The sequence below is a fragment of the Simplicispira psychrophila DSM 11588 genome (genome assembly GCF_000688255.1).
GTDB classification, from domain to species: Bacteria; Pseudomonadota; Gammaproteobacteria; order Burkholderiales; family Burkholderiaceae_C; genus Simplicispira; species Simplicispira psychrophila.
On sequence record NZ_JHYS01000008.1, the window covers coordinates 55,067 to 111,278 of the forward strand.

At 60.5% G+C, this 56,212-nt stretch carries 49 protein-coding genes, 1 tRNA gene and 1 other RNA gene (1 of these 51 only partly in view); 26 read left to right on the top strand and 25 right to left on the bottom strand.

Going from position 1 to position 56,212, the window contains the following annotated elements:
• Window positions 1-36 precede the first annotated feature (36 nt).
• Entirely contained in the window at window positions 37-1,329 is a 1,293-nt protein-coding gene (locus tag Q390_RS0109830) for a DEAD/DEAH box helicase (protein ID WP_027995907.1), read from the bottom strand.
• Between the two features lie 147 nt (window positions 1,330-1,476).
• Here Q390_RS0109830 and Q390_RS0109835 point away from each other — a divergent pair, with 147 nt between their 5' ends.
• The 3 genes from Q390_RS0109835 to Q390_RS0109845 are packed head-to-tail and all read left to right on the top strand — an operon-like array spanning window position 1,477 to window position 2,573.
• Complete coding sequence (locus tag Q390_RS0109835) at window positions 1,477-1,953, top strand: DUF2721 domain-containing protein (protein ID WP_027995908.1); 477 nt, start codon at window positions 1,477-1,479, stop codon at window positions 1,951-1,953.
• Between the two features lie 4 nt (window positions 1,954-1,957).
• Window positions 1,958-2,326 (top strand): translation initiation factor Sui1, encoded by a 369-nt coding sequence (locus tag Q390_RS18130; protein ID WP_037472668.1) that lies wholly within the window; start codon window positions 1,958-1,960, stop codon window positions 2,324-2,326.
• A gap of 4 nt (window positions 2,327-2,330) precedes the next feature.
• Window positions 2,331-2,573, top strand: coding sequence for a DUF3820 family protein (locus tag Q390_RS0109845; RefSeq protein WP_027995909.1), 243 nt, complete (start codon window positions 2,331-2,333; stop codon window positions 2,571-2,573).
• A gap of 84 nt (window positions 2,574-2,657) precedes the next feature.
• On the opposite strand, the gene Q390_RS0109850 is transcribed toward Q390_RS0109845, so the two are convergent.
• A complete protein-coding gene (locus Q390_RS0109850; RefSeq protein WP_027995910.1) occupies window positions 2,658-3,569 on the bottom strand; it encodes an HTH-type transcriptional regulator ArgP in 912 nt (303 codons plus the stop codon).
• Window positions 3,570-3,638: 69 nt separating this feature from the next.
• Here Q390_RS0109850 and Q390_RS0109855 point away from each other — a divergent pair, with 69 nt between their 5' ends.
• Window positions 3,639-4,283 carry a LysE/ArgO family amino acid transporter gene (locus Q390_RS0109855; protein ID WP_027995911.1) on the top strand — a complete coding sequence of 215 codons (645 nt, stop codon included), beginning with the start codon at window positions 3,639-3,641 and terminating at the stop codon, window positions 4,281-4,283.
• Between the two features lie 12 nt (window positions 4,284-4,295).
• Here the strand turns inward: Q390_RS0109855 and Q390_RS0109860 are convergent, their stop codons facing one another.
• The 3 genes from Q390_RS0109860 to ytfE all read right to left on the bottom strand — a co-directional run bounded on the left by Q390_RS0109860 (window position 4,296) and on the right by ytfE (window position 6,870).
• Window positions 4,296-5,117, bottom strand: a complete 822-nt coding sequence (locus Q390_RS0109860) for a hypothetical protein (RefSeq protein WP_027995912.1) — start codon at window positions 5,115-5,117, stop codon at window positions 4,296-4,298.
• Between the two features lie 94 nt (window positions 5,118-5,211).
• Entirely contained in the window at window positions 5,212-5,997 is a 786-nt protein-coding gene (locus Q390_RS0109865; protein ID WP_027995913.1) for a MetQ/NlpA family ABC transporter substrate-binding protein, read from the bottom strand.
• Window positions 5,998-6,123: 126 nt separating this feature from the next.
• A complete protein-coding gene (ytfE, locus tag Q390_RS0109870; protein WP_027995914.1) occupies window positions 6,124-6,870 on the bottom strand; it encodes an iron-sulfur cluster repair protein YtfE in 747 nt (248 codons plus the stop codon).
• Window positions 6,871-6,962: 92 nt separating this feature from the next.
• Between ytfE and Q390_RS18135 the strand changes: the two genes are divergently transcribed.
• Window positions 6,963-7,442, top strand: coding sequence for an RrF2 family transcriptional regulator (locus tag Q390_RS18135; protein ID WP_051603164.1), 480 nt, complete (start codon window positions 6,963-6,965; stop codon window positions 7,440-7,442).
• A gap of 8 nt (window positions 7,443-7,450) precedes the next feature.
• Here the strand turns inward: Q390_RS18135 and serB are convergent, their stop codons facing one another.
• The 3 genes from serB to Q390_RS18145 form a co-directional block, all read right to left on the bottom strand.
• Entirely contained in the window at window positions 7,451-8,161 is a 711-nt protein-coding gene (serB, locus tag Q390_RS0109880) for a phosphoserine phosphatase SerB (protein ID WP_027995915.1), read from the bottom strand.
• An 82-nt stretch (window positions 8,162-8,243) separates the two neighbouring features.
• Entirely contained in the window at window positions 8,244-11,237 is a 2,994-nt protein-coding gene (locus Q390_RS18140) for a restriction endonuclease (RefSeq protein ID WP_037472669.1), read from the bottom strand.
• Window positions 11,238-11,239: 2 nt separating this feature from the next.
• The gene (locus Q390_RS18145) at window positions 11,240-13,222 is read right to left on the bottom strand and encodes a site-specific DNA-methyltransferase (protein ID WP_051603165.1); all 1,983 of its coding nucleotides are present in this window, start codon (window positions 13,220-13,222) and stop codon (window positions 11,240-11,242) included.
• 200 nt (window positions 13,223-13,422) lie between these two features.
• On the opposite strand from Q390_RS18145, the gene Q390_RS0109895 reads away from it, so the two are divergent.
• A complete protein-coding gene (locus Q390_RS0109895; RefSeq protein ID WP_027995916.1) occupies window positions 13,423-13,845 on the top strand; it encodes a helix-turn-helix transcriptional regulator in 423 nt (140 codons plus the stop codon).
• Window positions 13,842-15,119, top strand: a complete 1,278-nt coding sequence (locus Q390_RS0109900) for a type II toxin-antitoxin system HipA family toxin (protein WP_027995917.1) — start codon at window positions 13,842-13,844, stop codon at window positions 15,117-15,119. The genes Q390_RS0109895 and Q390_RS0109900 overlap by 4 nt, the downstream gene beginning before the upstream one ends.
• A gap of 68 nt (window positions 15,120-15,187) precedes the next feature.
• Here the strand turns inward: Q390_RS0109900 and Q390_RS0109905 are convergent, their stop codons facing one another.
• The 4 genes from Q390_RS0109905 to mfd form a co-directional block, all read right to left on the bottom strand.
• A complete protein-coding gene (locus Q390_RS0109905) occupies window positions 15,188-15,841 on the bottom strand; it encodes an energy-coupling factor ABC transporter permease (RefSeq protein WP_027995918.1) in 654 nt (217 codons plus the stop codon).
• Between the two features lie 3 nt (window positions 15,842-15,844).
• The gene (locus Q390_RS0109910) at window positions 15,845-16,255 is read right to left on the bottom strand and encodes a type II toxin-antitoxin system VapC family toxin (protein WP_027995919.1); all 411 of its coding nucleotides are present in this window, start codon (window positions 16,253-16,255) and stop codon (window positions 15,845-15,847) included.
• A gap of 7 nt (window positions 16,256-16,262) precedes the next feature.
• A complete protein-coding gene (locus Q390_RS19120; RefSeq protein ID WP_051603167.1) occupies window positions 16,263-16,541 on the bottom strand; it encodes a hypothetical protein in 279 nt (92 codons plus the stop codon).
• 62 nt (window positions 16,542-16,603) lie between these two features.
• Window positions 16,604-20,092, bottom strand: a complete 3,489-nt coding sequence (gene mfd / locus Q390_RS0109920; RefSeq protein ID WP_027995920.1) for a transcription-repair coupling factor — start codon at window positions 20,090-20,092, stop codon at window positions 16,604-16,606.
• A gap of 102 nt (window positions 20,093-20,194) precedes the next feature.
• On the opposite strand from mfd, the gene ispD reads away from it, so the two are divergent.
• From ispD to Q390_RS19930, 4 genes are all read left to right on the top strand, one after another.
• The gene (gene ispD, locus Q390_RS0109925) at window positions 20,195-21,076 is read left to right on the top strand and encodes a 2-C-methyl-D-erythritol 4-phosphate cytidylyltransferase (RefSeq protein WP_084153863.1); all 882 of its coding nucleotides are present in this window, start codon (window positions 20,195-20,197) and stop codon (window positions 21,074-21,076) included.
• A gap of 19 nt (window positions 21,077-21,095) precedes the next feature.
• Window positions 21,096-21,584, top strand: a complete 489-nt coding sequence (gene ispF / locus Q390_RS0109930; protein WP_027995922.1) for a 2-C-methyl-D-erythritol 2,4-cyclodiphosphate synthase — start codon at window positions 21,096-21,098, stop codon at window positions 21,582-21,584.
• 672 nt (window positions 21,585-22,256) lie between these two features.
• A complete protein-coding gene (locus Q390_RS19925; protein WP_156949878.1) occupies window positions 22,257-22,478 on the top strand; it encodes a hypothetical protein in 222 nt (73 codons plus the stop codon).
• Window positions 22,479-22,499: 21 nt separating this feature from the next.
• Window positions 22,500-23,825: a DUF6895 family protein gene (locus tag Q390_RS19930; protein ID WP_156949879.1), complete on the top strand. Its 1,326-nt coding sequence runs from the start codon at window positions 22,500-22,502 to the stop codon at window positions 23,823-23,825.
• A gap of 125 nt (window positions 23,826-23,950) precedes the next feature.
• Here Q390_RS19930 and Q390_RS0109935 read toward each other — a convergent pair whose 3' ends face one another.
• Genes Q390_RS0109935 through Q390_RS0109955 form a run of 5 tightly spaced genes read right to left on the bottom strand, consistent with a single transcriptional unit; the run spans window position 23,951 to window position 30,396 of the window.
• Window positions 23,951-24,406 carry a hypothetical protein gene (locus Q390_RS0109935; protein ID WP_027995923.1) on the bottom strand — a complete coding sequence of 152 codons (456 nt, stop codon included), beginning with the start codon at window positions 24,404-24,406 and terminating at the stop codon, window positions 23,951-23,953.
• A 57-nt stretch (window positions 24,407-24,463) separates the two neighbouring features.
• On the bottom strand, window positions 24,464-27,580 hold the full coding sequence (locus Q390_RS0109940) for an efflux RND transporter permease subunit (RefSeq protein ID WP_027995924.1): 3,117 nt from the start codon (window positions 27,578-27,580) through the stop codon (window positions 24,464-24,466).
• Between the two features lies 1 nt (window position 27,581).
• The gene (locus Q390_RS0109945; RefSeq protein WP_027995925.1) at window positions 27,582-28,706 is read right to left on the bottom strand and encodes an efflux RND transporter periplasmic adaptor subunit; all 1,125 of its coding nucleotides are present in this window, start codon (window positions 28,704-28,706) and stop codon (window positions 27,582-27,584) included.
• Between the two features lie 14 nt (window positions 28,707-28,720).
• A complete protein-coding gene (locus Q390_RS18150; RefSeq protein ID WP_051603168.1) occupies window positions 28,721-29,266 on the bottom strand; it encodes a hypothetical protein in 546 nt (181 codons plus the stop codon).
• On the bottom strand, window positions 29,263-30,396 hold the full coding sequence (locus Q390_RS0109955; protein ID WP_169737275.1) for a TolC family protein: 1,134 nt from the start codon (window positions 30,394-30,396) through the stop codon (window positions 29,263-29,265). The genes Q390_RS18150 and Q390_RS0109955 overlap by 4 nt, the downstream gene beginning before the upstream one ends.
• 242 nt (window positions 30,397-30,638) lie before the next feature.
• On the opposite strand from Q390_RS0109955, the gene Q390_RS0109960 reads away from it, so the two are divergent.
• Window positions 30,639-31,316, top strand: coding sequence for a heavy metal response regulator transcription factor (locus Q390_RS0109960; protein WP_027995927.1), 678 nt, complete (start codon window positions 30,639-30,641; stop codon window positions 31,314-31,316).
• Entirely contained in the window at window positions 31,316-32,692 is a 1,377-nt protein-coding gene (locus tag Q390_RS0109965; protein WP_027995928.1) for a heavy metal sensor histidine kinase, read from the top strand. Before Q390_RS0109960 ends, Q390_RS0109965 begins: the two co-directional genes overlap by 1 nt.
• Window positions 32,693-32,767: 75 nt before the next feature.
• Here Q390_RS0109965 and Q390_RS0109970 read toward each other — a convergent pair whose 3' ends face one another.
• Both Q390_RS0109970 and ompR read right to left on the bottom strand, forming a co-directional pair.
• Entirely contained in the window at window positions 32,768-34,255 is a 1,488-nt protein-coding gene (locus tag Q390_RS0109970) for a sensor histidine kinase (RefSeq protein WP_027995929.1), read from the bottom strand.
• Between the two features lie 79 nt (window positions 34,256-34,334).
• Window positions 34,335-35,066, bottom strand: a complete 732-nt coding sequence (gene ompR, locus Q390_RS0109975; RefSeq protein ID WP_027995930.1) for an osmolarity response regulator transcription factor OmpR — start codon at window positions 35,064-35,066, stop codon at window positions 34,335-34,337.
• Window positions 35,067-35,283: 217 nt separating this feature from the next.
• Here ompR and Q390_RS0109980 point away from each other — a divergent pair, with 217 nt between their 5' ends.
• Window positions 35,284-35,994, top strand: a complete 711-nt coding sequence (locus Q390_RS0109980) for an SIMPL domain-containing protein (RefSeq protein ID WP_027995931.1) — start codon at window positions 35,284-35,286, stop codon at window positions 35,992-35,994.
• Window positions 35,995-36,093: 99 nt separating this feature from the next.
• On the opposite strand, the gene Q390_RS0109985 is transcribed toward Q390_RS0109980, so the two are convergent.
• Window positions 36,094-36,876 (bottom strand): 3-hydroxybutyrate dehydrogenase, encoded by a 783-nt coding sequence (locus tag Q390_RS0109985; protein WP_027995932.1) that lies wholly within the window; start codon window positions 36,874-36,876, stop codon window positions 36,094-36,096.
• A 67-nt stretch (window positions 36,877-36,943) separates the two neighbouring features.
• Between Q390_RS0109985 and Q390_RS0109990 the strand changes: the two genes are divergently transcribed.
• The 5 genes from Q390_RS0109990 (at window position 36,944) to rimO (ending at window position 42,521) form a co-directional block, all read left to right on the top strand.
• Window positions 36,944-37,894 carry an alpha/beta fold hydrolase gene (locus Q390_RS0109990; RefSeq protein WP_027995933.1) on the top strand — a complete coding sequence of 317 codons (951 nt, stop codon included), beginning with the start codon at window positions 36,944-36,946 and terminating at the stop codon, window positions 37,892-37,894.
• Complete coding sequence (locus tag Q390_RS0109995; RefSeq protein WP_027995934.1) at window positions 37,891-40,116, top strand: RelA/SpoT family protein; 2,226 nt, start codon at window positions 37,891-37,893, stop codon at window positions 40,114-40,116. The genes Q390_RS0109990 and Q390_RS0109995 overlap by 4 nt, the downstream gene beginning before the upstream one ends.
• 89 nt (window positions 40,117-40,205) lie before the next feature.
• Window positions 40,206-40,282: transfer RNA gene (locus tag Q390_RS0110000), tRNA-Val, on the top strand.
• A 205-nt stretch (window positions 40,283-40,487) separates the two neighbouring features.
• Window positions 40,488-41,054, top strand: a complete 567-nt coding sequence (gene phaR / locus Q390_RS0110005) for a polyhydroxyalkanoate synthesis repressor PhaR (RefSeq protein ID WP_027995935.1) — start codon at window positions 40,488-40,490, stop codon at window positions 41,052-41,054.
• Window positions 41,055-41,120: 66 nt separating this feature from the next.
• Window positions 41,121-42,521, top strand: a complete 1,401-nt coding sequence (gene rimO, locus Q390_RS0110010; protein ID WP_027995936.1) for a 30S ribosomal protein S12 methylthiotransferase RimO — start codon at window positions 41,121-41,123, stop codon at window positions 42,519-42,521.
• A 49-nt stretch (window positions 42,522-42,570) separates the two neighbouring features.
• On the opposite strand, the gene Q390_RS0110015 is transcribed toward rimO, so the two are convergent.
• Window positions 42,571-43,500 carry an alpha/beta fold hydrolase gene (locus tag Q390_RS0110015; protein WP_027995937.1) on the bottom strand — a complete coding sequence of 310 codons (930 nt, stop codon included), beginning with the start codon at window positions 43,498-43,500 and terminating at the stop codon, window positions 42,571-42,573.
• Window positions 43,501-43,588: 88 nt separating this feature from the next.
• Between Q390_RS0110015 and Q390_RS0110020 the strand changes: the two genes are divergently transcribed.
• The 5 genes from Q390_RS0110020 (at window position 43,589) to Q390_RS19125 (ending at window position 52,147) form a co-directional block, all read left to right on the top strand.
• Window positions 43,589-44,650: an aldo/keto reductase gene (locus Q390_RS0110020; RefSeq protein WP_027995938.1), complete on the top strand. Its 1,062-nt coding sequence runs from the start codon at window positions 43,589-43,591 to the stop codon at window positions 44,648-44,650.
• A gap of 99 nt (window positions 44,651-44,749) precedes the next feature.
• A complete protein-coding gene (locus Q390_RS0110025; RefSeq protein WP_027995939.1) occupies window positions 44,750-45,253 on the top strand; it encodes an aminoacyl-tRNA deacylase in 504 nt (167 codons plus the stop codon).
• A 68-nt stretch (window positions 45,254-45,321) separates the two neighbouring features.
• A complete protein-coding gene (locus Q390_RS0110030) occupies window positions 45,322-47,181 on the top strand; it encodes a sensor histidine kinase (RefSeq protein WP_281174782.1) in 1,860 nt (619 codons plus the stop codon).
• Entirely contained in the window at window positions 47,166-47,855 is a 690-nt protein-coding gene (locus tag Q390_RS18155) for a response regulator transcription factor (RefSeq protein WP_027996017.1), read from the top strand. The genes Q390_RS0110030 and Q390_RS18155 overlap by 16 nt, the downstream gene beginning before the upstream one ends.
• A 101-nt stretch (window positions 47,856-47,956) precedes the next feature.
• Window positions 47,957-52,147, top strand: a complete 4,191-nt coding sequence (locus Q390_RS19125; RefSeq protein WP_156949880.1) for an FG-GAP-like repeat-containing protein — start codon at window positions 47,957-47,959, stop codon at window positions 52,145-52,147.
• 84 nt (window positions 52,148-52,231) lie between these two features.
• Here Q390_RS19125 and Q390_RS0110045 read toward each other — a convergent pair whose 3' ends face one another.
• Both Q390_RS0110045 and Q390_RS0110050 read right to left on the bottom strand, forming a co-directional pair.
• Window positions 52,232-52,612, bottom strand: coding sequence for a type II toxin-antitoxin system VapC family toxin (locus Q390_RS0110045; protein WP_027995941.1), 381 nt, complete (start codon window positions 52,610-52,612; stop codon window positions 52,232-52,234).
• Window positions 52,609-52,815 (bottom strand): type II toxin-antitoxin system VapB family antitoxin, encoded by a 207-nt coding sequence (locus Q390_RS0110050; RefSeq protein WP_027995942.1) that lies wholly within the window; start codon window positions 52,813-52,815, stop codon window positions 52,609-52,611. Before Q390_RS0110050 ends, Q390_RS0110045 begins: the two co-directional genes overlap by 4 nt.
• A 259-nt stretch (window positions 52,816-53,074) precedes the next feature.
• Here Q390_RS0110050 and plsY point away from each other — a divergent pair, with 259 nt between their 5' ends.
• Window positions 53,075-53,782 (top strand): glycerol-3-phosphate 1-O-acyltransferase PlsY, encoded by a 708-nt coding sequence (plsY, locus tag Q390_RS18165; RefSeq protein WP_051603170.1) that lies wholly within the window; start codon window positions 53,075-53,077, stop codon window positions 53,780-53,782.
• A 61-nt stretch (window positions 53,783-53,843) separates the two neighbouring features.
• On the opposite strand, the gene ffs is transcribed toward plsY, so the two are convergent.
• Together ffs and Q390_RS0110060 are read right to left on the bottom strand one after the other, a co-directional pair.
• An RNA gene (gene ffs / locus Q390_RS19515) (signal recognition particle sRNA small type) lies at window positions 53,844-53,940 on the bottom strand.
• 48 nt (window positions 53,941-53,988) lie between these two features.
• Window positions 53,989-54,543, bottom strand: coding sequence for a cytochrome b (locus Q390_RS0110060; RefSeq protein ID WP_027995943.1), 555 nt, complete (start codon window positions 54,541-54,543; stop codon window positions 53,989-53,991).
• Between the two features lie 104 nt (window positions 54,544-54,647).
• On the opposite strand from Q390_RS0110060, the gene dnaX reads away from it, so the two are divergent.
• Window positions 54,648-56,212, top strand: the 5' portion of a protein-coding gene (gene dnaX / locus Q390_RS0110065) for a DNA polymerase III subunit gamma/tau (protein WP_027995944.1). It continues 295 nt past the right edge of the window; the window shows 1,565 of its 1,860 coding nt (coding positions 1-1,565); the start codon lies at window positions 54,648-54,650; its stop codon lies beyond the right edge, outside the window.

A 56,212-nucleotide genomic window follows, 5' to 3' on the forward strand; every position in this document is an offset into this window, starting at 1 on the left:
GTGCTGTGGCGCCGATTGAAGCACGCGCCGCCAGCGTCAGTTGCTGGCGCCATCCTCGGCCAGTTTGGCGGCAGCCGCCGCCGATGCGCGCAGTTTGTCCTTCTTGCTCGGACGCACCCCTTTGACACCACCGGCGCCGCTGCCCGGCTGCGGTGCTGGCGCGACTTCTAGCGGCTCAAAGCCAGCGATGTGTTCCAGCGGCAAACTCAGCCCTTGGCGCTTTTCAATCAGGTGCCAATGTGCCTCGCTGGCGGGCGTCACCAAGCTCACGGCCAAACCACTCTCGCCGGCGCGGCCGGTGCGGCCGATACGGTGGATGTAATCCACGGCTGAGCGCGGCAGGTCGTAATTGACCACCACCGGCAGCTGCGCAATGTCGATGCCGCGTGCCGCCAAGTCGGTCGTTACCACCACTTGCCAGCGGTCGGCCTTGAACTCGTCCAGCACCTGCGTGCGTGCGCCTTGGCTTAAATCACCGTGGAACGGTGTGGCAAATACTTTGGCGCGGTAGAGCTTTTCGGCCACATGTTCGGCGGTGTATTTGGTGGCGACGAACACCAGCACGCGCTGCCAGCCTTCGTCTTTGATCAGCTTGAGCAGCAGTTGCGTGCGGCGTTTGTCATCGACGGCGATGGCGCGTTGCAGGATGGTGGCGGCGCCGCTTTCGCCAGCCTCGATGGGCGCGACTTCGATCCGGACAGGCTCGCGCAGCAGGCTCGTCGCCAGCGCTTCGACGCTGTCAGGAAAGGTAGCCGAGAAAAACAGCGTCTGCCGCTGCGCTGGCAGCAGCGCCAGCACGCGGTTCAGCTCGTCGGCAAAACCCAAATCCAGCAGGCGGTCGGCTTCGTCCAGCACCAACAGTTGCACGCTGGCGAGCTTTAAAGCGTTGTGCTGGACCAAGTCCAGCAGACGGCCGGGTGTGGCGACGATGATGTCGGCGCCGCCGCGCAACGCCATCATTTGCGGGTTGATGGAGACACCGCCAAACACCACCGCCACTTTGGGCGTGGGTGCCAAGTGCTGGCCCAGGCTGCGCAGCACTTCGCCGACCTGTGCGGCCAGCTCGCGCGTGGGCACGATGACCAGGGTGTGCACACGGCGCGCGCCGCCGCCGGGGCGCTGGGACAGAGATAAATCTTGGTGGCGTTGCAGGGCGGGCAGGGCAAAGGCGGCGGTTTTGCCAGAGCCGGTTTGGGCCGAGGCCCAGACGTCGGCGCCGCGCAGCACCGCCGGAATGGCCTCGGTCTGGATCGGCGTGGGCGCCGTGAAGCCCAGTTCAGTAGCGGCGCGGGCGAGGGCCGGGGAGAGCCCGAGGGAAGCAAAAGGCATGGTGGAGCGGTAAAAATGTTGCAGGCCGCAGGCGCTGCGCCAAGGCAGGGGCCCAGGGGCCGGTAGGGCGGACATTGTGCGCCACGGCCGCCGGGGCGTGCTGTGCTGGCCGATAATCATGCCCCCTGCACCGCACCCGCCCACACCATGAGCCTTGTCATCGACGCCGATTCCCTTACCCACGGCATTCAGCTGGCCGTGGCGCCCGTGTTTTTGCTGACGGCCGTGGCCGGCCTGATCGGCGCAGTGGCCGGGCGGCTGGCGCGCATTATCGACCGCGCCCGGATGCTGGAAGAGCGCGCGCGCCACAGCAGCGATGACGCCGACTTTTTGGCGCGTGCCCTGCTGGAGCTGGGCTACTTGCGCACGCGCGGACGCATGGCCAATGGCTGCATCGGCCTGCTCACGCTGTGCGGTTTCCTGATTGGCATGACCATCGTGCTGCTGTTCCTGGGACAGACCATGGGTTTTCAGGGCAACGTCTGGGCGATGGGCAGCTTTTTGACCGGCGTGGTGTCGTTCTTGCTCGCCTTGGTGCTGTTTTTTATCGAAACCGTCATGGCCACGCGCCTGCTCAACTTTCACATGCTCGGCGCCCCTGCGCTGGCGGGAAAAAAGCTTTAACCCTATGAAATCTTTGCGTGATCTGGCCAGCCTGGGCGGCCTGGTGTATTCCACCGACCATGGCCGTATGTGCCCCGACTGCCGCCAGCCGCAGGCGCAGTGCGTTTGCAAGGCCGCACCGGTGCCGGTGGGCGACGGCATCGTGCGCGTCTCGCGCGCAACCAAGGGGCGCGGCGGCAAAGCGGTGACGCTGGTCAAGGGCGCGCTGCTGGGCCCGGAGGCGTTGGCCGAGCTAGGCAAAAAACTCAAAACTGCCTGCGGCAGCGGCGGCACGGTGAAAGATGGCGTGATCGAGGTGCAGGGCGACCACGTCGAGCGCGTGATGGATACGTTGAAAGCGCTGGACTACACGGTCAAGCGCGCAGGCGGTTGAGGTGATGGACACGGACCAGCTACAGCGTCTGGTGACAGTGCCCATGCCCTACGGCAAATACCAGGGCCGGATGATTGCCGACCTGCCGGGTGATTATTTGAACTGGTTTGCCCGCACCGGTTTTCCGCGTGGCGACATCGGCCGCCTGCTGGCGCTGATGCACGAAATCGACCACAACGGCCTGTCTGATTTGCTGGCACCGTTGCGTGCGGCGGCGAGGATGCCCGGGCACTTGCCGCCCGGATAAATGCCAGAAAAATTCAGTAAAAAGTGCCTCAAGCGCTTACCAGAATTGCGCTAGTAGCTCCTATTTTTGATATTTACAACAACATCATGCTGGTGCGATGGGCTGCAACCATTGGCGCGCCGCTGCCATCACGCACTGCGTCAAGCGCCCTAATCCGGCCTGCACGCTGCGCGCGTGTACCCAGTACAAGGGCATGTCCATGCCAGTGCCGGGCAGCAATTCGACCAGCGTGCCGGCCTGCAGCTGGCGCGCTATCAGCGCGGTCGGGTGCATGCCCCAGCCCATGCCCACTTCGCAGCTGCGCACAAAGCCATCGTTGGATGGCAGAAAGTGCCGGGGTGGGTGGCGGCGCGTGGTTAAACCTTGCTGTTGTAGCCATTGCTCCTGCAGGCGGTCCTGGCGGCCAAAAGTCATCATCGGCGCCTGGGCCATGGCCTGCGCCGTGATGCCGTCCGCTAGGTGGCGCGTGACAAAGGCTGGGCTGGCGGCGGCGACGTAGTGCACCGAGCCCAGCGGCCAGGTGTTGCAGCCGGCAATGCTGGCGCCGCTGGCGGTGACGGCGGCCAGCACTTCGCCTTCCTTGATGCGCTGGGCGGTGTGCTCCTGATCGTCGATGCGAATGTCCAGCAGTTCGTTGCCACCCGCGGTGAAGGCCGCCATGGCGTCCATGAACCAGGTCGAGAGCGAGTCGGCATTCACCGCCAGCTTCAAAGTCGGCGCCGTGGCATGGCCGTCGGCCAGCAGCGCGGGGTGGGCGCGGCGCAGTTCGTTTTCCAGCAGCGCTACCTGTTCGACATGCAGGCACAGGCGTCGCCCGGCCTCGGTGCCGGTACAGGGTTGGCCGCGTAGCACCAGCACTTGGCCGGCGCGCTCTTCCAGTTGCTTGATGCGCTGCGACACCGCCGAGGGCGTGATGTGCAGCTGGCGCGCGGCGCGCTCAAAACTGCCCTCGCGCACCACGGCGGCCAAGGCTTCCAGTCCAGCGTAGTCCAGCATAAGATTTGCTAATTTTGGTTCAGATGAATTAATTTTACTTAACTCAATGCGACGTCCAGAATTGCCAGCATGTGGACTGCAAATATCTCTTCTTCCTGGCTGGCCGGCTTCACCGTCTGCCTGTCACTCATCGTTTCCATCGGCGCGCAAAACCTGTATGTGCTGCGCCAGGCGGTGAGCGGTCGCCATGTGCGCGCCTGCGTCGCCTGGTGCGTGCTCAGCGACGCGCTGCTGATCGCCATCGGCGTCGCCGGCATGGCGCAGTTGCTGGGCAGTTCGCCGACGCTGGCGCATTATCTGGCACTGGGCGGCGCGCTATTTTTGCTGTCTTACGGCCTGTTTGCCTGGTGGCGCGTTTTTGCTGCCGCCGATGCGTCCGTCAAATCCAGCACCGGCGCCTTGGCTGAGCGTGGTTTGCTGGGCGTGCTGGGAACGTTGGCGGTGCTCACGCTGTTCAACCCGCATGTTTATTTGGACACGGTGGTGCTGGTCGGCTCCATCGGCGCGCGCCAAGATGGCGCGCTGAAGTGGGTGTTTGTCTTTGGCGCGGCCTCGGCCAGTCTGGTGTGGTTTGCCGGACTGGCGCTGGCCGGGCGGCGACTGCAAGGGGTGTTTGCCAAGCCCCTGGCCTGGCGCGTCCTGGATGGCTTCACCGGCGCCATGATGCTGGCGCTGGCCTGGTGGATGTGGCCGGGAGTGGCGCTGCCGCTGTGAGCGGCACGGCGATCAACCGGCCAGTTGCGCTTGCAGTGCGGCCAGTTCGCGGCGCAGGGCGTCGTTTTCTGCCGTCAGTTCGGCCACACGCTGTTGCAAGGCGAGCACCGCATCGAGCATAGCGGTCTGTTCCTGGCAGGCTGCGGTGTCTTCTGCCACCTCAGTTTTGGGTTTGCGCTTGGCTTCGCGCACGCGCTTGGCGGCTTGCTTCAACTCGTCCTTGCCACCGTGGGCGGCAGCGACTTGCTCCTCGGCCGGCAAGCTGGCTACGGCAGCGGCGGCGTTGATCGAAATGGTGCCGGCCTTGACTGCGGCCACCACTTCGGGCGCGGCCTGCTTCTGGATTTTTTCAATCATTACCACTTGGCTGCTGCTCAGACGCGCCGCTCGGGCGATGGCTTCGCGGCCACTCAGGGGCGCGCGGAGGGCGCTGTCGGTCGATGTGTCGGGCGCTGGCTCGGTCGAAGCTGCGGGCGATGTATCGGTGCCAGCCGCCAGGGCGTGGGCGCGGCGTTCAGCAACGATGTCTTGTTGCCGCAGCGCCAACACGCCGCGCTGAAAGTCCGAGACGCTGCGCCGGCCCAAGTGTTGCTCGATCATCCACAGTTGCACGTCCTGCATCGAGGTGAAGCGCGTGTTCTGCACCGTCTGGAACGGTAGGCCGTGCTTTTGGCAAATGCCATAACGGTTGTGGCCATCGACCAGCACCTCACCCCACAGCACCAGCGCGTCGCGGCAGCCCTCGGTCAGGATGCTGTGCTCCAGCGCGGCGTATTCGTCGGCGGTCAGGGGGTCGATATAGGCTTGGAGTTCTTCGTTGACGACGATGTGCATGGGACAAGTGGGGCAATGGATGGCAGGGCCGGCATTGTGCCAGCCATGAAAAAAGCGCTGCCGGGCAGCGCTTTTCAGGGGCATTCAGGCCGGCTTAGAACACCGGAACCACGGCGCCCTTGTACTTTTCCAGGATGAATTTCTTCACTTCTGGGGTGCGCAGCGCCTGCACCAGCTTGGTGATGCGCGGGTCTTTGGCGTGGTCGGCACGGGCCGCGATGATGTTGACGTAGGGCGAGTCGGCGCCTTCGATGAACAGCGCATCTTTGGTGGGGTTGAGCTTGGCCTCGATGGCGTAGTTGGTGTTGATCAGCGCCAGATCGACGTCGTCCAGCGCGCGCGGCAGCAGGGCGGCTTCAAGTTCGCGGAACTTGAGCTTCTTCGGGTTCTTGACGATGTCCAGCGCTGTGGCGGTGATGTTTTTCGGGTCTTTCAGCTCGATCAAACCCTGTTTTTGCAGCAGCAGCAAGGCGCGGCCACCGTTGGACGGATCGTTGGGAATGGCGACCAGTGCGCCACTTTTCAAATCGGCAATATTCTTGATCTTCTTGGAGTAGGCGCCAAACGGTTCAATGTGGATCTTGCCGTCGGGCACTGTCACCAGGCTGCTTTTGCGGTCCTTGTTGTAGCTGTCCAGGTAGGGCTGGTGCTGGAAAAAATTGGCATCGAGCTGCTTGTCTTCCACCGCCGCGTTGGGCTGGATGTAGTCGCTGAACTCGCGCACCTGCAGGTCAATGCCCTGGGCCTTGAGTTGGGGTTTGACAAAGTTCAGGATCTCGGCGTGCGGCACTGCGGTGGCAGCGACTTTCAGCACTTCCTGGGCATGCACGCTCAGGGCGACCGCAGCGATGGCCAGGGCGGTCAGGGTTTTCTTTAACATTCTTGGCGTCTTTCAGTACACGGTAAACCGCAAGTTTAGGCTGCCCAAGCGCGGCAGCTAAATGGTTTTGCGCTATTTCCTTATGCCGTGCCGGGGGACGCCCTGCCAGTAGCGCTCAGATGTCGCTCAACTGCAACCGCAGCCCGACGAGCCGCCGCAGCTACCGACCGCAGCCACTGGCGCTGCCATCGCAGCGGCAGCTTTCGCTTCAAACTGAGGGAACAGTACGTTGTTTTCTAGGTGGATGTGGTCGATCAGGTCGTCGCGCAACTGTGCAATGCCGCCATACAGCGCGCGCCAAGTGTTGCAGGCGCCGTCGGGCGGCGTGGCATCGTGGGTCAGGGCGCCCAGCTGCTCCAGCGCGGCGCCGTGGTCAACGTGCTCGCTGCGCATCATGCCGATAGGATGGACGACCATCGGGTTGCCGCCCGACTTGAGCATGGGAAACAGAATGGCTTCTTCCTTGTGCATGTGCGTGGTCAGCTCCTGCTCCATGTTCTCCAGAAAATCGCCCAGGCCGGCGGGCACGGCGGGGTGCGCCCGGTGTACGGCCTCGACGCGGTGCGCCATGCGGATCAGTTCGGGCAGTTGCGCCCGGTGCACTTCGTGGTAGCGCGCAATGATGTGGTCGATCAGGGCGCCGGGCTCGGTCATGCCGGGCAGCTCGGTGGGGCGCTGCAGGGCGGCCAGTTCGGCCAGCACGGCGTCCAGATCCAGCCCCTTGTCGGCTACCGCTTGTTCTAGGGCGACCTGCCCACCACAGCAAAAATCCAGCTTCAGGCGGCGAAACACGGCTGTGGCACCGGGCAGTTGTACCGCGATCTGGCCAATGGCCTGATCGGCGCTGGGAGAGGAGGGAAGACGTGCGCTCATGGGAGATATCCTTGAAGATGCATTCGAAATACTTATTTTATTGGATAAGATGCATATCACATAAATCTATATTTTGATCTGGGGTAAATACGATGCGCTTGACTCAGTGGACGGATTACACCTTGCGGGTGCTGATGTATTGCGCCGCCTGTGAGGGACGTGAGCAACCCGTCACGATCAGTGAAGTGGCCGAGAGCTACAGCATTTCGCGCAGCCACCTGACCAAAATCGTGCAGCAATTGGCTGCACAAAACTTGCTGGAAACCTCGCGCGGCCGCGGCGGCGGTATGCGCCTGATGAAGGCGCCGCAAGACATCAACGTGGGCACTGTCGTGCGCTCCACCGAGACCGACTTCACGCTGGTCGAGTGCTTTGATGCGGAAACCAACCAGTGCCGTCTCAGCAGCTACTGTCGCTTGCAGAGTGCCCTGGGCGAGGCCATGGAGAGCTTTTTTTCGGTGCTCGACAAATTGACGCTGGCCGACCTCATGACCACGCAGCCGCCTGGTTTGGGGTGTTTTGCGCGCACTTTCACGCTGCACCGTTTGCTGAATCTGCCTGCCAAAGGCTGATGCGCGTTTTAACGCAGAACTTCCAGCAAGCGGTCCAGCCCGCCCTGATTGATGGCTACTTGGGCTTGCACGCGCACTGCTGGTTTGGCGTGGTAGGCCACCGACAGGCCCGCTGCGCCCATCATCGGCAAGTCATTGGCGCCGTCGCCCACGGCAATCGCTTGGCGTGGGTCAATACCTAACAGCGACGCCACTTCCAGCAGCGTGCGGCGTTTTTCAGCGCCGTCGCAAATGTCGCCCCAGCACTGGTCGATCAACTTGCCGGTCAGCAGGCCATCGACCACGTCCAGCTGATTGGCACGCGCAAAGTCCATGCCCAGTGTGGCTTTGACGCGCTCGGAAAAAAAGGTGAAACCGCCGGAAACCAACAGTGTTTTCAGGCCCGCCTCGCGTGCAGCGGTCATCAGCTCTAGCGCACCGGGGTTCAGGCGCAGGCGCTCTTGAAACACCGCCTCTAAGTGCGTGACGGGCACCCCGCGCAACATGCCCACGCGCTGGCGCAGGCTGTCTTTGAAGTCGGTGATGACGCCCTGCATGGCCGCTTCGGTAATCGCTGCGACCTCGGCCTTGCGACCGGCCGCATCGGCAATCTCGTCGATGCATTCAATGTTGATCAGCGTCGAATCCATGTCAAAGGCAATCAGTTGGTAATCAGACAAACGCTGCGCCGCCGGCAAGCGCTGGACAACCAGGCCGGGAGAGATTTCAGTGCTGGACATGGTGGGGTGCTCCTTCGTTGGGTGATAAGAATTTACTATTATTTTAATAGCTACTAGCGCACGTATATAAAGGGATAGAGGCCTATTTAATACTTAAAATCAGCTGCGCCAGCGATTCGTGGTTGATTTTGGTCTCGTAGCGGATGCGCACGCCCTGCGCTTGCAGCTCGGGCAGGGCTTGCAGCGCTTGAAAAAACTGGCGCGCACTGGCGATCTTCCATTGCTCGCGCGCCGGAATGTCGCGGCGGCTGTCGTAGCCCTTGGTTTCCACCACCAGATACAACGCCTGCGCTTGGTCGCCCTGCGCAATCACATAGCCAAAGTCGGGGTTGTAGTGGCCGGCTGGCGTGGGGATGTTGATTTTGGGCAGCTTGGCAAATACGGTGATGTTTGCGTGGTGCGACTCGTCCACCGTGCTGCGCTCAATCTGGCTATCCACCGGCATCAGCGCCTCGGCGTAGAGCGAGCGCTCCAGCACTTTTGGGTTGTCGATAGCGTGCATTTCGACCCCGCACAGCGAGGTGGCAATGTGGTCGTGTAACTGGCCGTTTTTGTCGGTCAGCGCAGTTTTAACGCGCACTTCGCGCAGCTCGTAGCTGACTTTGTTGACCAGCAGCTCGTAAACACAGCCCAGCAGCAGGTCGCGCATCGTGGTCAAGGCGCGGCTTTCGTTGTGGCGGATTTGCGCGAACTTGTCGGTTGGCATCCGCGCCAGCACCGCGCCGACGGTGTGGTAACTCAGCCGCGTCAGGTTGGCTAGCTCGCGCACAAACGCCGGCAGCGTGTACAGCGACTGCGGCAGCACGTCATAGCTGGCTTGCGTGCTGCGCGCTTGGTGCTGTTGTTGCACGCCTTCGGTGCGCGTCACGTTCAGGGTCAGCGGACGCACTTCAAAGTCAGTGGCAATGCGCGCCACGGCGTTGTCAATCAGCGCTGGGGTGTCGATTTCGTAGCGCAGCACCGCGTCGCGGTTCAGGTTGTCCCACAGCGCCCGAAATTTTTGGAAATTGGCCGGGTTGATGCGCAACTGGGTGGCAACCTTGTCTTCCTTGCGCTTGACTTGGCCATAGCCCTCGTAATACCGGTCAAGGTACTCCTGCATTTTTTCGGCGTTCTCGGCGGCAATGCCGTTGATACCTTTCAGGCTGGCCAAAATCGCGTCGCGCTTGGCAAGGTACTCGGGGCGCTCTAGCAGCAAGGTGGCTTGGCCTGAGACATCGTCCAGCGCCACCACGCCCAGCGCGGCCAAGGCATCGAGCACCCGATTGGCCACCCGCGTGCTGGGAGCCACGCCAAACTCGGCCAGCACTGCGTCGTCAAACACCCGTGCCACGCGCTGCACGCTGTGCGCCGCAATCTCGCTTTGGATGGCGGCGACAAAATCGCCCTCGCTGGCGGGCACCACCACCACCAGCTCGTTGACTTCGTCAAACGCCGCATCGTCAGACTGCACGCGCTCCAATTGCTGGTTGACCGCCAGCCGCAGCCCCCGGCCAATTTGTTGCAGCTTGGTGATTTTGGAATTGCTCGGTGCCAGCTTGCACAGCGTGAAGATATTGGGGTTGTCCCAGCCCTCTTGCAGCGCCCACATCGAAAAAATGAAGCGCAAATCGGTGTCAAACGACAGCAGCTTTTCTTTCTCTTGCAAGATGAGTTTGATGGCTTCTTCTTCGCCTTTTTCGCTGTGTGAGCGGGCAAAGTAGCCTTTGTGGACTTGGCCGATGTCGGCGGCGCTGCGCTCCAGATAGGCGCGGTAGCCGGGGTGCAGGTCGCTCTTTTGCAATATCTGCGCCAGTTGCGCGCGGTAGTGCTGCTCAAACGACTGGCGAATCACCGCCGGCTGCGTGCCTTGGGGCAAATACTTGGCGACAGCGTCGATAAAAAACAGGCTCAGCGCCTTGATGCCGCGCTTGAACAGCGCTTCTTCGCGCTCGAAGTGGTTGGCAATGCTGCGCGCAATGATGAGCGACTGGGTCTGTTCGGCCAACATGCCGCACTGTGCCGGCTCGCCCAGTGCCAGCGCAAAGTCGTTGGTAAAACGCACCTCTTTGGCGGTGACGGCTTCGACCACATGGCCGTCCAGAAAGGCCACGCCGGTTTTGTCTCCCACGTTGTCCTTGGCTTGGAGCTGCACGCTGGCGTTTTTGCCGGACGGGGTTTGGTAGCTGACCTGCGCGCTGCGCTCTTTGGCGGTGCCGCTGGTGCTGGTAAAGCACAGCACCTGCGCGCTGTCAGCTCCCGCGCCGACGGTGTCCACGGTGATGCCTTTGACCAGTCGCTGGCGAAACGCCTCCAAGCTGTCGAGCGTGTAGACCAAGTTTTTGTATTCGTCCTTTTTGAAGGTCGCACCAAAGCGGATGGTCAGCACCGGCTTGAACTTGGCCAAATACTCTTGCGTTTGCTTGCCCTCGAAGCGGTGCGGCTCGTCAATCAGCAGCACCGGGCGGATGTCGGCCAGCGCCTCCATAAAGCTCTTGGCGTGGCCAAACAAGTTGGCTTCGACGCCGCGTTTGTTGATGACTTTGCTGTCACCGGCAAACGATTGGTAGGTGGCGACCAGCACCGAGATGCCGGCATTGGCCGCATGGATGAAGCCCTGCACGGTTTTGGCCGAGTAGTTGTAAACGCTGATTTTTTGGTCGTATTGCTTGCCAAAAAACTCTGCCGTGGTTTGCAGGCTTTTGAGCGTGCCTTGGCGGATGGCGTTGGACGGCACCAGCACGATGAACTTGGACAGCTTTTTGTCCCGGTGCAGCCGGTGCATGGTCTCGATGAAGGTGAAAGTCTTGCCGGTGCCGGTTTCCATCAGCACATCCAGCGCTAGTGCTGGGGTGTTGGTGACGGGCACTAGCACGTCACCGGCTTGCACGTGGTTGCGCTCGCGTATGGCTGTGATGTTGGCGCGCAGTGTTTTTTCGGCTTCGCCCGGCACCATCACCGGGTTGGCGTGCAGGTTGTGCGGCGCTACAAAGCGCACGTCGGCAAACACGTCGGCCAGCGACTGCACCGCCTGCGTTTGGTGCGCCAGCGTGCTGTATCGGAATTGAGCGGGTGCGGGGGTGGGGGTGGTGCGCATGTTCAACCCCGCAGCCGCAGTTTGTCGTCGGAATAACCCAGCGTCTCAGCCACGGTTTTGATGCCCAGCATGAAGTTGTCGTCCGCCACCCACGGCGCGTACACGGTCAGGTAGGTGGCCGGCGTGCCTGCGGCTTGCAGGGCGCGCAGTGTGTCGGTCAGCACGTCCAGCGGTATGGCCTGCACCACCAGCGCCACGTTGTGCGCCAGATAGAGCTGTTGCTCCAGCACGGTGCGCAGCGGCGTGGTCAGTGGCAATCCCTCCGCCAGCAGCAGGTTGTACAAAACGCGCGGCAACAGCGCCGGCTGTGGCGTGGCAATCGCCGCTTGCATGGCGAGCACATCGGCTTGCGTGGCCTCTTGCAAAGGCTTTTGCACGATGAGCGCATCCGGGTCGTCCACCAAGTCAAAGACGCGGAAGCCGGTGTCTATCGGCGTGCGTACTGTGGTGCCAGCGTCTGGCGCAAAACCTTCGAGTTGGGCGGGCGGGGCGGCCTGTTGTGCGGCGGCTTGCTCGGCTTCAATGCGGGCACCGGCACGGCGCAGGCGTTCGGCGGTGATTTCAAAAATCGTCGCGTCGGTCTTGCCCAGTGTTTTGGTGACAAAGTTGTGCGCTTCTTTTTGCGCCTTGGGGTCAATCGGCTGCGGGATTTGCACCAAGATGAATTGGCGATTGCCGCCGTCTTCGGCGTTGCGCGCCATCACTGCATGGGCTGTGGTGGCAGAACCGGCAAAAAAATCAAGGACGATGGCTTGCTCGTCTTTGGCCGTGCTAATGGTTAATAAGCGATCTATCAGACGAACGGGTTTAGGCGTGTCGAACACGTCCGCTTGACCCATCAGATCGTTGATTTCTTTTTTTGCTTCATCATTGCTACCGCATTCGCTCATATCCCAAAAACTGGGGACGACTTGGCCATTGGATTCATTCAAAAAACGTTTGATGCGCGGCACGTTGTCGCCGGTCAGACCAAACCAGATGCGGTTATCTGCCTGCAATTGCTGAAAGGTTCTTTCTGCCAGCCCCCAACTGCGGCCCGAGGGCGGCTGAATAGTACGACCGCTCGGTAGCGTGACGGAAAAATATTGGTCTTTGGTCGCGCGGCCTGTCATACCGGTCATATCCACCGATGCCCAAACGCCGCGTGGGTCGTTGTCTGGATTGGCGTAGGCGTCTACCCGGTCAGCACTCAGAGGCATTTTTCCGATGGCAGTCTTAATCAGCGACGGCTCTTTGACGTAGCAAAGTATCCAGTCATGCACTGCGCCAATCGTGTCACGGGCATCCGGCGAAGAACGCTTTTTCCAAGCAATCGAAGCGACAAAACATTCCTGCCCAAATACCTCATCACACAAAATCTTTAACTGCGCCTGCTCGTTATCGTCGATGGAAATAAATATCACCCCATCGTCGCGCAACAAATCTTTGGCCAACAGCAAACGCGGATACATAAAACTCAGCCAGCCGCTGTGCGTGCGCGCGCCGTAAATGTTTTTGATGTAATCAATGTTCTCTGCTGCATAACCCAATTGCGCCAGCACTTCGCTTTGCTTGGCAGAGAAATCGTCGCGGTAAATAAAGCTGTCGCTTTGTGTGTTGTAAGGCGGGTCGATATAAATCAGCTTCACTTTGCCAAAGTAGCTGTGGCGCAGCAGGCGCAGCGCGTCCAGGTTGTCACCGCGCAGCAGCAGATTGCCGGTGCTGTCCCAGTGTTTGCTGTCAGCAATCAGCGGCTGCACCACTTTTTGCACCGGCACAAACGCGCTGTGATAGGCCTCGCGCTTGCCGACCCAGCGCAGCTCGTAACCGTCTTCTTCCACCTGCACGCCCGCCGGGTTGCTCGGGTCAACCGCCAGTTGCAGGGCGGCGGCGTTGATGCGGATGTGGCCTTGCGCGTCGGTTTCCACTGCGCCCGGAAAGTGCTGGCGCAGGATGTCCAGCTTGTGTTGGTCGGGCGTAGCGGCGTTTAAGAGGGGTTGGGACATAAATTTACTACTATTTTGATAGCTTCTAGCGCACGTATCTAAAGGGCTAGAGGCTGATTTGATTCAATATTTTCTTCAAATGATGGGCTGCTGGGTGCGATTGTCCCCCACGGGCAGTCTCTTTTTTAGACCATTTGCTAGGGGAATTCCAATAAAATTCATAGATATTTAATTAAGCATATTTTCTATAACATCTATGTATGCCATTACAAAATACCAAACCTGCTGACTACCCGCAAGCCGTGCTGCAACAGATTGAGCTGCTGGCACAAAACATCGTGATTGCGCGCAAACGCCGCAAAGAGACGCAAGCGCAGTGGGCGCAGCGATTAGGCGTATCGCAGCCGACGATGGCGCGCATTGAGCGCGGCGACCCTTCCGTGGCCATGGCGTCGTATGTGATGTGTATGTGGCTGGTCAACCAAGCCCACGGACTGGCCGCGCTGATTGCGCCGCAGAACGACATGGCGTCGCTGGAGCGCGAAGTGGCGCGCATCCGTACCGGCCCACGTTCGCGCCGCGTGGCCAAGGCGGCGACCAAAACGCCTGCGTCAGGCAATGCCAACAGCACCGCCGCCGGTCTGGCTGCGCTGATTGCTGGCCAGTCGCAAGAGCCGACATGACCGCGCCCGAAGTCACGCCGCGCTCGTATCAGCCGCAAGACACGCTGTATCTCTGGACGCTGATCAACCCGGCCAGCCCGGTGCTGACCGGGGCGGTGAGCTTGTCGGCGCTGGTGCCCAATTGCGCCACGTTCACCTACGCGGCGGATTGGTGGCAATTTGCGCTCAGTGAAAATTTGCCGTTGATGGCCGGTCAGGTGTTCAGTGCGGGTGAAAAAGACAGCGCCCCCGGTGCCCTCGATGACGCGCGGCCTGACCGCTGGGGGGAGCGCATCATCCGCCACATCGACCGCCCGGCGCGCCTGTCGATTCTGGAAATGCTGCTGTTTGCCGGCGACGACCGCTTTGGCGCGCTGGGGGTTTCGACTTCTGCCGAGCACTACCTGCCGCGCCGCATTGGGCCTTATCCACAATTGCGCGATTTGGCGGCCTTGGTGCGGGCGGTCGAAGACGTGCAATCACAAGCCCCGGTCACGCCTGAAATCCAGCGCTTGGTGCAGCCCGGTGTCACGCTGGGCGGAGCGCGTCCCAAGGCGCTACTGCACACCGACAGCGGCGCTTGCATCGTCAAATTCAGCGAGCTGGACGAGACCGTGGACACGCCGCTGATCGAGCACGCCACCATGACACTGGCGGCTTTGGCGGGCATCCGTGTGGCTGCCACCGGGGTGCTGGCGATTCCATCACGACACGCCCACCACAAGTCGCGCCATGCGCTGACCATTCAGCGCTTTGATCGCCTGCAAACCGATAGCTTGAACCTGCGCCTGCATTGCATTTCTGCCAAAACGGCGCTGGCGGCGGCGGGTCTGACGGAAAGCTACGGCGCACTGGCCACGGTGCTACTGCGCCAAGCCCACCCGGAGCGGCAAAAAAATCAGCGTGAAGAACTGTTCCGGCGCATGGTCTTCAACATCCTGATGGACAACACCGACGACCACGAGCGCAATCACTGCCTGCGCTTGGGTTTTGATGGTTACTACGAATTGGCACCGGCATTTGATGTGGTGCCCACGCTGCAAAACATGGGTTATCAGGCGCTGGTGGTTGGCCAACACGGCGCGCAATCCACCTTGGACAACGCGCTGACCGAGTTGAGCGAGTTCGGCCTCACTCGTCCGCGTGCGCTGGAGCTGATCCAGTCGGTCGCTCGGGTGGTGGAGCAATGGAGCCGACATTTTCAGCAGTTGGGCGTCTGCGCGGCGGATAGGGAGCAGTTGGCTGCCAGCATCGACCGGGATGATCTGCGGCTGCAGCGCCAAGTGTATTGCTAATATTTTGATAGCTACTAGCGCACGTATCTATTGGGCTAGAGGCTGATTTGATCTAAAAACGATGATTTTCAAGGCGGTGACTGGTGCAAATACAGCTTGTCCGACCACGTCGCCAGCCAGTCGGGTTTGAAAGCGACAAACACCGCGCACGTCATGCCTGTCACCATGCCGTCGCCCCAGGCCATCAGCCAGCGGGCGATCAGCGACAAATCGGCACCGACGCCGGGTAGCGGTTTGCCCGCCCACTGCGCCAATACGCCCGCCGCAAACACGCACAAGATGGTGCCAAAAAAGGCGCGACCCAGCACGTAAACAAACAGCTGCTCACCGACGGCGCGGCGAATCAGCGCTCCCACCAGCAGCGCCAGCGTGCCCGGCACCACGCCTTGCCAGGCGCCGGCGGCCAGCGCTTGCGCAGCGTCCATCGGCGAGATCAGCGCGGCAATGGCGGCGACCAGCAGCAGCACCGGCATCGCCAGCGGCCAGCCCAGCATCAGCACCACCAGACACGCGCCCGACCATTGCAGTTGCAGCGGCATGGCGTGCAGCGTCGGCAGCGCCCACAGCCACGGCAGCAGCACCAGCGTGGCCAGCAGCGGTGTCAGCAAAGGCGTGGTGGTGTGCGTGCCGTCGCGCTGCACGCGGTAGCGCAGCAGCCGCCACGGGCGGGTCAGCAGCGCGCCGATGAGCGCAGTGGTGGTGATGGCGGCGTCGAGCAGCATGGCTTATGCCGGAGACTGGCCGTACCAGTCGGCCAAGGCCAAGCCCGGCACGCAAGAAAATTCGCCGGTGTTGTGTGTGACCAAAGTCAAGCCGTGGGCCAGTGCGGTGCCCGCAATCAGCAGGTCATACGGGCCGATAGGTTGGCCTTGGCGCTCCAGCGTGGCGCGCAACTGGCCCGCACATTGCGCCGCGGCCGCATCGAACGGGGCCAGCGGGTGGCGGCTGAGGGTGGCGCTCAAAAACAAGCGCAGCGCCTGGGGGCGGGCAGATTTGGCAATGCCGCGCTCGATTTCAAAAATATTGACCGGGCAGATGTGCAGCAGGGCCGGGTCGTGGGCATCAAGCCGCTGGCGGCAGCCGCCCCGGTTCTGATAGGCATAGACCAGGATGTTGGTGTCGAGCAGATATTTCACGGCGCTTTCAATCGTCGAACGAGACGCGCCGGCCATCCACGCCCAGGTCGGCATCGCGGCAATGGGGCTGGGTCAAATAGTCCAGCATCTCATCCTCGGGTGCTGGGTCTGGCCCGCGCAGGGCGTCGATTTGTTGCCAGAACTTTTGCCGGTTGGCGCTCAGGTTGGCTTTCTCGGCCTCGGCAAACTGGGAAAACCATTTGCTGACCGAGATATGCGCCCGCGCCGCCGCCGCCTTGGCGGCTTGCAGGGTGTCGTCATCGAGGTAAATCGTCACTTGTGACATGGCGGCTCCTTAGCAGGGTGGTGGGCGGTGTAATTGGTCACAAATTATATTTTGCAGCCGGGTTACGCGCTGGCAGCCTCGGCCACCAGCGGCTGGCCTAGGCTGCGCAGCAGCTCGCGCACCAGTTGCGCACGCGCAGCGGGCTCGGGCACAGCGCGTTCGATGCGCAGTTTTTCGTTGCCGACCAGTTTGATGTGCTTGTTCTTTTGAATCAGCTCAATGATGCGCATCGGGTCAATCGGCGGCTGTGGTTTGAAGTGGATGGTGATGGCGCCCGGCGCGGCATCGACCTTGGCGACGCCATACGGCTGGCTGAGAACCCGCAGCCGGTGCACGTCAATCAGCGTTTGCGCCTGCACTGGCAGCTTGCCAAAGCGATCGACCAGTTCTTCTAGCAGCGCGCTGATGTGGTCGGAGGTTTTGGCGGTGGCCAGTTTTTTGTAGAACGACAGGCGCAAATGCACGTCGCCGCAAAAGTCGTCCGGCAGCAGCGCCGGCGCGTGCAGGTTGATGTCGGTGGTGACGGAGAGCGGACTGAGCAAGTCCGGCTCTTGGCCGGCTTTCAAGCTGCGCACCGCTTCGGACAGCATTTCGTTGTAGAGCTGAAAACCAATCTCCAACATATTGCCGCTTTGGTTCTCGCCCAGCACCTCGCCCGCGCCGCGAATTTCCAGGTCGTGCATCGCCAGATAAAAGCCGCTGCCCAATTCTTCCATTTGCTGGATGGCGTCTAGGCGCTGCTGCGCTTGGCGGGTCAGGTTATCGACGTCCGGCACCATCAGGTAGGCATAGGCTTGGTGGTGGCTGCGCCCAACGCGGCCACGCAGTTGGTGCAACTGCGCCAAGCCGAACTTGTCGGCACGGCTCATGAGGATGGTGTTGGCGGTGGGCACGTCAATGCCGGTTTCGATGATGGTCGAGCACAGCAGCAGGTTGTAGCGCTGGGCGACAAAGTCGCGCATCACCTTTTCTAGCTCGCGCTCGGGCATCTGGCCGTGGGCGACGGCGATGCGCGCTTCGGGTAAGATTTCTTCGAGCTTTTGGCGGCGGTTTTCGATGGTATCCACTTCGTTATGCAAAAAGTAGACCTGCCCGCCGCGCTTCAACTCGCGCAGCACGGCTTCGCGGATCACGCCGGTGCCTTCGTTGCGCACAAAGGTTTTGATGGCCAGGCGTCGCTGCGGCGCGGTGGCGATCACGCTCAGGTCGCGCAAACCTTCCAGCGCCATGCCCAGCGTGCGCGGAATCGGGGTGGCGGTCAGCGTCAGCACGTCAATTTCGGCGCGCAGGGCTTTCATTTGCTCTTTGTGGCGCACGCCAAAACGGTGCTCTTCGTCAATGATCAGCAGCCCGAGGTTTTTGAACTGCGTCGATTCACTCAGCAGCTTGTGCGTGCCAACGACGATGTCGATGGTGCCGTCGGCAATGCCTTTAAGCGCGGCGGTGATTTCTTTGCCCGAACGAAAGCGCGAGACTTCGGCCACCTTCACCGGCCATTTGCTAAAGCGATCGACCAGCGTGCGGTAGTGCTGTTCGGCCAGCAGCGTGGTCGGTGCCAAAAACGCTACCTGCATTCCGCCGGTGACGGCAACAAAGGCGGCGCGCAATGCCACTTCGGTTTTACCAAAGCCAACATCACCGCAAATCAGCCGATCCATTGGGCGCGGTGAAATCATGTCTTGCACCACGGCGTGGATGGCGGCGTTTTGGTCGGCGGTTTCTTCAAAGCCGAAGTCATTGGCAAACACTTCGTAGTCTTGCGCGCTGTAGCGGAAGGCGTGGCCTTGGCGCGCGGCCCGGCGGGCGTAGATGTTCAGCAGCTCGGCGGCGCTGTCGCGCACCTGCTCGGCGGCGCGGCGCTTGGCTTTGTCCCACTGCGCGCCGCCCAGCTTGTGCAGCGGTGCCTCGTCAGGCGACACGCCGGCGTAGCGGCTGATCAGCTGCAACTGGCTCACCGGGACGTACAGCACGGCCTCGGCAGCGTATTCGAGGTGCAAAAACTCTTGCACGGCGGGCGTGCCGTCTGAATTTTTCTCGCCCAAATCCATGTTCACCAGACCACGGTAGCGGCCAATGCCGTGCACGCTGTGGACGACTGGGTCGCCCACTTGCAGCTCGGCCAGGTCTTTGATCAGTGATTCAACGTCGCTGACCTGTTCCTGCTTTTTGCGCCGGCGCGTGGTGGCACCGGTGGCGAACAGCTCGGTTTCGGTGACGAAATCTATCCCTTCGCCCAGCCACGCAAAGCCTTCGGTGACCTCTCCCGTCACCAAGCCCAGGGGGGCGTTGCTGGCGCTGAACGCCGCCAGCGAGTCAAACAGCGGCGGGTTGACATCGCCGCTGCGCAAGAAGTCCAGCAGGCTTTCGCGCCGGCCAGCGCTTTCGGCCAGCAGCAGTACACGCTGCGGCGTGTTGGCAAGGTGCGCTTGCAAGCGCGCCAGTGGTGCATCAGCACCGCGCACCACCGACAAATCAGCGAGTTTTTGAAATTCAGCGTTGTCCGCTACCGGCGTGCCGGCCTCCGAGCGCACCGACAACTGTGCGTAGGGCTTGAGCTGGGTATAGAACTGGTCAGCGCTTAAAAACAGCGCTTCGGGTGCCAGTACCGGGTGTTCCGGGTCGCCCTGCACCAAGCGATAGCGCTCTTTGGTGTCTTGCCAAAAGCCCTGGAACACTGGCTCCAAATCGCCGTGCAGCACCACCGTGGCGTCTTGGCCAAGGTAGTCGAATACCGTGGCGGTCTCGTCAAAGAACAGCGGCAGGTAGTACTCGATGCCCGCCGTCGCCATGCCGGTGCCCATGTCTTTGTAGATGCGACTTTTGGTCGGGTCGCCCTCTAACATTTCGCGCCAGCGACTGCGGAATTTGGCGCGCGCTGCATCGTCCATCGGAAACTCGCGTCCCGGCAGCAATCGCACTTCGGGCACCGGGTACAGGCTGCGCTGGCTGTCGGGGTCAAAGGTGCGGATGGAGTCGATTTCGTTGTCGAACAAATCGACCCGAAACGGCACCAGCGAGCCCATCGGAAACAGGTCAATCAGCCCGCCGCGCACCGCGTATTCACCGGGGCTGACCACTTGGCTGACGTGGCTGTAGCCGGCCAGCGTCAGTTGGGCGCGCAGTTTGGCTTCATCGAGCTTTTGTTTGACCTTGAATTCAAAGGTGTAGCCGGCCAGAAAACTCGGCGGTGCCAGCCGGTACAGCGCGGTCGTCGCCGGCACGATGACCACATCGGCGCCGGTGTCCTTGTCCTTTTGGCTGATACGCCACAGCGCGGCCAGACGCTCGCTGATCAGGTCTTGGTGCGGCGAGAAGCTGTCGTAGGGCAGGGTTTCCCAGTCGGGAAACAGGGCGCAGCGCAGTTGTGGGGCGAAGAAGGCCAGCTCGTCTAAAAGGCGGCGCGCATCGGCGGCGTCTGCGGTGACGATGGCGGTGGTGCGGCGCGCGGCGCGCTCGCGTTCGCCCAAGTGCGCTAGTAGCAGGGCGTCGGCACTGCCTACAGGGCGGGGCATCGTGAAGCGTTTACCGGGGGGGAGTTTGGGGAGATCCATGCGCTACGTAACCCACTAAGAGAACTACCGCAGCACAACCCCGGTGGCGCACAACGCGCTCGGACGGTTCGCGGCGGGAAGCGGGGATTTTAGAATGCCCGCATGACCGATACCGTCACCCCTCCTTTGACCCTGCCGGCTGCTGGTTCTGCTGAACTTGCCGCCGCTCTTTCTGCTGCGGTGGGGCTGCCCGCAGCAGCCCATTTTTGGGCGCTGATTCCTTGTGCAGGTATTGGCGCACGCGCTTTGCCGGCCGGGGCGTCGGCGGCTGCAGCACCACTGCCCAAGCAATACCAGCCCGTTGCCGGTAAGCCGCTGGTGCTACACACGCTGGCGGCTTTCGCTGCGGTACAGCGCCTGCAAGGCACGCTGGTGGCCGTTGCACCGGGTGACGATTTTTTGAATGCCCACGCAGAGCAGCTGTCATTCGTGGTGGTTGGCTGTGGCGGCGCGACGCGGGCGGACACGGTGCTGGGCGGCTTGCGCGAACTGCGCCAACGCGGTGCCAGCGAGCGCGATTGGGTGCTGGTGCACGATGCGGCGCGTTGCCTGATCACGCCTGAGCAAATCGACGCGCTGATGGACGCCTGCGCGCTCGATGCCGTCGGCGGACTGCTGGCGCACAAGCTGGCCGATACCTTGAAGACCGCCACGGCAGGGCCGGGCGGTATCCGCGTGTCTTCCACGGTGGACCGCAGCGATAAATGGCTGGCGCAAACGCCACAGATGTTCCGCTTGGGTGCGCTGCAAGAGGCCATTGAGCTGGTGGGCGATGCCGTCACCGACGAGGCCAGTGCCATGGAGGCGATGGGTTTTCACCCGCTGCTGGTAACCGGCAGTGCGTTGAACTTCAAGGTGACCTATCCGCCAGACTTTGTGCTGGCGCAGGCGGTGCTGTCACAGCGCGTGCATGGCGGCACCGTGGACCGTTTTGGTGGCGATCGTGGCTTGGTCAGCGATGTGCCGGCGAAAACCATTTTTTGATGCGAAGCAAGGACTTGAGATGAATTTCAGAATCGGTGAAGGCTGGGACATTCACGCGCTGGTGCCGGGACGTGCGCTGGTGTTGGGCGGTGTACACATTCCCCACGCCACGGGCCTGCTGGGACATTCAGATGCCGATGTGCTGTTGCACGCCATCACTGATGCGCTGTTGGGCGCGGCGGCGCTGGGCGATATCGGCACGCATTTTCCAGACACCGATGCGGCGTTTCGGGGTGCTGATTCGCTGGTGCTGCTGACCGAAGCGGCACGGCGTGTGCGGGCCAAGGGTTATCAGATTGGCAACATCGACAGCACCGTGGTGGCGCAGGCGCCGCGTCTGGCGGCGCATATTCCGCAGATGCGCGCGCGTATCAGCGCGGCGCTGGCATTAGACGTCGATCAGGTCAACGTCAAAGCCAAAACCGCCGAGCGCCTGGGCCCGGTCGGCCAGGGGTTGGCCATGGAGGCGCGGGCGGTGGTGTTGCTGGTGCGGGATGTGGCCGGGTGAGACCCAGGAACGAGAGGAAGGAGACCCCGATGAGCGACGAGCAAGCCGCGCCTGAGACGAAGGCGTTACGGTGAAACCACTTGCAACGGTTGACCTTGGGCCTGAAATCGAAGGTATGGCAAGACGCCAACTTCGAATGCCTTTGGTAACCATCGAGCCGGGAGGCGTCTTCGGCCCGCTTCACCACGCTATAGACAGGCCAGGGGTGGTCTACCTTCTGCAAGGAACGATCACTGACTATCGAAATGGACTGGCTACCGACTTATGGGCCGGGAGTGGGCTGGCCGGAGGATGGAAATATCACACACTGGCTTGAAATAGAGGAATGACGCCGGCAGTGGAAATCTCGGTTGATATAGTCAGACAACCGTCATCTGCAGTCGGACATGTAAGTCGGTCGGGCACCTAGTCCATTCCATTACGCCTAATACAGGCCAATGACGCCTGGTTAGTCAATCTTGCTGCTCTGGGTTAAATTCGCACCAGTGCCAACAACTTACACAAAGTCTATATTAGAAGCGTTGCAACGCTTTTCATTAAAGCGCATAGTGTATTTGTCCAGCATCTAGTGACGCCATAGACATATCTTCTCTAGCAATAAAGTGTTATTTTTGGCACCATATGCTGCTAGGACAAGTTTGATTAATTTTGTAACATTTTAAGGAGATTAAAATGCCTAGCATGAAAGAAATAAATGATCTTGCCGTCGAGATGCACAATAAAAAGATAATTAATTTAGATATCAGTGCACGAGATGTTTTGTCTGCTGCATCAGTGCACCGCAAGGGAGAAGAAGTAGGGATTTACGCCTTGGGCGGAGATCACTATGTCATAGTGTGCGGATCGACAGCTGGAAACGCAACAAATCCAGTAAACATTACGAGAAACAAGTAATATATTATTAGGGTGGCTTCTATGAATAAAAAAGAGCCACTCTCTCCCATTGTCAAAAATTCTTTACTTAAAATAATTATATTTATAGAAGATTTGATAGCTAATATTGATAATATTGGTATATCGATGCCAGATAAATCTGGTGTTGAAATTCTAGCAAGAGATAAAGCAATAGCTGAAATTGCATTGTTTTTGACTGAGCTTTATCAGCACCCTTCGACAGATAAATTAATCAAGCAGCAATGCATTGCTGCAATAGAAAATTTACTTGTGGTTTGTGATTTTGATCGTATAAAATCTATTATTTATAGATGCCCGCAAGCTGCGCTGGCATTTGGCACCCTTGCTATAGCGCTTAAAGCGATAGATCAGAAAAATAATTCTTTCTACAAAATGCTGGAATCAGCAATTGATTCGCCATTTTATCTCTCTACATCTCGTCCAGAGTTTCGTGAGTTCGAGGCATTATGGCTTGCCGGTCGAATTAAAGACAAATCGATTTCAGACGTTTTCTCAGAAACTCCTAGAACTGGGATTCTTTTTAGATTTACACATGCGAATTTTCTTCGCAGAGAAGATATGTATGCTAAAACGCACATGGCGATGTATCTGACCGACTTTGGTCGCCATAGGATCAAGGGCAGTTTCGATAAAAAATTAATTTCTTGTTCTCTTGATCATGATCTTGCGTGGGCCTTTGGGTGTGCTGATTGGGATCTTGTCGGCGAATTGTCTATGGCGGCTCTGTATTGTCTGGATGATGCCCCTTCTCTTTGGCAAACTAGCTGCCATAAAGCTTTAGATGCCGTCTTTCATCAATTTGGCTGTATTCCAATGCCCACTTATGATGAGAATTATTCAAAAACATTAACAAAAGAAAATAGCCGACTTTATCTGGTTTTTCATGCGTACCATACAACTATAGTCTATGGTTTACTTTTACTGGCGCAAAGCGGCTGTGTTAAATTTAATGCTGTGCAATACGATGATATAAGTTCCTGTGATATTTTGTTTTCCAAGGCTTTATCCTCTGGAAATTTTATATTACCAGGATCTGGACTAGATAAAAATTGGTTTGACGCCGACCAGATGCAATATTTAAATTTTAGAAATGATTTTTTGGCTGAGGTCGTATTATCAAAAATTTTTGAAGATCATGGAATAGATAAATCTATAGAAATGGCATTGTTAATCAATGATGCCAAAGAAGGGTCTGTGCTGCGAGAAACAATTGATATGCTTGTCATGCATAAATCTATATTTTCAGCAGAAAATAATTTTGAATTACGCAAATTCCATGATAGAAATAATGACCATGATCCCCGTGCAGCCCATGCGCCCACATGACCCCATTACATTGCTGTTATCTTGGGGAGTGAATTCAATGCGTTGTGCGGCGCTCGTACACGGGCGTGAGGGCTCGGTAAACCGCAAACGCTCCCTCCTATAAAGAATTGCTGGCCCGAGGCAGTTCACTGGGCGTGGTCGCTGTGCATCTCAGGAGCCGAGTGAAGCGGCGTGAAGCGGGCCTGTGCCGCCGCCTGACCGGCAGGCATGATCGATACGATGGCTTTGAGATCCGCCGTAGAGGCATATTTGCCCGAACCCTTGAGCAGGTTGTCACCATCGGGGGAAAGCATGATGGTGGTGCGCGCTTTTCCCGACAGCAAGGTGACGCTGCCAGTGGCGCCAGAGGTGGAAATTTTTTGCCCCGCATGGTCTGTTAGATACACCGAGACGGGTTTTTCCGTCGCTTCTGGACGGGTGCGATCCACGACCAGCTCAAAGTGGTAAATGCCAGCCATGCGCAGTTGGCCACTGTGCGGCGCCTTTTGCGTATCGAGATAGGTGTCGTCGTGTGCCAGCGCGCTGCCAGCCGCCAACAAACTGCCAAATATCAAAGCAGTGATGGAAAGGGTTTTTTTCATGATGTAGCTCTTTCATGCATAGGCTCAGGGCGCATGGGCCCCGGGCGGTGGGTTAAATCAGAAAGCTTCTGGCTGTGCTTCGCCGGCCTTGCTGGCCAGCAGTCGCTCGAGCGGCTTTTGGCCCCAACGCCAGAACATCAGCGGCGTCAGAAAGGTGTCGAGCAAGGTCGAACTGATCAGGCCGCCAAAAATGACGACGGCGACGGGGTGCAGTACTTCCTTGCCGGGTGCATCGGCCGACACCAGCAAAGGCACCAGCGCAAAAGCCGCCACCAATGCGGTCATCAACACCGGTGTCAGCCGCTCTAGCGAGCCGCGCACGATGAGCGCTTGCCCAAAGCGCTCGCCCTCAAAGGCGCACAGGTTGATGTAGTGGCTGATTTTCAGGATGCCGTTGCGCGTGGCGATGCCGGTGAGGGTGATGAAACCCACCAAAGCCGCCACCGACAAGGGTTGCCCTGAGATCCACAGCGCGATGACGCTTCCCACCAGCGCCAAGGGAATGTTCCCCATGATGATGAGGGTCAGCGCGGTGGAGCGATAGCGGCTGTAGAGCACCAGGAAGATCATGGTGAGCGACAGCAGGGTCAATATGGCGATGAGGCGAGAGGCCTGCTCCTGCGCCTGAAACTGCCCTTCAAGAGAGACCGAATAGCCTTCGGGCAGTGCTTTGGCGGCAAGTTCGGTGCGGATATCAGCGACCACTTGGGCCATGTCGCGGCCATCGGTATTGGCCGACAGCACAATGCGGCGGCGCGAATTCTCGCGGCTGACCTGGTTGGGCCCATCGCCGTCCTCGATCGTCGCCAAATGGGACAGCGGCACCGCCCCGGTGGGGGTTTCAATCATCAGGCTCTGTAGCGCGTGCAGGCCACGGTCTTTCTCGGGCAGGCGCACCACGAGATCAAAGCGGCGGTTGCCTTCGACAATTTGGGTAATGCGCTCACCCTCGACCATTTGCTGTAGCGAACGCAGCAAGGTGCCGGGGGCGACCCCGTAGCGGGCCACCTTGTCGTAGTCCACGTGAATCTTGATTTGCGGAATCAGTACCTGCTTTTCGATTTGAAGATCGGTCAAACCCGGAACCTGCGTCAAGCGGGTGCGCAGATCGGCGGCCAGTCCGCGCAAGGTGTCCAGATCATCGCCATACACCTTGAGCGCAATCTGCGCCCGCACGCCCGACAGCAGGTGGTCGAGCCGGTGAGAGATGGGTTGCCCCACGTTACTGGCTGCGGGCAAGACGCCCAGACGCGTGCGTATGTCCTGGATGATGGCGCTGCGGCTGCGCTCTGAAGCCTTCAGATCCACGTCCATCTCGGTGTAATGCACCCCCTCGGCGTGCTCGTCGAGTTCCGCCCGACCGGTGCGTCGCCCGACCTGCGTCACCTCCGGTACGCTGGCGACGATTTCTTCTGCCAGCACCGCAATGCGACTGGATTCGGCCAGCGAAGTGCCCGGGTTGAGGACGACGTTCACGGTCAGCGTGCCCTCGTTGAAATCGGGCAGAAAGGAGCGTGGGAAGAACGGGATGGTGCCGGCGGCCAACACCACCGCCAGCAGTGCCGCCACCAACAGGGCGCCGGTATGGCCGAACGACCAGTGCAACAGTCGCGCATCCCAGCGTTTGAGGTGCGTCACCAGCCAGCTGTCGCCATGGCCCATCTGCTTCATGCGCGGCAGCAGGTAGTACGCCATCACTGGGGTCAGCGTGACCGAGACCACCATGCTGGCCAAAATGGACACAATGTAGGCCACACCCAGCGGAGAGAACAACCGACCCTCGATGCCCGGTAAGACAAACAGCGGCACAAACACCAGCACGATGATGACCGTGGCATACACGATGGCCGAGCGCACTTCAAGCGTCGCGCTGGCGATGACCTGGGCCACCGGGTGCGGCACAGGCAAGGCACTGTTGAGCTTGAGCCGCCGAAGGACGTTTTCCACACCCACAACGGCATCGTCCACCAGCTCACCAATGGCGATCGCCAAGCCGCCCAGCGTCATCGTGTTGATGGACAGACCGAAGTAATGAAACACCAGCGCCGTCGCCAACAGCGAGACCGGGATGGCGGTCAGCGAAATCAGCGTGGTGCGTACGTTCAGCAAGAACAGGAACAACACCACCGCCACGAGGATGGCACCGTCACGCAGCGCCTCTTGTACGTTGCGCACCGAGTGCTCGATGAAGTCCGCTTGCTTGAAGAGAAATTGAGGTGCTTCGATGCCCGCAGGAAGGCTCTTTTGCAGCTCCTCCATGGCATGTTCAACTTCGCGGGTCAGCGTCACGCTGTCGGCGCTGGGCTGCTTTTGCACCGACAAAATGACCGCCGGCTTGCCGTTGTAGCCGCCATCGCCGCGTTTGAGTGCCGCTGCGATCTTCACGTCCGCCACTTGGCTGAGCAAGATCGGCTGCCCATTCTTTACGCTGACCACGGCGTTTTGCAGATCTTGCAGGCGACTGGTTCGACCTATCTGGCGAATCAGGTATTCGCGCCCTTGGGATTCGAGAAAACCTCCGCTGGTGTTGGCACCAAAATCGCGCAGGGCAGCTTCCAGTTTTTCGCGCTCAACGCCCAAAGCCTGTAATTGCGCGGGGCGAATTTCAACGCGGTACTGGCGCACCTCGCCGCCAATGGGCGTGACTTGGGCGATGCCGGGTATCGACAGCAAGCGGGGGCGCATGACCCAGTCGGCGTACTCGCGCACCTGCATGGCGCTGACCTTGGCCGGGTCGGCGGGCAACGCGATCAACAGAATTTCGCCCATGATGGAAGAAATCGGCCCCATTTGCGGCACCACGCCTGGGGGCAGTTGCTCTCGCACCAGGTTCAGGCGCTCGCTGATTTGCTGGCGGTTGCGGTAGATGTCCGAACCCCATTCAAACTCCACATAGACGATGGACAAGCCAATGCCCGAAACCGAACGCACCCGGGTGACGCCGGGCATACCATTCATGCCGGACTCGATCGGGAAGGTAACGAGTTGCTCCACTTCCTCGGGTGCCATGCCCCCGGTTTCGGTCATCAGCGTCACGGTCGGTTTGTTCAAGTCTGGGAACACGTCCACCGGTATCTGGCGCACTGTGAAGGTGCCATAGATCACCAGCAGCAGCGAGAGGCCCAAGACGATCAGGCGCTGCCTGAGGCTGATATGAATCAAAAAGGCAAACATATCAACGCACCTGGGCCAGCAGCCCGGCTCCGTCAGTCACCACCCGATCGCCTTGGCCCACCCCTTGCGTCACTACCAGCTCCGTGGCGCTCAGAGGCTCTGCCGTCACTTTGCGCTGTACGAATCGCTCCGCCTCGGTATGCACCCAGACGGCGCTCTCGCCAGAGGCCGTCTTGATGACCGCCGTGCGCGCAAGCGCCGCACCATGCACACGGCGGGCCGTGCTGGCTTGTACCGTCACCGGTTGTCCAACAGACACTGCCGCGCTGCCGGGTTGCACACGAAACAGCAGCACGAGCGCCTGCTCGCGCAGTTGCCGCCCGGTGCCGACATATGCGAGATCGAGGGCGCCGCCGGGCACCGCCGCACTGGCTTGGGCCAGGCCGCCAGTGAGCGCGGGGTCGTACGCCAGTGCTTCCACCGACAGGCGGGAAGGATCGACCACCTCGAACAAGATTTCTTTCGCGTCCACCACCTGCCCGGCCACGACGTGCGAAGCGCTGATGACGCCCGAAATCGGGGCGCGCAATGCTTCTGCCGCATTCAGGCCGCTGTGGAGTGCGCGGCGGCGCGTTCGCAGCGCATCACGCTCCAGGCCCGCCGCATCTATCGCCGCCTGCGCCAGCGCGCCTTGGAGTTGCGCGTAGCGCAGCACTTTGCGCTCGGCGATGGCCAGCTGCGCGTCGATCTCGGCAATCTGCGACTGGCTGGCACCGCGCTCCAAGCTATTGACCACGGGCTTGAGCCGCGCCAGTACCTCACCCTTGCGCACCACCTGACCCAGAACCGGCAGGGACGGCCCCGCCGCTTCCACGCGTCCCGCCTGACCGGACTGCACCAATCCGCCCGCATTGGCGCTGGCAACGACTTTGCCTGCCAGCTCAATCGAGGCTGGAACGTCTCGCACCTGCGCCAAACGGGTGCGCAGGCCCAGTTGACGCTGCACGGATTTGGGCACAAACAGGCTGCCATCGGCCAGCCGCTGTGGGGACGTGGTTGCTGCTTGTACAACTGCCGTAGGAGCGGGCGGGTTGGAACTGTGGTCTTCGTCGCCGTGCGCAACCGCTTGGCTGACAAGCACGAGCAGCGCGCTGCCCACTGCAAGGGCTATTTTGAGGGATTTCATCGGAAAGGCCTTGTTCAGGAAGGAGTGGCTCTGCGGCGACGCAACCAGGCAAAAACGAGGAGAACGCTCAGAAGCACTGCGCCCGCAAGAATCCAGACAGGGCGACCGGCCGGCGCGGTTTTGCCAGTTTTGGCAACGGTGGCCGCAGCCACGGGCGCCGGGATGTCCAGCGTGGCGCTGAGCAGATCTGCCGTATCGGCGGTCTGCACCGAGATGGTGAGCGCGTGTGTGCCTGGCCGCGTCCACGCATCACCTGCCACTCGGTAGGTGCCAGGGCCGACCGGGGTTGCGGTGGCTTGCAGGTCGCCGCTTTGCAGCTCCACTTGGGCATTGGTCACTGGCTCGTTGCTGGCAAAGCTGTCCAGGAACAACAGCAGAGTCGGGCCTTGCTGCTCGATCACCAGCTCGAAATCATCGGTCTGGGCTTGGGTACGTGGTGCCGACGTGGCGGTCGGCAAAGGTGCTGCTGCAGCGCCGTGGTCTTCGTCCCCGTGGGCAAAACCCGCCACGGGCGCGGCTGCCAGGGCCAGAGCAAAATAAAAAATGCGCAGAAATTTCAAGGAAGGACTCCCAAGGATTGATTCAAACGGGACTGCCAGGCGTAGAGGGCGATTTCTTCGCGTTGGAGCGCCACCTCAGCGTCCTGCGCCGCAGCGCGTACCCGCAGCAACGCGGGAAGGTCGGACTCCCCCAGCGAAAAACTCTTCTCGGCCAGCACAAGGGTGTCGGTGGAAAGATGCAGGCGCTCGCGGGCAAGCTGCAACTGTTGTTGGCCCACCGCCAGCTCGCGTTTCGCTTTAGCGGTTTCTTGCAACAGCCGGCGCTCTTGCAGCGCTACCTGTCCTTCGGCCTGTGCCAGCTCGGCGCGTGCCGTTGCGCTTTCTTGCCGTGCGCGCGGCCCCAACGAAAACGGTAGGGTGAGCTTGACGGCCAGCGCACTGGCATAGCCCTCACCCCGGGCGCCGCGCTCTCGCACCATCCGCAGCGCCAGTTCAGGCGCTTCCCGCTGCGTTGCGTCGGCCACCGCCATGCGGTCGCGTGCCAGCTGGGCGGCGGCCAGGTCGGCAGCCACTTGCGGGTGCGCAATCGGCGTTGCATGGCTGGGGGCCGCGGTGCTTTCTGGCGTGAGGGCCTCCGGTGCGTCCATTCCACTGAGCGTGAGAAATGCCTCCTCCGCCTGGAGTCGTTCGGAATGCGCGCTGGCCAGTGCGGCTTGCGCGTCCAGTCGCTCACTGGTTGCCAGATTGGCATCCACGCGTGCCAATTCGCCCACCTTAAAAAGGCGCACCACATCGGTCTCCAAATTCGCGGCGGTGCGCGCACGGCGCTGTGCCAGTTGTTCTGTGTTGCGGGCACTGGCCACCGCCCACCAGGCCTCTCGCAGTTCTCCGGCCAGTTGCAGGCGCAGGGCCTGCTGGCTTGCACGCACCTCTGCACGGGTGCTGGCCCCCAGTGCCATGTGGGCATCCCGCTGGCGCGGCAGCCAGAGCGGCGCATTGATCTCCAGCTCCCACTCCTGCCGGCCACGGTTGGCGCCCAGCTTGTCATGGAGCGTCGCCACGGAGGCCGACAAGGGACGGGGCGTCAGGCTTGCAGCCGCTTCGGCAAGTGCCTCGGCGGCTTCGGCACGCGGCGCAGCGGCCAGGGCGAGCGGATGGCGCGCCAACGCGCTCTCCAAAGCAGTGCCCAAGGTTTGTGCCCCCACTGGCAGAACCGCAAAGAGTCCTAAGACCAAGGCGCTCAAGGTTTTCATCGAAGGGTTTCCAGATTCGTTGTTCTTTGTGCCGCCAAAAGGTGCGGTACACCTGCCAATAAGGCGGCTTTTAGAAGTAGCAGCGATGGTGCTCACCCCCGGCCTACGGCCAGATTTCAGCCACATTACAAATTTGTTATCTGGGGGTTTCACGGCGTCGCACCGGCACAATCGCCCCCATGAAACTGCTCATCGTCGAAGACGAACCCAAGACGGGTGATTACTTGCGCCAAGGTCTGACCGAAGCGGGTTTCTTGGCTGACCTGGCGCGTACGGGCACAGATGGTCTTCACCTGGCCATCACGGGTGACTACGATCTGCTCATTCTTGATGTCATGCTGCCCGGGCTCAATGGCTGGCAGTTGCTGGAAACCCTGCGCCGCAGTGACAACGCGCTGCCGGTGCTGTTTCTCACCGCGCGCGATCAGGTCGAAGACCGTGTCAAGGGGCTGGAACTCGGAGCCGATGACTACTTGGTCAAACCATTTGCGTTTTCCGAGTTTCTGGCGCGCGTGCGCACCTTGCTGCGGCGCGGCAAGAGCAGCCTTGAACCCACGGTGCTGCAGCTTGCCGACCTGGAGCTGGATTTGCTGCGCCGCCGGGTACAACGCGGTGGGCGACGGATTGATCTCACTGCCAAAGAGTTCGCGCTGCTCGAACTCTTGCTGCGCCGCCAGGGTGAAGTGCTGCCGCGCTCGCTGATTGCCTCGCAGGTCTGGGATATCAACTTTGACAGCGACTCCAACGTGATCGAAGTGGCCATCCGCCGCCTGCGGGCGAAGATGGATGATGACTTTGAGCCCAAGCTGCTGCGCACGATTCGCGGCATGGGGTATGTGCTGGAGGTGTCCGCCTGATGCGTTCTCGCCTGACGTTGACGGCCCGGCTGACGTTGCTGTTTACCATCGGTTCGGCCGCTGTCTTGCTTGCCTTTGGCTGGCTGGTCATGGCGACCATTGCGTCACATTTTGACGAACTCGATCGCGATGAACTCTCAGGCAAGCTGGACTATGCCGCGCAGCTGGTCGCGACCATGAAGCGCCCGCTGACCCAGGAGGTCGTGGCAAAGGAGCTGGCTGCCACTTTTGCCGGGCACCATGAGCTGGCGATGCAAGTTCGCGGCCCGAGCGGAGCGGTCTGGTTTGCTTCGCCGGGTGCGCAATTTCCAGCGATTTTGACCGCCGCCTCGGGGCTTTCCAGTTGGCGTGCGGACGGGGAGACATTGCATGGTTTGGCCAAGACGTTGCCAGTGGACGCGGCAGGCGATGGCGCACTCACACTGGTGTTGGCGTTGGATACAGCCCACCACGAACGATTTTTGCGTAGTTTTCGCTGGACGCTTTGGATTTTCGTGGCGTGTGCCGTCTTGCTCATGGGCGTGCTTGGTTGGGTTTCGGCACGGCGCGGTCTGGCGCCACTGCGCGCCATGCGCGAGCGGGCGGCCACGGTGACGGCCCATAGTTTGGACCGCCGGCTTTCTGTGCAGGCCGTGCCGCCAGAGTTGGCCGAACTGGCCACCACGCTCAATGAAATGCTGGAACGCCTGGAAGATGCGTTCCAGCGGCTCTCCGATTTTTCATCAGACCTGGCCCATGAATTGCGCACCCCGGTCAGCAACTTGATGATGCAGACGCAGGTGGCGCTCACCCTTCCACGAGACGCTGACGGGTACCGTGCCATTCTCGAATCCAACGCAGAGGAATATGAACGCCTGGGCCGCATGATTTCCGACATACTGTTTCTGGCAAAAGCCGAGAACGGACTCGTCCTGGTGCACGAAGAGGTCGTTGATTTGGCGCACGAGGTACGCCAGTTATTCGACTTTTATGAAGTGCTAGCTGAGGAAAAATGCATCACCCTGCAACTGCAAGGCGAGGGTGCGCTGCGCGGCGACCGGCTGATGCTGCGCCGCGCTTTGGGCAACCTGTTGTCGAACGCGTTACGCCACACACCGGAGGGTGGCTCCATTCAGGTAGAAATTGGCCAAGACGAGGCACGCTTGCATATACAAGTGCGAAACACGGGTGCGCCTATTGCGGCGGCCCACCTGCCACGGCTTTTTGAACGCTTCTACCGCGCCGATGCGGCGCGCCAGCACGACGCAGGCGAAGGCACCGGCTTGGGACTCTCTATCACCCGAGCCATTGTGCGCGCCCATGGGGGTGACATCTCAGCGGCGTCGAACAATGGACTGACTACCTTCTCGATCTATTTCCCCAGACCCAGTGATTAACATCAGAAAAGTGGTGACGCATCAGCGCTTATGGCGCGAAATTTAGGTGCGCAGCCGGCGTTAGGGATAAAACACTCACGCCTGCGCTACGTTCGGTGGCAGGTTGCGTTTGGTGTGAGGGCGGTGGAGACGGCTTTGCGTGTCGGCGCCGTCGGGCAGACTTTGCGCTTGCTGCAGTTGGATGTGCGCCACCATGCCGCCAGAACTGGAGTTGGCCAAGGCAAAAATGCCGCCCATGCGCTGAATGGTCTTGTCCACAATCGACAAGCCTAATCCGGCGCCCGCTGCAGCGGTGCGCGCCGCGTCGCCGCGAAAGAACGGTTTGGTCAGGCTGGACAGCTGCTCTGGTGGTACCCCAGCGCCGTGGTCGCGCACTTTGATCAGCACCCATTTTTCCCGCTCCTTGGCACTGATGTCGACCCGCGCCACGCCGCTGCCGGGTGTCTTGCCGTAGCGGCGTGCGTTCTCCAGCAGGTTCGATAGGATGCGTGCCAGTTCGACTTCGTCGGCCAACACATACAGGTCTTCGGGCACTGCCATGGAGATCTGCAGCTCGCGGTGGTCTTGTACGGCATAGACGCAGGACGACAGCACGCTGTGCAGATTGACGGGGATAAGGGTCACGTGGTCGGGGCGCGCGTAGTCGAGAAATTTGTCAATGGTGGCATCGAGCTGCACGATGTCGGCGACCATGTGCTCGCGTGCGTCTTCATCGGTCACGCTCATCTCGGTCTCCAGTCGCAACCGTGCCAGCGGGGTGCGCAGGTCGTGCGAGATGCCGGCGAGCATCACGGCACGGTCTTGTTCGAGCTTGGCGAGTTTTTGTGCCATGCGGTTAAAGCCGATGTTGACTTCGCGGATTTCGCTGGTGACGGCCTCTTCGTCCAGCCGGCTGGCAGCAAAGTCGCCATCGCGCACCCGGTTGGTGGCGAAAGACAGTTGCTTGAGCGGCCGGTTGATGAGGCGCGCAATGACGGCGGCGCCGGCCAGGGACAGGGCGGCGGCCGTCAGCAGCCAGATCAACCATGTTTGGCCGCTGACCGGACTGAAACGCGAGCGATCCATCAGCAGCCAGTTGGGGTCGCCATTGATGGTGAAGCCTACCCACAGACCGCTTTCGCCGTTGACGCTGGCGGCCACGATGGCATCCTGGCCCAGACGGCGCTTGAGCTCTTCGGTCATGCGCTGGCTGAGAGCGGAGTTGTCGAGCAGTTCAAAATGGTCCTTGGGCTCACGCGGCAGGATGCGCACGCCCTCTTGTTCGGCCATGGTTTTGATCAGTGAGACGCGCGCAATCGGGTCGGCATACAGCAGCGCCGCGCGGCTAAGGTTGACCAGAGAGGCGATCTGCTGCGCGGTGTAGAGCGTGCGCGGTTCGAATTCCAGGGCGCGCAAGGTTTGCAACCACGCCAAAATGCTGCCTGCAAGCAGCAGCCCCAGTAGAAAGAAGGTACGCCAGAACAGGTTCAGCCCCACGCGCACGCGATGGTCGCGCGGGTGCAGACGCCGCTCCAGGGGGGCAGGACTGGTGCCTTCGTTGTCGATGTAGGGGCGATTGCTCATAAAGAGGAAGGTGCTGCAAAGGAATGAGATAGCACAGACGTGCCATCTTGCATCCGGGAGGGGGTGTAAACGCGTTGTTTCAGCCCGCGCCGTCCGGTACAAACACGTAGCCCACTCCCCAGACGGTCTGGATGTAGCGTGGTGCGGCAGCGTCTTCTTCAATCAGTTTGCGCAGACGCGAGACTTGGACGTCCAGGCTGCGGTCAAAGGGCTCAAACTCACGTCCGCGTGCCAGCAGGGCCAGCTTTTCACGCGACAGCGGCTGGCGCGGGTGGCGCACCAAGGCTTTGAGCATGGCAAATTCACCGGTGGTGAGGGGCAGTTCTTCGCCGCTTTTTTGCAAGGCACGCGTGCCCAAGTCAAAGTTGAAGGGGCCAAAGGAGACGACTTCGTTGTCGCTGGAGGGAGCGCCGGGCGCTTCGTGGGCCGGGCGACGGCGCAGCACGGCGTGGATGCGGGCCAGCAGCTCGCGTGGATTGAAGGGCTTGCCCAGGTAGTCGTCAGCACCTACCTCCAGCCCGACGATGCGGTCCACGTCTTCGCCTTTGGCCGTGAGCATGATGATCGGCGTGCGGTCGTTGGCCGAGCGCAGGCGCCGACAGATCGACAAGCCGTCTTCACCCGGCATCATCAGGTCGAGCACGATCAGATCCACAGTGTCGCGCAGCAAAATCCGGTTCAATGCCTTGCCGTCTTCAGCGACCATGACTTCAAAGCCTTCTTGCGTCAGGTAGCGGCGCAGCAGATCGCGAATGCGTGCATCGTCGTCTACGACCAAAATTTTGTCAGTGCGATTGCTGGTGGTTGCCATATTTATCCCTTGGGCTAATTTGTAACATTGGCCATTGTTACCAGTTTGACACGCAAGTGGTTTTATTTTTTGTGTTAGTTGACTGTCAGTTACATATCTTGCGTTGTCTGTACAAGCCTTTTCGTGCTCTCCACCGAAGGCGATAGTTTCTTACATCTGAACACTGGATTGCACGGTATGGTGTCTCGCTGTATCCATCCATCACTTGGGTTTAAAAATGAAAAATACTATTAAATTAATAGCTGCTAGCGCAATGCTGGTAGGGGTTAGTGCCGTTTTTGCTCAAAATATGCCACTGGCTGAGCCACACAATGTGGTGCAGTTGACAGCGACAGGCGCCGTCGATGTGCAGCAGGATTTGCTGGTGCTGACGCTGAGCACCGTGCGCGATGGCAAAGATGCGGCCGTGGTGCAGTCGCAATTGCGCCAAGCGCTGGATGCCGCCGTGCTGGAGGCGCGCCGCAACGCCGAGCCGGGGCAGATGGAGGTGCGTACCGGCAATTTCAGTCTGTACCCACGCTACAGCCAGAACAGCCAGATCACTGGCTGGCAGGGCAACACGGAACTGGTGCTGGAAGGGCGCGACTTTGCCCGTATCACCAACACAGCGGCGCGCATTTCGACCATGACCATTGGCCAAGTGGCTTTTTCATTGAGCCCGCAGCAACGCAGCAAGATCGAGCGTGAAGCGCAAACCCTGGCGATTGAGAATTTCAAAACCCAGGCCGCCGATCTGACGCGCGCTTTTGGTTTTGCCGGCTTCACCCTGCGCGAGGTCTCGGTCAACAGCAACAGCTATGCACCCGGTCCACGCCCGCGCATGATGGCCATGGAAGCCAAGTCAGCCATGGCCGATGCGCCGATTGCCGTGGAGGCCGGCAAGAGCACCGTGACGGTCAATGTGTCTGGCTCGGTGCAGATGCGCTGATGCAGAAGAAAGGCGCGTCAAGCGCCTACTTTGAGTAAAAATGGCTGTTGGCGCTTACGGGATAAGCGCTCGCAGCTATTAAAAAAGAAGCGTTTTGTTTTACTGCGCTGCCCAGCCACCGTCCATGTTCCAGGCCACACCGCGCACATTGTTGGCGCCGGGTGAGCAAAAGAACACTGCCAAATCGCCCAGTTCCTCGGGTGTGGTGAATTGCATCGAAGGTTCTTTTTCGCCCAGCAGCAGTTTTTTGGCGTCTTCGTTGGAGATGCCATGCTCTGCCGCCTTGGCGTCCACCTGTTTTTGCACCAGGGGGGTCAGTACCCAGCCGGGGCAAATGGCGTTGCAGGTGATGCCAGTGGTGGCATTTTCCAGCGCGGTGACCTTGGTCAGGCCGACAATGCCGTGTTTAGCGGCGACATACGCCGATTTTTGTGCCGAACCTACCAGACCATGCACCGAAGCGAGATTGATGATGCGGCCCCACTGCGCCGCCTGCATGGCAGGCAGCGCCAAGCGTGTGGTGTGAAACGCGCTGCTCAGATTGATGGCGATGATGGCGTCCCAACGCTCGACCGGGAAGTCTTCGACGCGCGCCACATGCTGGATGCCGGCGTTATTGACCAAAATATCCACTTTGCCAAATTTCGCCGTGCTGTACGCGAACATGTCGGCAATATCGGCCGCACGCGACATATCAGCGCCGTGGTAACCCACGACCGCGCCGTTGCCTTGCATAGCGGCCAGCACTTCAGCGCGTGGTCCTTCAACGTCGCCAAAGCCATTAAGAACAATATTGGCGCCCTGGCGCGCCAGGGCTTTTGAAATACCCAGACCAATGCCGCTGGTCGAACCGGTGATGAGGGCAGTTTTGCCTTTAAGCATGAAAGATCTCCGAATGAATTACGATGCCATGAAACAATTATCGAGCCATGTTCTGGAGCCTATCCCCATGATTGAACCTAGGCTGAAAGACGTATTCTGCCCCGGCTTTGCCGCCGCGCCCGCACCCGTCGCCGCGCCCGCATCGGGGCACCGCATGGCTTACTGGGAATGGAACGCCACCGGCCACCCGCAGCATCCCCATGTGGTGCTGTGCGTGCACGGACTGACACGCCAGGGACGCGATTTCGACACCTTGGCACGTGTGCTCAGCCGCCACGCGCGCGTGATTTGCCCCGATGTCGCCGGGCGTGGTCACAGCGACTGGCTGGCCGACCCGCAGGGCTACCAAGTGCCGTATTACGCCGCCGACATGCTGGCGCTGCTGACCGATGTCCACGCCAGTGCTCCGATCGAGACGCTGGACTGGGTCGGCACCAGTATGGGCGGCCTGATTGGCATGGCTTTGCTCGGGCAGCCCGATCTGCCGCTGCCCGTGCCGGTGCGCCGTCTGGTACTCAACGATGTCGGGCCGACCCTGGAGTGGCCGGCCTTGCAGCGCATTGGCCAGTATCTCGGCCAGCCGGTGCGCTTTGAGACGGTGCAGCAAGCGGCTGACGCCCTGTGGGCGCTGTCCAGCAGCTTTGGCCCGCACACACCCGAGCAGTGGCTGGAACTGTCGCGCCCGATGGTGCGCGCGCTGCCGGACGGCGGCTGGACGCTGCATTACGACCCGGCCATTGCCGAGGCGTTCAAGGCGCTGACGCCCGAGGGCGCGCTGGCGGGACAGGAGCAACTGTGGCAGCTGTATGACCAGATCACGGCGCGCACCCTGGTACTGCGTGGCGCACAGTCCGACTTGTTGTCGGCGGCCACCGCGCAGACCTTGGCGCAGCGCGGCCCGCACGCGCAAGTGGTGGAAGTGGCAGGCGTCGGCCATGCCCCAACGCTGATGGCACCCGATCAGGTGGCGCTGGTCACTGATTTTTTATTGGATGCGCCGAGCAAAGGTATTGCATGAAAGTGGACCCTATTGCAGCGACCGCAGTGCACAGCCTGGACGCCGTGCCCAGCGTGCTGGCGGCCACTGCGCACGCACTGCCCGAGCAGGCGAACACGGTGACGCGTGCGCGGGCCTTTGCCAAGCCGCTGATTGCCGATGAGGTGCTGGCCACGGGCGAAAATGCCCTGGCCCACGCAGAGGGTGTGGCTGCCATGCTCAAGGCGATTGGCAGTTCGGAGGCCCTGCAGGCGGCCAGCTATCTGATCCATGCCAGCATCCATCTGAACAAGCCGCAGGAGGTGATTGGCAAGGCCTTTGGCCCCGAATTTGCCACGCTGGCCATAGAGACCACCAAGCTGATGCGCGTGCAGCAGCAGGCACGAGAAATGCAGCCGTCGGCCCAGCTGGTGGACGATTCGGCAGTGCAGACAGAAAACGTGCGCAAGATGCTGCTGGCGTTTTCGCGCGATCTGCGCGTGGTCATGCTGCGCTTGGCGTCGCGCCTGCAGACACTGCGTTTTTATGCAGCCAGCAAACGCCTGGTATCGCCCAGCATGGCGCGCGAAGCCTTGCAGGTGTTTGCCCCGCTGGCCAGCCGCCTGGGTATTTGGCAGTTCAAATGGGAACTAGAAGACTTGGCGTTTCGCTTTCTGGAGCCAGAAACCTACCGCGAAATAGCGCACCTGCTGGATGAAAAACGTGTCGAGCGCGAGGCCTATATGGCGCAGTTGAGTAGCCGTGTCGAGTCTGAATTGCGTGCGCGCAGCATCAGTGCCAGCGTGCAGGGGCGCCCCAAACACATCTACAGCATCGTCAAAAAGATGCGCGGCAAGTCGCTGCACTTCGATCAGGTGTTTGACATCCATGCCTTGCGCGTGGTGGTGCCCAGCGTCAAGGACTGTTATGCCTCACTGAGCTGGGTGCACCAGCAATACCAGCCCATCGTCGAGGAATTTGACGACTACATCGCCAAGCCCAAGCCCAATGGCTACCAGTCCCTGCACACGGTGGTGCGCGATCAGACCGGCAAAGCGATAGAAATCCAAATTCGTACCCAGGCCATGCACGACCATGCCGAAAATGGCGTGGCCGCCCACTGGGCTTACAAGGAGGCCGGCACCAAGGGCTATGCCGGTGTGTCGGTCACGGGCGATTACGACGCAAAAATCGCCGTCTTGCGCCAGCTACTGGCCTGGGAGCGCGACATGTCGGGCGCGGCGCCGCCGCAAAGCGGGCTGTTTGATGACCGCATCTATGTGCTCACGCCCGATGCTGCCATCGTTGAGTTGCCCCAGGGTGCCACGCCGGTGGACTTCGCCTATGCCGTGCATACCAGCCTGGGCCATCGCTGCCGGGGTGCGCGCATCGATGGCACCATGGTGCCGCTCAATACACCGCTAAAAAACGGCCAGACCGTCGAGGTCACGGTGGTCAAAGAGGGCGGTCCGTCGCGCGACTGGCTCAATACCGAGCTGGGCTACCTCAACAGCCACCGCGGTCGTGCCAAGGCGCGCGCCTGGTTCAACGCGCTGGCACAGCACGAAACCATTGCCCGTGGCCGTGAAGCGGTCGAAAAACTGCTGCAGCGCGAAGGCAAAACGGCAATGCGCCTGGAGGACTTGGCTGCGCAGCTGGGCTTCAAGTCGGCTGATGCCTTGTTTGAGGCAGTGGGCAAGGATGATTTTTCTTTGCGCAATATCGAAACCTTGCTGCGTCCGCCTGAGCCGGTGCTGCAGGCCGACGATTATCTGTTGCTGAAAAAAGCCCGCAACACCGAAAAAACGCCCAAAGGCGGTGTGCTGGTGGTCGGTATCGATTCGCTGATGACGCAACTGGCCAAGTGCTGTAAGCCCGCGCCGCCCGACACGATTGGCGGCTTTGTCACGCGTGGCAAAGGCGTGAGCGTGCACCGCACCGACTGCAGCAACTTCCGCGAACTGGCGGCGCGCACCCCTGAGCGCTTGATCGATGTGGAGTGGGGCACGCCCAAGTCCACCACTGGCGCTGCGGTGTATCCGGTGGACGTGGCCGTCGAGGCCTCCGATCGCCAGGGTTTGCTGCGCGATATTTCTGAAGTGTTTGCCAAAGAAAAAATGAACGTGATTGGCGTGCAGACACAATCCGTCAAGGGCACGGCGTGGATGACTTTCACGGTGGAAGTGATCAGTTCGGCCAAGCTCAATAAGGTGCTGGGCATCGTGGCAACGGTCAAGGGCGTGCGCTGGGCACGGCGGCGTTGAAAGAGTGATGCAGACAATTTTGCAGATTTTCTCTCGGTTGTTCAAAAGCGCCATTTTTTACTGCTAAACTTGCGTTCTCGAACAAACACAGGCGCGTAGCTCAGCTGGTTAGAGCACCACCTTGACATGGTGGGGGTCGTTGGTTCGAGTCCAATCGCGCCTACCAGGATTTCTCTTTTGACGACAACCAGAGTCAAAAATACGAGAAACCTGTACTGAATCTTCTGGATTCAAAAATTAAAAAACCGCTCATCATTGAGCGGTTTTTTTTTGTCCTGCACATTGCCCATGGTCCGGTGCAAATGTGCCGCGAGGGTTATCACGCGGCGCGCGGTGCAGTGTGCGTCCTAAAATCTGCTGCAATGCAATATATGGGGCCTGCGAGCCCGAGAAAGTCCGTCGTGCCAGACAAGAAAACACTCCCTGCTGCCAAGCTGCTGCAGCGCATCATCAAGAAGTACCCCAATCGCCGTCTGTACGACACCGAGACTTCTACCTACATCACGCTGGCCGAAGTCAAGCAGCTGGTCATGGCCAGCCAGAGCCTGGTGGTGCGCGATGCCAAGACCGGCGAAGACATCACGCGCAGCATTTTTCTGCAGATCATTCTGGAAGAAGAAGCCGGCGGCGCGCCGATGTTCACCGAGGCGGTGCTGGCCAACATCATTCGTTTTTACGGCCACACCATGCAGGGCTTCATGGGCAGTTACTTGGAAAAGAATGTGCAGGTCTTTTCTGACATGCAGGCCAAGATGACCGAGCAATCACAAAACATCACACCCGAGGTGTGGGCCAAATTCATGAGTGTGCAGTCGCCCATGGTGCAGGGGCTGATGGGCAATTACGCCGAGCAGTCGCGCACCCTGTTCACGCAGATGCAAGAACAAGTGAACAAGCAGGCCGAGCAGATGCTGGGCGTGATGGGCCTGAAGCGCTGAGCGGGGACAGGCGCTGGCGCTGACCTTGCCCGCCGTGTTGTCGCCCAATGCTGGGACAATACGCGCATGATTGACGCCCCCACCACCCCCACATCCAACAAAATCCCCAAAATCGGCTTTGTCAGCCTGGGCTGCCCCAAGAACCTGACCGACTCCGAACTGATCCTCACGCAACTCAGCGCCGAGGGCTACCAAACCGCCAAAACCTTTGACGGTGCCGACCTGGTCATCGTCAACACCTGCGGCTTTATTGACGATGCGGTCAAGGAAAGCCTCGACACCATTGCTGAAGCGCTGGCCGAAAACGGCAAAGTCATCGTTACTGGTTGCCTGGGTGCGCGCACCGGCACCGATGGCGGCAACTTGGTGCAGCAAATGCACCCCAGCGTGCTCACGGTGACAGGCCCGCAGGCGACGCAAGAAGTGATGGATGCCGTCCACCGCAACCTGCCCAAGCCGCACGACCCGTTTGTCGATCTGGTGCCGGGCGCGTTTGGCGTCGCCGGCATCAAGCTGACACCGCGCCATTACGCCTACCTCAAAATCAGCGAAGGCTGCAACCACCGCTGCACCTTTTGCATCATCCCGTCGATGCGCGGCGATCTGGTGTCGCGCCCGATTGGTGACGTGTTGTCGGAGGCTAAGGCGCTGTTCGCTGGCGGCGTGAAAGAGCTGCTGGTGATCAGCCAAGACACCTCGGCTTACGGCGTGGATGTGAAATACCGCATGGGCTTTTGGGATGGCAAGCCGGTCAAAACGCGCCTGCTGGAGCTGGTGCAAACGCTGGGCGAGCTGGCCAAACAACATGGCGCTTGGGTGCGCCTGCACTACGTTTACCCGTACCCGAGCGTGGACGAGATCATTCCGCTGATGGCGCAGGGCTTGATCCTGCCGTACCTGGACGTGCCGTTCCAGCACAGCCACCCGGATGTCCTGAAGCGCATGAAGCGCCCGGCCAGCGGTGAAAAAAATCTGGAGCGTATCCAGCGCTGGCGCGAAGCCTGCCCCGATATCGTCATCCGCAGCACCTTTATTGCCGGCTTTCCGGGCGAGACCGAAGAAGAATTTCAGCACCTGCTCGACTTTTTGCGCGAGGCTGAAATCGACCGGGCTGGTTGCTTTGCCTACAGCGACGTCAACGGCGCTGCCGCCAACGATCTGCCGGGCATGTTGCCGTTGGCGGAACGCGAAGAGCGCCGCGCGCGCTTTATGGCGGTGGCCGAAGAAGTGTCGATTGCCAAGCTGCAGCGCCGTGTCGGCTCCACCATGCAGGTGCTGGTCGATTCAGCCCCGGGCCTGGGCCGCAAGGGCGGCGTTGGTCGCAGCTATGCCGACGCGCCGGAGATCGACGGCACCGTGCAACTGTTGCCGCCTGAGAAAATCAGCAAGACCCTGAAGACCGGCGAGTTCACCAAGGCGCGCATCGTTGCCGTGCGCGGGCATGATCTGGTGGCGCAGCCCTTTTAAGTTACTTAAAATGATAGCTGCTACCGCACGTAGCTAAAGGGCTAGAGGCTTATTGGGCTTGTAAAAAGGCTTCAATTAGTGCTGCCACGGCCTGCGGTTGGTCGTGGTGCACCATGTGGCCGGCGTTCTCTACGACAGCGATGCGGCAGTCGGGTACGGCTTGGAGGCGCTCATAGTGCTCGGCCATCGAGTATTCCTCTTTCCACCATTGGGCGATGCTGTCTTCGTTGGTGTGTACCGACAGCGTCGGCGCGCTGATGGCGCCATACAGCGCCAGCGTTTCATCGACGCGAAACAGCTGCGAGCCGACGATTTTGTGCGCCGCATCGCCCAAAATTGTCCACTGGCCCTGCGCGTTCGGGCTGGCCCAGTGCTGTGCCAGCCACAGCGCCTTGTCCCGCGACAGGCGCGGGTTGGTTTTCATCAGGCGCTGGGCGACGCCGGCGGCGCTGTCGTACGGCTTCAGCACGATCTCGCCGCGCTCCAGTTTTTTCAGCTCATCCATCCACTGCGCATAGCGCGCTGGTGCGTCCTCGGGCTGTGTGGCGGGCAGGCCAAAACCTTCTAAGTTGATCAGGCGGCGCACCCGCTCTGGGCGCGCGCCAGCGTACATCATGGCGATGTTGCCGCCCATGCTGTGACCGACCAGATCGACCTGCTGGTTCGGCGCGTAGTGGTCGAGCAATTGGTCGAGGTCGGCCAGGTAGTCGGCAAAAATGTAGTGGTCGGTGGGCGTGAGCGATTGTGTGCGGCCAAAACCGCGCCAGTCGGGCGCCCATATTGGGCGACCGGCGACAAAGGCGTCAGAGAACGCATCGACGATGAATTGGAAGGACGCACCGACGTCCATCCAGCCGTGCAGTAATACCAGCGGCATGGTGTCTGAATGGGTTTCAGCATCGCCCCAGTGGCTGACGTGGTATTTGAGGTTGCGCAGGGGCCAGTATTCGCTGCGGAGAGGGCGGGTGGTTTGGTACATGGGAGGCGATTATTCCGAAACGCGGGCGCACACGCTGCACAGCGCTGCACAGCCACGTAAACTGGTGCATTTTGTTGTCGGAGCGCGTATGAAAACCCTTCCCCTTGGCCAGAGTAATCTGCAGGTCACGCCGATTTGTCTAGGCACCATGACCTTTGGCGAGCAGGTGAACGAGGACGCTGCCCACGCCATCCTGTCGCACGCGCTGGCGCGTGGCGTCAACTTTATCGACACGGCCGAGATGTACGCCGTGCCAGCGCGGGCCGAGACCTGTGGCGCCACCGAAGCCATCCTTGGTCGTTGGTTTGCCAAAAACCCCGGTACGCGCCAGAAAGTGGTGCTGGCCAGCAAGGTGGCCGGCCCCTCGCGCGGCATGCCGTGGCTGCGCAGCCATGCCGGTCTCCGTGCTGCTGACATCGTGGCCTCGTGCGAGGGCAGCTTGCGCCGTTTGCAAACCGATGTCATCGATCTGTACCAGATCCACTGGCCCGAGCGCCATGTGCCGGCCTTTGGCATCAAACACTACGACCCGACCAAAGAAACGTCGCAGACCTCGCTGCACGCGCAACTGGAGGCGCTGGCGCAGCTGGTGCAAGCCGGCAAGGTGCGCCATATCGGCCTGTCCAATGAAACCCCGTATGGCGTGCATGAGTTTGTCCGCTTGGCCGAGCAATATGGCCTGCCGCGCGTGGTGTCGGTGCAAAACCCGTATGGCCTGATCAACCGCAGTTTTGAAAACGCCCTGGATGAAAGCTGCCACCGCCTGGGCGTGTCGCTGCTGGCGTATTCGCCGCTGGGTTTTGGGTTGCTGACGGGCAAGTACGACGCCAGTGGTATCGATGGGCCGGATGCGCCGCAAGGCGCGCGCATTGCCAGCTACGCCTCGGTGCGCCAGCAGCGCTGGGGCCGGCCCGAAGCGCTGGCCGCAGCGCGCCGCTACAACCAACTGGCGCGTGACCATGGCCTGACGCCGGTGCAGCTGGCGCTGGCGTTTTGCTACACCAAGTGGCAGGTAGCCAGCACCATCATCGGCGTCACGTCGCTGGCGCAGCTGGACGAAAACCTGGACGCTTGGGACTGCACGCTGGCGCCCGAGTTGCTGGCGGCGATTGATGCGCTGCACTGGGAGCTGGGCAATCCGGCGCTGTAAACTGGTAATTTATAGTCAAATCAGCCTGTAGCCCTTTAGATACATGCGCTAGCAGCTATTATTTTTGATGTTTTAAACTGAGAGTTGGCCTTTATTGCTATGGCGAAAAAAGACAGTAAATCAGCCCATGTCAGCGAAACGCCGGCCACGCAGCTGCTCAAGGCGCATGGCGTTTCCTTCACCAGCCACCCGTACGAGTACCTGGAGCACGGCGGCGCCCAGCACAGCGCGCAGGTGCTGGGGCTGGACCCGTTCAGCGTGGTCAAAACGCTGGTGATGCAAGACCAAGACGCGCGGCCGCTGCTGGTGCTGATGCACGGCAACCGCACGGTATCGACCAAAAATCTGGCGCGCCAGATCGGTGCCAAGTCGGTGCAGCCGTGCACGCCCGAGGTGGCCAACCGGCACAGCGGTTATCTGATCGGCGGCACCTCGCCGTTTGGCACGCGCCGCGCCATGCCGGTGTATATCGAAGACACCATCCTGGCGCTCGAGCGCATCGCCATCAATGGCGGGCGGCGTGGGTTTTTGGTGCAGCTGGACCCGCAGGTGTGCGTGCAGCTGCTTGGGGCCATACCGGTGCAGTGCGCGCTGGCGGATTAAGGACATGCTGCAAAGCCCGCCTCACCCGCTGGTCGCGTTCAACGCACCAATGGCTGCTTGTCAATGAAGTGAACGCACTGTTGCTGCAACTTCTCCGATTGCTGAGGCTGTGCCTGCTGGCGGGTTTGGTCACGGCTGCCAGCGCGGGGGAGGCCGATCACATTATCAGCCGGGATTTTCTGCCAGACCCAGGTGGCCATTTGGCCATTGAGCAAGCCAGCATGGCCCGCTTCCAACCTGTCGGCCCCATCCTGTCCCAAGGCTATACCGATGCCGCCTATTGGCTGCGTCTGGTGGTGCGACCGCGTGAGGATGGCGGCAAGCTGGTGCTGCGGATTCGCCCCACTTTTCTGGATGAAGTCACCCTGTATGAGGCTGATCCGGCCCCATCGGGGGGTTGGCAAAGCCGTGTCACCGGCGACCGTGCGCCTTTTCTGGCGCGCGAACTGGCGTCAGTCACTTTGGGTTTCGAGGTGCAGCCGGTGCAGCCGCACAGCGTTTATTACCTGCGCCTGAAGACCACCAGTTCCTCCATCCTGAATGTGGAAGCGCTTGAACCGACCCAGGCATGGCTCAGGGACAGTCGCCTGAGCCTGTTTCAGGCGCTCTATCTGGGCGTCATGATGTGGCTGCTGTTCTGGGCCATCAGCGACTATGTGGCCAGCCGGCAGCGCGTGATGGGCTGGTTCAGCCTGCGCCAGGGCGGCTTTATCTTTTTTCACTTGGCGACCATGGGCAGTCTGGCGCCACTGGTGCCAGCCGACACGACAGGCCTGGTGGATCAACTGACCAGTTTCAGCGTGTGCATGATCAGTTTGGTCGAGGCCATGTTCCATCGCGTCCTGCTGGCTTCCTTTGCACCACCGCGCCTGATCATGCGCGGGCTGGATGCCCTGATTGTGGTCTTATGCGCCGCACTGGGGCTGCTGGCCAGCGGCTACACCGGCCTGGCGCTGCAAATCAACGCCTGGGTCGTTTTGCTGGTCGTGCCACTGTTCGTTGTCCTGGCTTTGAGTGCGCGCCACGAGGCACCACCCGGGCGCCGTATCCTGCGCGTGATTTACACCTTGCAGGCTGCCATGCTGCTGGTCGGTCAGCTGCCATTGCTGGGCTGGGTCGATGCCACCGAATGGAGTCTCAATGCCACGCGGGCCTATGGCTTTATCGTTGCCGTGTTGATGTTCGCGCTGCTGCACCGGCGCTCACGCCAGTTGCAGCGCGAAGGAATGCAGGCGGTACTGAACTTGGCGGTGACGCAACAGCAGCTTCAAATGGCGCAAACGCAGCGTGAAACACAACACCGTTTCATGGCGATGCTCAGCCACGAACTCAAGACACCCATGTCGGTCATTCGCATGGCGTTGGGAATGAGCGAGATCAATGCCAGCATCAAGCACCACGCCCAGCAGTCCGTGGCGGATATGGACGCCGTGGTCGAACGCTGTTTGCAAGTCGATCAACTGGAGCAACACCTGTTCGCGCTGCGGCGAACGCCTTGCCGCATGGGTTCATTGCTCGCAGAACTGTGCGCCGCCAGCGCTGCACCCCAGCGGATCGTTATTGCGGTGCAGGAACTTCCTGCCGTCAACACCGACCCTCAGCTGCTGCACATTGCCTTGAACAACCTGATCGACAACGCACTCAAATACGCCGCGTTGCATAGTCCGATCCATATGGGCGCAGTCCGATCTGAACAGCAGGGGCAGTGCGGCGTTCTTGTCAGCATCGCCAATACCCCTGGCAGCGCCGGCATGCCCGACCCGCTACAAGTGTTCGAAAAATATTACCGCAGTCCCGACGCCTATGCCAAGACCGGCTCCGGTCTGGGCCTGTACCTGGTGCGCGGCATGGCCGAGCAGCTTGGCGGTTGGGTTTGCTACACACCCTCTCACAACGAAGTGCGATTTGAGCTATGGCTACCTTGTTGAACATTGTGGTGGTGGAAGACCATGACGCCCTGCGCGAAGTCACCGTTCATGCGCTGGCCAGCTTAGGCCATGCCGTGGTGGGTATTGACTGCGCGGAAAGATTTGATGACAGCATTGGCGCGCGCCCGGTAGACCTGCTGGTGATTGATCTCAATTTGCCGGGTGAGGACGGCATCAGTCTGGCCCGGCGTATTCGCGCTGCGCAGCCACAGGTGGGCATCATCATGGTGACTGCACGCGGCCAGATCAATGACAAGGTCATGGGCTACGAAAACGGTGCCGATCTCTACTTGACCAAGCCCACGTCACTGGAAGAACTCGGCGCTGCCGTGCAGGCCTTGGCCCGGCGCCTCAAGCGCCAGCATCAGCAGCTGCCTGATTGCTGGCTGAACCTCGTCTCTTTTGTCCTGCAAGGCCCCCAGGGCAGCGTTAACCTGACCGCCTATGAAGCCGCCATGCTCAGCGGTTTTACCCGCGCCCCCGGTGGACGTCTCGAATCGTGGCAACTGCTTGAAATGGCCGGCAAACAAGGGGCAAATGCCAGCAAAAGCACCCTGGAGGTTCAGATCGTGCGCCTACGCAGAAAACTGGTGCAAGTGGCTTGTTGTGAACACCCTCTCAAGGCCATTCGCGGCTGGGGCTATCAACTTTGCCTGACGGTGGCGATCAGCTGAACTGGCCAAGCAGCGGGCCGTTAGGCTTTGGTAGGGTTTCTTTTTCTTACATCGGTAACGTGCTAGTGAATTTCAATCCGTCACCACAAGCACTGCAGACCATGACAAATCCCACCATCACTTTCCCGATCAATCTCTCGTTTGCCGCCAAGGCCAATTACGCCACGGACGCCGGCCCGCGTTCCATCACCAGCGCCGATGTGAATGGCGACGGCAAGGCCGACTTGATCGTTGTAAACGGCGTCAGCGACACGGTGTCGGTGCTGATAAACAATGGCACGGGCACGTTTGCCGCCAAGACCGATTACGCTACGGGCTCCGTCCCTTCTTCCGTCACCAGCGCCGATGTGAATGGTGACAGCAAGGCCGACCTGATCGTGGCAAACTACGGCAGCAGTAAGGTATCGGTGCTGACAGGCAGCGGCGACGGGACGTTTACCGGCAAGACCGATTACGCTACGGGCCTCTACCCTTATTCCGTCACCAGCGCCGATGTGAATGGCGACAGCAAGGCCGACCTGATCGTTGCAAACTACTACGGCGACACCGTGTCGGTGCTGAAAGGTAACGGCGATGGCACGTTTGCCGCCAAGACCGATTACGCCACGGGCACCGAGCCTCATTCCGTCACCAGTGTCGATGTGAATGGCGACGGCAAAGCCGACCTGATTGTTGCAAACGGCGTCAGCAACACGGTGTCGGTGCTGATAAACAATGGCACGGGCACGTTTGCCACCAAGACCGATTACGCCACGGGCAACGCCCCTTATTCTGTCACTAGTGGCGATGTGAATGGCGACGGCAAAGCCGATCTGATCGTTGCAAACTCCAGCAGCAACACCGTGTCGGTGCTGATAAACAATGGCACGGGCACATTTGCTGCCAAGACCGATTACGCCACGGGCAAAAGCCCTTATTCCGTCACCAGCGCCGATGTGAATGGTGACAGCAAGGCGGATCTGATCGTTGCAAACTACGGCAGCAACACGTTGTCGGTGCTGATGAATACCAGCGGCCCCATCGCCACCGCCTTCACCGAACAAACCGCCATTGCAGCCAGCAGCAGCATTCTTATCAGTGACGCAGATGGCGACGCGGACTGGGAGGGCGGCAGCCTGAAGGTGCAAATCACCGCCAACAACGAAGCCGCCGACAGCCTGCGCCTGCCCACCGCCAATCCCGGCGGTAGCGCTATCTGGCTCGACACCAGCGACAACAAGGTTATGGCCGGCACCACCCAGATTGGCGTCGCAGACACCGCCTTTGTGGACAACGGTGCAGTCTGGACTTTGACCTTTAACACCAGCGCCACCAATGCCTTGGTGCAGGCGAGCGCACAGGCGGTGCAATTCAACAACAGCAGCGACACGCCCGGCACCGGCGCACGCACGGTCACCTTCACCGCCACCGATAAAAATCTCGGCGCAGTCAGTGGGAACCAAATCATCACAGTGACTGCGGTCAACGATGCGCCCACCGGTCTGCCCACCTTCACCGGCACCGCCGCTCAAGGCCAAACTCTCACCGCTAGCACCAGCGGCATCAGCGACGTGGACAACGCGACGCCCACCAGTTTGGGCACCGTCAGTTATCAATGGCAGGTGTCTAGCAATGGTTTAAACAACTGGGTCAACATTGCCACCAGCGCCACCAGCAGTACCTTCGCCTTGACGGCGCTCGAAACCAGCAAGTATGTGCGGGTGAAGATCAGCTATATCGATGATGGCAGCACGATCGAGACGCTGTACAGCGCGGCATCAGCCCAGATCACCAACGGCCCCAGCGTCAGCAGCATCGTGCTCGCTAATGCGGCAGCGGCTGATACCAACGCCGCATCGGTCAGCTACACCGTCACCTTCAACGAATCGGTCACGGGCGTGGATGCCAGCGACTTTGCCTTGACGGCAGGTGGCACCGCTGCGGGTACCATCGCCAGCGTGACCGGCAGTGGCACTACTTACACCGTCACAGCCAACACCGTCAGCGGCGATGGCACGCTGCGTCTGGACTTAAACAGCTCAGACACCGGCATTGTGAACGGCAGTAGCGTGGCAATTACCTCGGGTTTCACCGCAGGCCAGAGTTACACAGTAGACCACACCGCGCCCACCATCACTATCGGATCAATAGCACTCAGCGCAGACACAGGAACGATTTCAAGCGACTTCATCACCAAAACGGCCAGCCAAACCATCACCGCCACCCTGAGTGGTGCACCCGCTGGCACCGACATCGTTTGGGGCTCGGTCGATGGCGGGACGAACTGGATCGACATCACCAACAAAGTCACCGGCACGGCTTTGAGCTGGGATGGAGTCACACTCACGGGCAGCAGCACCCTCCAACTCAAGGTGACGGATGCAGCAGGCAACGACGGCGCGGTGGCCAGCCAAGCCTACGCACTGGATACCACCGCGCCCATCCTCACCTCTTCCAGCCCCGCCGACGATGCCACTGGCGTGAGCATTGCCAACAATCTCACGCTGACCTTCTCAGAAGCCTTGGCCAGCAATTCAGGCGTGATTGAGTTGCACAAAAGCAGCGATGGCTCGTTGGTTGAGAGCTTCACCCTGAGCAGCAGCAATGTCGCTGGTGCCGTGGTCACGCTCAACCCTGCTGCCGATTTGGCTTACTCCACCGGCTACTACCTCAAGACAAGTGTGGTTGCGCCGAGCTTGCCAAACATCGCGTACGGCCAGAGCCCAAATCAAAATATCAAAGACTTGGCAGGTAACGCGTATGCAGGCATCAGTGACGCCATCACCCTGAACTTCACCACGGCAGCCCCTGAAACCCCAGGTGGCGGCGATGGCGGCGGCGATACCGGTGGCGGTAGCACTAGCGGCGGCGATGACCAAGACGGCGTCGATGCCAGCGTTGAAGACTCCGTTCCAGGCCTGCAGCCCACCAATGGCGGCACTGCTGTCGCCGGCGATGGCAATGGCGATGGCATCAAAGACAGCGACCAAGCCGCCGTCACCTCACTCACTTTCTTAAAAACCGACACCAGCGTCAGCAATCCCGGCAACGCCCCCAAGGTGTTCGTCACCCTGGTGGCCGACGCCAAAGACGGCCAGGTCAACGCTGGCAGCAAAGCCGTCATCACCTCCATTGCCCAAAAGGATGCCCCGGCCAATCTACCCGAAGGCGCCAAACTGCCCCTGGGGTTGTTTGACTTCACCGCCAAAGCCGCTGCCCCCGGCAGCACTGAGAACTTCAGCATCTTTATTGACGGCGACATCACCGTCAACGGCTACTGGAAGGAAGTGCATAGCGGAGCCAGCGCCGGCACTTGGGTCAATTTGGCCGACGCCGCTTACGGCGGCAAAATCGTCACTGAGCAGGGCAAGACGCGCTTGGACTTCAGCATCCAGGATGGCGGCATATTTGACGACGATGGCAAGGCCGATGGCACCATCAGCGACCCCGGTGGCCCCGGCTTTATGGTGCAGGCTGCTGCTCCCACTTGCCCGTTTGACCCGTTCCGCATCGATGCCGACAAAGACGGCATGACCGACGCTGTTGAGCTGCTGCGCGGCTCCAGCAGTGCTGTTAAAAACAACGACGTTTTTAGCCATAACGACTTGTTTGTGGACCAGCTCTACCGTGACTTTTTGGGTCGCGAAGGCTATGGCGATGCCGGTAGTGCCTACTGGCTCAACGCCATGACAACTGGGGTAATGAGCCGTGCCGATGTATTGACCTCCGTCCTGAGCAGCCCCGAATTTGACAGCCACGCCGGGGCCGTAATTCGGCTGTACCACGCTGCACTGGGGCGCAGCCCCGAGCTGTGCGGCTACAACTACTGGCTGGGCCAGGCCAATGCGGGGGTGAACACCTCGGAGATGGGGCGCAACTTCTTAGCTTCGGCAGAGTTTGCTACCCAGCAAGCGGGGCTCGATAACGCGGGCTTTGTCGACTTGATGTACCACAACGTGCTCCAGCGCGCCCCCGAGGCCGCAGGGCGTGCCTTCTGGCTTGACCAACTGCAAACGGGCAAAACCGATCGCGGCGGGATGCTCTACAGCGTGGTGCAATCGCAGGAATTCAAGGCGGCGATGGTTGACGATGTGGCGGTGGATATTTTGTACTTGGGCCTGCTGAACCGCACCGCCAGTAGCGCAGAAACGGCCTACTGGATGGGCCAGTACAACAAATACGCCGACCCGACAGCGTTCTTGCAAGCGGCCAGTGCGGCTACCACTGAATACCATGATCGCTTGATGCCCGCCGATGGCAGCACCCATGCTGCTGTGCTGGTGGGCGTGCTAGATGAGCAGGCTGCGGGTTAAAACTGCCTCTGAGCCAATCACAGCAAGCGCTAGAAGCTACAAAACTGCTAGCATTGCTGTATTGGTGATAATGTCTAACAGGGCTCAGGAGTGGAGCGCGGGACGGTAGGCATGGTTAAGTTCTGCCGCGACGCTCTCCAAGCGTTTATCTGCCGTCCAGAGCAGCGTTTCCTCGCTCAAAAGCGTAGAAGCCAGCAGGCTTATATCTACCAAACCACATCCACGACCATACAGGTTGCGGCGCTCGATCAATTCCAGCAGCTCATCGGAGGTGGCCAAGCGCGTGCTTTCCAGTTCTGCCAACATGGCGATCAGGGCGCGCTGATGGGGTGGCATGCCGCAGGCAATTTCCATCACCACGTAGGGATGGCAGACCACCCTGTAGCTTTCCAGCAAAGCTACTAGATGTTCGTTGCGTTGCTTGAAGTGGCCCACCCATACCGAGGTATCGACCAGCACGTTCATAAATTTGGCTCTTCTTCGCGTCGCCGCGGGGCGAGCTCTACGTCAGGCGCTTGCCCGCCCAAGACCGCCAAGCGGTGGGCTGTTGGGCGGTGAATGAATGCTTTGACGCATTCCTGAATCAGCTCGGATTTTTCAACTCCCGGCTCGGCCAGTGCCACGGCTTTAGCAAAAAGTTGGTCATCTATCGTCAGTGTGGTTCGCATGATGGGCTATCGGTATCAAACGTAACATCTTTTTTCATCAAAATACACGCAAAGCTTTGTGTGATGAGAACCTGACCCTAAATATTTTTCCAGCTCAATGTCAATATAGGTAACCGCACGCACCTTGCTAAGGAGGTTTTGCAGAGTTTCCTTGGCGCACTACGTTGAAGTTCAGGTTCTCGGATCTACCCGGCTGGCAGAATGGCGCCGCATCAGGCCGGAAATCGCTGCGCTTGTCTAAAAATGGGGAGAGTTTTTCGTGCCTGTTGTTTATTCTGCTTTGGCAGTGATTGCTGCCTATCTGCTGGGCTCGCTGTCGTTTGCCGTGATCGTCAGCCGTGCCATGGGATTGAGCGACCCGCGCACTTTTGGCAGTAAAAATCCGGGCGCCACCAACGTGCTGCGCTCGGGCAGCAAGGCGGCTGCCGTGCTGACCTTGTTGCTGGACGCCGCCAAAGGTTGGCTGGCAGTGGTGCTGGTGCGCTGGTTTGGCGCCCCCTATGGATTAGAAGAAGGCACGCAGGCAATGGTGGGGCTGGCGGCGTTTGTCGGCCACCTGTGGCCAGTGTTCTTTCGCTTTGAAGGCGGCAAGGGCGTGGCAACGGCGCTGGGTGTGCTGCTGGGCATCAGCGGCTGGCTCGGGCTGGCGACAGCGGCCACTTGGTTGATCGTGGCGTTCTTGTTCCGCTATTCGTCACTGGCCGCGCTGGTGGCTGCCGTATTTGCGCCGGCGTTCTATGTAATGGCTGCGGGGCCCCTCTGGTATGAAGAACGCAGCATCACCGCCGCCATCGTCGTTATGGCCGCTTTGCTGCTGTGGCGCCACAAGGAGAATATTTTGCGGCTGATCCAGGGCAAGGAATCGCGCCTGGGACAGGGCAAGAAAGCCGGCGCTGCATCGGCTGCTGCGGCGCCTGCACCGCTGGCACACACGCCAAAGAAAACCAAAAAACGCGTGCGCAGTTGAGCCGCCTATAGCGCCAAAAACAAAAAAGGGTGTCTTTAGACACCCTTTTTGTTTTGAATAAGTTGACGAGCCTTACCCCCGGCACTGGCTCCACAGTTAGGGCTGCTTGGTTCCCCACCTGACCCGGTTGGCCGCTTCACCATGCGGGGAGGCCCGTCAGCGCGCATTGTATGCCATGGTGTGCAGGCGCAAAAAATGCCCTGACTTCAGCCCCGCCCCGGCAACATGCGTAGCAAAGTGTTGTCGTGCTGAAAGTAATGGTGTACCAGCGCCGCGGCACTGTGCAGGGCCACCAGTCCATAGCCCACGGTGGCGCCGGTCTCGTGGATTTCCTTGAACCAGAGCGCGGTGTCGCGGCTGGCGGTCAGGGGCAGCAGCGGCATGTGCAGGCCCCACAGCAGCGTCACCGGCTTGCCACTGGCGCTCAGCACCAGCCAGCCCAGCACTGGCAGCGCCACCATCAGCGCATACAGCGCCCATTGCACCCAGTGGCTGAAAGTCGCTTGCCAAGCCGGTAGAGCGGGCGTGATCGGCGGTGTCGTGCTCAGGGCGCGTGCCAGCAGGCGCAGCCACACCAAGATAAAAATGCTGGTGCCGAGCATGAAATGCACCGTCTTGAGCCACTCGCGTTCGGCGCTGCCTTTGGGGTAGATGTCTTTGAACTCGATGGCAGCGACGGCGGCGACCAGCAGCACCGCCATCAACCAGTGCAGGGTGATGGACCCAGGGCTGAAGTGCCGCGTGTTCTGGTGTGTGGTCATTTTTTGTTCCTGAAAATGGCTCAGGATAGCCCCTGCTAGCTGAACCAGACCTGAATAGGGCGCGTGCCTGCTGCTCCAGCGTTAGCCACATAGAATCACCCCCCATGTCTTATCTCGTGCTGGCCCGCAAATACCGTCCGCAAAATTTCACCGAAATGGTGGGGCAGGAGCACGTCGTGCAGGCCTTGAGCAATGCCCTGACGCAGCAGCGCCTGCACCATGCCTATTTGTTCACCGGCACGCGCGGCGTCGGTAAGACCACGGTGTCGCGCATTCTGGCCAAGTCGCTCAACTGCCAGGGTGCGGACGGCCAGGGCGGCATCACCGCTACGCCTTGCGGTGTCTGCCAAGCCTGCCGCGATATCGACAGCGGGCGTTTTGTCGATTACACCGAGTTGGACGCGGCCTCGAACCGGGGTGTGGACGAGGTACAAAGCCTACTGGAGCAGGCGGTTTACAAGCCGGTACAGGGGCGCTTCAAGGTCTTCATGATCGACGAAGTGCACATGCTGACCAACACCGCGTTCAACGCCATGCTGAAAACGCTGGAAGAGCCACCCGCATATCTGAAATTCGTCCTCGCCACCACCGACCCGCAAAAAGTGCCGGCTACCGTGCTCAGCCGCTGCCTGCAGTTCAATTTGCGCCCGATGGCACCGCAGACCGTACTGGAGCACCTGACGCATGTGTTGGCGCAAGAGAACGTCCCTGCCGATGTGCAAGCGCTGCGCCTGCTGGCGCGTGCTGCGCGTGGTTCGATGCGCGATGCGCTGTCGCTCACCGATCAGGCGATTGCTTTTGGCAGTGGCCAGATCGAAGAAGTCGCTGTGCGCCTGATGCTGGGCAGCGTGGACCGCTCGTATGTGTTTCAGCTGATCGACGCGCTGGCGCGGGGCGATGGCAAAACGCTGGTGGATACGGTGGATGTGTTGCGCGTCAACGGCCTGTCGGGTGCGTCCACGTTGGAAGACATGAGCGCCGTGCTGCAACGCATGGCGGTGCTGCAAGCGGTGCCGCAGCGCGCCGCCGTGGTCGATGCCAGCGACCCCGATGCCGCCGAGGTGGCCCGCCTTGCCGCCTTGCTGCCGGCAGATGAAACGCAGTTGCTCTACAGCATCTGCCTGCATGGACGCGGCGAACTGGGCTTGGCCCCCGATGAATATTCGGCCCTGACCATGGTGTTGTTGCGCCTGCTGGCGTTCAAGCCCGCAGGCCCAGTGGCTGGAGTGGCCGAAGCGGCTGAAAAAAAAACACTGAAAACGGCTGAGACCGCGCCAGCAGCAGCCGCACCGGTCTCTGCGCCAGCGCCAGCGCCGGCACCTGCGGCACCTGTCACCGGGGTGGCGCCCGTGCCTGCTGCGCCAGTGCGTACAGGAGTTGCCCCCACAATGGTTTCTGTTGTGCCTGCTGTGGTAGCAGAAATTGAAGAAAAAGCGCCTGCAACGCCTGTTTTTCCTGCGGTTCAAGCTATTGAATCAGTAGCTATTGAAACGCCGCAGCCACACGCACCGCCCCAGATCAACGCTGCCAACGCAGCAGCAGCACACGGCGACACGCCCACGGCGGAAGGCGATGTCTGGCACGGTGTGGTCCAGGCACTGGCCGCCAGCGAGGCGATTACGGCCTTGGTGCGCGAGTTGGCTTTGCAATCGCAATTGATGGCGCGCCA

Excerpts from the sequence above, each read along its gene's own strand:
- Q390_RS0109830 (WP_027995907.1), bottom strand. The coding sequence starts at position 1,329 with ATGCCTTTTGCTTCCCTCGGGCTCTCCCCGGCCCTCGCCCGCGCCGCT.
- Q390_RS0109835 (WP_027995908.1), top strand. The coding sequence starts at position 1,477 with ATGAGCCTTGTCATCGACGCCGATTCCCTTACCCACGGCATTCAGCTG.
- Q390_RS18130 (WP_037472668.1), top strand. The coding sequence starts at position 1,958 with ATGAAATCTTTGCGTGATCTGGCCAGCCTGGGCGGCCTGGTGTATTCC.
- Q390_RS0109845 (WP_027995909.1), top strand. The coding sequence starts at position 2,331 with ATGGACACGGACCAGCTACAGCGTCTGGTGACAGTGCCCATGCCCTAC.
- Q390_RS0109850 (WP_027995910.1), bottom strand. The coding sequence starts at position 3,569 with ATGCTGGACTACGCTGGACTGGAAGCCTTGGCCGCCGTGGTGCGCGAG.
- Q390_RS0109855 (WP_027995911.1), top strand. The coding sequence starts at position 3,639 with ATGTGGACTGCAAATATCTCTTCTTCCTGGCTGGCCGGCTTCACCGTC.
- Q390_RS0109860 (WP_027995912.1), bottom strand. The coding sequence starts at position 5,117 with ATGCACATCGTCGTCAACGAAGAACTCCAAGCCTATATCGACCCCCTG.
- Q390_RS0109865 (WP_027995913.1), bottom strand. The coding sequence starts at position 5,997 with ATGTTAAAGAAAACCCTGACCGCCCTGGCCATCGCTGCGGTCGCCCTG.
- ytfE (WP_027995914.1), bottom strand. The coding sequence starts at position 6,870 with ATGAGCGCACGTCTTCCCTCCTCTCCCAGCGCCGATCAGGCCATTGGC.
- Q390_RS18135 (WP_051603164.1), top strand. The coding sequence starts at position 6,963 with ATGCGCTTGACTCAGTGGACGGATTACACCTTGCGGGTGCTGATGTAT.
- serB (WP_027995915.1), bottom strand. The coding sequence starts at position 8,161 with ATGTCCAGCACTGAAATCTCTCCCGGCCTGGTTGTCCAGCGCTTGCCG.
- Q390_RS18140 (WP_037472669.1), bottom strand. The coding sequence starts at position 11,237 with ATGCGCACCACCCCCACCCCCGCACCCGCTCAATTCCGATACAGCACG.
- Q390_RS18145 (WP_051603165.1), bottom strand. The coding sequence starts at position 13,222 with ATGTCCCAACCCCTCTTAAACGCCGCTACGCCCGACCAACACAAGCTG.
- Q390_RS0109895 (WP_027995916.1), top strand. The coding sequence starts at position 13,423 with ATGCCATTACAAAATACCAAACCTGCTGACTACCCGCAAGCCGTGCTG.
- Q390_RS0109900 (WP_027995917.1), top strand. The coding sequence starts at position 13,842 with ATGACCGCGCCCGAAGTCACGCCGCGCTCGTATCAGCCGCAAGACACG.
- Q390_RS0109905 (WP_027995918.1), bottom strand. The coding sequence starts at position 15,841 with ATGCTGCTCGACGCCGCCATCACCACCACTGCGCTCATCGGCGCGCTG.
- Q390_RS19120 (WP_051603167.1), bottom strand. The coding sequence starts at position 16,541 with ATGTCACAAGTGACGATTTACCTCGATGACGACACCCTGCAAGCCGCC.
- mfd (WP_027995920.1), bottom strand. The coding sequence starts at position 20,092 with ATGGATCTCCCCAAACTCCCCCCCGGTAAACGCTTCACGATGCCCCGC.
- ispD (WP_084153863.1), top strand. The coding sequence starts at position 20,195 with ATGACCGATACCGTCACCCCTCCTTTGACCCTGCCGGCTGCTGGTTCT.
- ispF (WP_027995922.1), top strand. The coding sequence starts at position 21,096 with ATGAATTTCAGAATCGGTGAAGGCTGGGACATTCACGCGCTGGTGCCG.
- Q390_RS19925 (WP_156949878.1), top strand. The coding sequence starts at position 22,257 with ATGCCTAGCATGAAAGAAATAAATGATCTTGCCGTCGAGATGCACAAT.
- Q390_RS19930 (WP_156949879.1), top strand. The coding sequence starts at position 22,500 with ATGAATAAAAAAGAGCCACTCTCTCCCATTGTCAAAAATTCTTTACTT.
- Q390_RS0109935 (WP_027995923.1), bottom strand. The coding sequence starts at position 24,406 with ATGAAAAAAACCCTTTCCATCACTGCTTTGATATTTGGCAGTTTGTTG.
- Q390_RS0109940 (WP_027995924.1), bottom strand. The coding sequence starts at position 27,580 with ATGTTTGCCTTTTTGATTCATATCAGCCTCAGGCAGCGCCTGATCGTC.
- Q390_RS0109945 (WP_027995925.1), bottom strand. The coding sequence starts at position 28,706 with ATGAAATCCCTCAAAATAGCCCTTGCAGTGGGCAGCGCGCTGCTCGTG.
- Q390_RS0109960 (WP_027995927.1), top strand. The coding sequence starts at position 30,639 with ATGAAACTGCTCATCGTCGAAGACGAACCCAAGACGGGTGATTACTTG.
- Q390_RS0109965 (WP_027995928.1), top strand. The coding sequence starts at position 31,316 with ATGCGTTCTCGCCTGACGTTGACGGCCCGGCTGACGTTGCTGTTTACC.
- Q390_RS0109970 (WP_027995929.1), bottom strand. The coding sequence starts at position 34,255 with ATGAGCAATCGCCCCTACATCGACAACGAAGGCACCAGTCCTGCCCCC.
- ompR (WP_027995930.1), bottom strand. The coding sequence starts at position 35,066 with ATGGCAACCACCAGCAATCGCACTGACAAAATTTTGGTCGTAGACGAC.
- Q390_RS0109980 (WP_027995931.1), top strand. The coding sequence starts at position 35,284 with ATGAAAAATACTATTAAATTAATAGCTGCTAGCGCAATGCTGGTAGGG.
- Q390_RS0109985 (WP_027995932.1), bottom strand. The coding sequence starts at position 36,876 with ATGCTTAAAGGCAAAACTGCCCTCATCACCGGTTCGACCAGCGGCATT.
- Q390_RS0109990 (WP_027995933.1), top strand. The coding sequence starts at position 36,944 with ATGATTGAACCTAGGCTGAAAGACGTATTCTGCCCCGGCTTTGCCGCC.
- Q390_RS0109995 (WP_027995934.1), top strand. The coding sequence starts at position 37,891 with ATGAAAGTGGACCCTATTGCAGCGACCGCAGTGCACAGCCTGGACGCC.
- phaR (WP_027995935.1), top strand. The coding sequence starts at position 40,488 with ATGGGGCCTGCGAGCCCGAGAAAGTCCGTCGTGCCAGACAAGAAAACA.
- rimO (WP_027995936.1), top strand. The coding sequence starts at position 41,121 with ATGATTGACGCCCCCACCACCCCCACATCCAACAAAATCCCCAAAATC.
- Q390_RS0110015 (WP_027995937.1), bottom strand. The coding sequence starts at position 43,500 with ATGTACCAAACCACCCGCCCTCTCCGCAGCGAATACTGGCCCCTGCGC.
- Q390_RS0110020 (WP_027995938.1), top strand. The coding sequence starts at position 43,589 with ATGAAAACCCTTCCCCTTGGCCAGAGTAATCTGCAGGTCACGCCGATT.
- Q390_RS0110025 (WP_027995939.1), top strand. The coding sequence starts at position 44,750 with ATGGCGAAAAAAGACAGTAAATCAGCCCATGTCAGCGAAACGCCGGCC.
- Q390_RS18155 (WP_027996017.1), top strand. The coding sequence starts at position 47,166 with ATGGCTACCTTGTTGAACATTGTGGTGGTGGAAGACCATGACGCCCTG.
- Q390_RS19125 (WP_156949880.1), top strand. The coding sequence starts at position 47,957 with ATGACAAATCCCACCATCACTTTCCCGATCAATCTCTCGTTTGCCGCC.
- Q390_RS0110045 (WP_027995941.1), bottom strand. The coding sequence starts at position 52,612 with ATGAACGTGCTGGTCGATACCTCGGTATGGGTGGGCCACTTCAAGCAA.
- Q390_RS0110050 (WP_027995942.1), bottom strand. The coding sequence starts at position 52,815 with ATGCGAACCACACTGACGATAGATGACCAACTTTTTGCTAAAGCCGTG.
- Q390_RS0110060 (WP_027995943.1), bottom strand. The coding sequence starts at position 54,543 with ATGACCACACACCAGAACACGCGGCACTTCAGCCCTGGGTCCATCACC.